This is a genomic window from Paenibacillus sp. LX16 (assembly GCF_036252815.1).
In the GTDB taxonomy this organism is placed as follows: Bacteria; Bacillota; Bacilli; order Paenibacillales; family Paenibacillaceae; genus Paenibacillus; species Paenibacillus polymyxa_B.
Map to the genome: position 1 here is coordinate 1,546,650 of NZ_CP141152.1, position 57,671 is coordinate 1,604,320.

The 57,671-nt window shown below is 44.6% G+C and carries 57 protein-coding genes and 2 pseudogenes (2 of these 59 cut by a window edge); 44 read left to right on the plus strand and 15 right to left on the minus strand.

What is annotated here, in order from left to right; translation table 11 throughout:
* Positions 1-611: the 3' portion of a cobyric acid synthase gene (locus tag T3H97_RS07065; protein ID WP_328802107.1), read on the plus strand. It extends 1,009 nt beyond the left edge of the window; the window shows 611 of its 1,620 coding nt (coding positions 1,010-1,620); the start codon falls outside the window, past its left edge; its stop codon occupies positions 609-611.
* Positions 612-708: 97 nt separating this feature from the next.
* Here T3H97_RS07065 and T3H97_RS07070 read toward each other — a convergent pair whose 3' ends face one another.
* The gene (locus T3H97_RS07070) at positions 709-2,409 is read right to left on the minus strand and encodes a methyl-accepting chemotaxis protein (RefSeq protein ID WP_328802108.1); all 1,701 of its coding nucleotides are present in this window, start codon (positions 2,407-2,409) and stop codon (positions 709-711) included.
* 497 nt (positions 2,410-2,906) lie between these two features.
* On the opposite strand from T3H97_RS07070, the gene T3H97_RS07075 reads away from it, so the two are divergent.
* The 5 genes from T3H97_RS07075 to T3H97_RS07095 all read left to right on the plus strand — a co-directional run bounded on the left by T3H97_RS07075 (position 2,907) and on the right by T3H97_RS07095 (position 9,835).
* Positions 2,907-4,142: a PTS transporter subunit EIIC gene (locus tag T3H97_RS07075; RefSeq protein WP_328802109.1), complete on the plus strand. Its 1,236-nt coding sequence runs from the start codon at positions 2,907-2,909 to the stop codon at positions 4,140-4,142.
* Between the two features lie 208 nt (positions 4,143-4,350).
* Positions 4,351-5,184 (plus strand): BglG family transcription antiterminator LicT, encoded by an 834-nt coding sequence (gene licT / locus T3H97_RS07080; protein WP_023987656.1) that lies wholly within the window; start codon positions 4,351-4,353, stop codon positions 5,182-5,184.
* Between the two features lie 169 nt (positions 5,185-5,353).
* Positions 5,354-7,258: a beta-glucoside-specific PTS transporter subunit IIABC gene (locus T3H97_RS07085; RefSeq protein WP_328802110.1), complete on the plus strand. Its 1,905-nt coding sequence runs from the start codon at positions 5,354-5,356 to the stop codon at positions 7,256-7,258.
* Between the two features lie 243 nt (positions 7,259-7,501).
* Positions 7,502-8,899, plus strand: a complete 1,398-nt coding sequence (locus T3H97_RS07090; protein WP_328802111.1) for an L-cystine transporter — start codon at positions 7,502-7,504, stop codon at positions 8,897-8,899.
* A gap of 237 nt (positions 8,900-9,136) precedes the next feature.
* Positions 9,137-9,835 (plus strand): queuosine precursor transporter, encoded by a 699-nt coding sequence (locus T3H97_RS07095; protein ID WP_328802112.1) that lies wholly within the window; start codon positions 9,137-9,139, stop codon positions 9,833-9,835.
* A gap of 66 nt (positions 9,836-9,901) precedes the next feature.
* Here the strand turns inward: T3H97_RS07095 and T3H97_RS07100 are convergent, their stop codons facing one another.
* A complete protein-coding gene (locus T3H97_RS07100; RefSeq protein ID WP_328802113.1) occupies positions 9,902-10,990 on the minus strand; it encodes a M24 family metallopeptidase in 1,089 nt (362 codons plus the stop codon).
* A 72-nt stretch (positions 10,991-11,062) separates the two neighbouring features.
* Positions 11,063-11,791 (minus strand): MBL fold metallo-hydrolase, encoded by a 729-nt coding sequence (locus tag T3H97_RS07105; RefSeq protein ID WP_328802114.1) that lies wholly within the window; start codon positions 11,789-11,791, stop codon positions 11,063-11,065.
* 203 nt (positions 11,792-11,994) lie between these two features.
* On the opposite strand from T3H97_RS07105, the gene T3H97_RS07110 reads away from it, so the two are divergent.
* On the plus strand, positions 11,995-12,507 hold the full coding sequence (locus tag T3H97_RS07110; protein WP_328802115.1) for a GNAT family N-acetyltransferase: 513 nt from the start codon (positions 11,995-11,997) through the stop codon (positions 12,505-12,507).
* Between the two features lie 121 nt (positions 12,508-12,628).
* Here the strand turns inward: T3H97_RS07110 and T3H97_RS07115 are convergent, their stop codons facing one another.
* From T3H97_RS07115 to T3H97_RS07125, 3 genes are all read right to left on the minus strand, one after another.
* On the minus strand, positions 12,629-13,063 hold the full coding sequence (locus tag T3H97_RS07115) for a threonine/serine exporter family protein (RefSeq protein ID WP_328802116.1): 435 nt from the start codon (positions 13,061-13,063) through the stop codon (positions 12,629-12,631).
* A gap of 20 nt (positions 13,064-13,083) precedes the next feature.
* Positions 13,084-13,839 carry a threonine/serine exporter family protein gene (locus tag T3H97_RS07120; protein ID WP_013309319.1) on the minus strand — a complete coding sequence of 252 codons (756 nt, stop codon included), beginning with the start codon at positions 13,837-13,839 and terminating at the stop codon, positions 13,084-13,086.
* Between the two features lie 113 nt (positions 13,840-13,952).
* Positions 13,953-14,807 (minus strand): hypothetical protein, encoded by an 855-nt coding sequence (locus T3H97_RS07125; protein ID WP_328802117.1) that lies wholly within the window; start codon positions 14,805-14,807, stop codon positions 13,953-13,955.
* 358 nt (positions 14,808-15,165) lie between these two features.
* Between T3H97_RS07125 and T3H97_RS07130 the strand changes: the two genes are divergently transcribed.
* Both T3H97_RS07130 and T3H97_RS07135 read left to right on the plus strand, forming a co-directional pair.
* Positions 15,166-15,897: an HAD family hydrolase gene (locus T3H97_RS07130; RefSeq protein WP_328802118.1), complete on the plus strand. Its 732-nt coding sequence runs from the start codon at positions 15,166-15,168 to the stop codon at positions 15,895-15,897.
* Positions 15,898-16,034: 137 nt separating this feature from the next.
* Positions 16,035-16,715 carry a protein kinase family protein gene (locus T3H97_RS07135; protein ID WP_069291431.1) on the plus strand — a complete coding sequence of 227 codons (681 nt, stop codon included), beginning with the start codon at positions 16,035-16,037 and terminating at the stop codon, positions 16,713-16,715.
* Positions 16,716-16,799: 84 nt separating this feature from the next.
* On the opposite strand, the gene T3H97_RS07140 is transcribed toward T3H97_RS07135, so the two are convergent.
* Both T3H97_RS07140 and speD read right to left on the minus strand, forming a co-directional pair.
* Positions 16,800-18,218 carry an NAD-dependent malic enzyme gene (locus T3H97_RS07140; RefSeq protein ID WP_328802119.1) on the minus strand — a complete coding sequence of 473 codons (1,419 nt, stop codon included), beginning with the start codon at positions 18,216-18,218 and terminating at the stop codon, positions 16,800-16,802.
* Between the two features lie 273 nt (positions 18,219-18,491).
* A complete protein-coding gene (gene speD, locus T3H97_RS07145) occupies positions 18,492-19,298 on the minus strand; it encodes an adenosylmethionine decarboxylase (protein ID WP_013309324.1) in 807 nt (268 codons plus the stop codon).
* A 518-nt stretch (positions 19,299-19,816) separates the two neighbouring features.
* On the opposite strand from speD, the gene T3H97_RS07150 reads away from it, so the two are divergent.
* The gene (locus T3H97_RS07150) at positions 19,817-20,665 is read left to right on the plus strand and encodes a hypothetical protein (RefSeq protein ID WP_328802120.1); all 849 of its coding nucleotides are present in this window, start codon (positions 19,817-19,819) and stop codon (positions 20,663-20,665) included.
* A gap of 85 nt (positions 20,666-20,750) precedes the next feature.
* Here T3H97_RS07150 and T3H97_RS07155 read toward each other — a convergent pair whose 3' ends face one another.
* The gene (locus tag T3H97_RS07155; RefSeq protein WP_328802121.1) at positions 20,751-21,764 is read right to left on the minus strand and encodes an RluA family pseudouridine synthase; all 1,014 of its coding nucleotides are present in this window, start codon (positions 21,762-21,764) and stop codon (positions 20,751-20,753) included.
* A gap of 223 nt (positions 21,765-21,987) precedes the next feature.
* Here T3H97_RS07155 and recQ point away from each other — a divergent pair, with 223 nt between their 5' ends.
* From recQ to T3H97_RS07170, 3 genes are all read left to right on the plus strand, one after another.
* Positions 21,988-23,886 carry a DNA helicase RecQ gene (gene recQ, locus T3H97_RS07160; RefSeq protein ID WP_190298862.1) on the plus strand — a complete coding sequence of 633 codons (1,899 nt, stop codon included), beginning with the start codon at positions 21,988-21,990 and terminating at the stop codon, positions 23,884-23,886.
* Between the two features lie 54 nt (positions 23,887-23,940).
* Positions 23,941-25,809, plus strand: coding sequence for a B12-binding domain-containing radical SAM protein (locus T3H97_RS07165; protein WP_328802122.1), 1,869 nt, complete (start codon positions 23,941-23,943; stop codon positions 25,807-25,809).
* Positions 25,810-25,993: 184 nt separating this feature from the next.
* Positions 25,994-27,307 carry an alkaline phosphatase gene (locus tag T3H97_RS07170; RefSeq protein WP_328802123.1) on the plus strand — a complete coding sequence of 438 codons (1,314 nt, stop codon included), beginning with the start codon at positions 25,994-25,996 and terminating at the stop codon, positions 27,305-27,307.
* 209 nt (positions 27,308-27,516) lie between these two features.
* On the opposite strand, the gene T3H97_RS26390 is transcribed toward T3H97_RS07170, so the two are convergent.
* The 3 genes from T3H97_RS26390 to T3H97_RS07180 all read right to left on the minus strand — a co-directional run bounded on the left by T3H97_RS26390 (position 27,517) and on the right by T3H97_RS07180 (position 29,084).
* Positions 27,517-27,606: a putative holin-like toxin gene (locus T3H97_RS26390; RefSeq protein WP_367988533.1), complete on the minus strand. Its 90-nt coding sequence runs from the start codon at positions 27,604-27,606 to the stop codon at positions 27,517-27,519.
* Between the two features lie 281 nt (positions 27,607-27,887).
* Positions 27,888-28,493 (minus strand): DedA family protein, encoded by a 606-nt coding sequence (locus T3H97_RS07175; RefSeq protein WP_103047625.1) that lies wholly within the window; start codon positions 28,491-28,493, stop codon positions 27,888-27,890.
* Between the two features lie 15 nt (positions 28,494-28,508).
* Positions 28,509-29,084, minus strand: coding sequence for a class I SAM-dependent methyltransferase (locus T3H97_RS07180; protein ID WP_328802124.1), 576 nt, complete (start codon positions 29,082-29,084; stop codon positions 28,509-28,511).
* Positions 29,085-29,370: 286 nt separating this feature from the next.
* Here T3H97_RS07180 and T3H97_RS07185 point away from each other — a divergent pair, with 286 nt between their 5' ends.
* The 17 genes and pseudogenes from T3H97_RS07185 to T3H97_RS07265 all read left to right on the plus strand — a co-directional run bounded on the left by T3H97_RS07185 (position 29,371) and on the right by T3H97_RS07265 (position 43,949).
* On the plus strand, positions 29,371-29,628 hold the full coding sequence (locus T3H97_RS07185) for a hypothetical protein (RefSeq protein WP_328802125.1): 258 nt from the start codon (positions 29,371-29,373) through the stop codon (positions 29,626-29,628).
* 460 nt (positions 29,629-30,088) lie between these two features.
* On the plus strand, positions 30,089-30,925 hold the full coding sequence (gene licT / locus T3H97_RS07190) for a BglG family transcription antiterminator LicT (RefSeq protein ID WP_025724298.1): 837 nt from the start codon (positions 30,089-30,091) through the stop codon (positions 30,923-30,925).
* A gap of 146 nt (positions 30,926-31,071) precedes the next feature.
* Positions 31,072-32,967, plus strand: coding sequence for a beta-glucoside-specific PTS transporter subunit IIABC (locus tag T3H97_RS07195; protein ID WP_328802126.1), 1,896 nt, complete (start codon positions 31,072-31,074; stop codon positions 32,965-32,967).
* Positions 32,968-33,487: 520 nt separating this feature from the next.
* The gene (locus T3H97_RS07200; RefSeq protein ID WP_328802127.1) at positions 33,488-33,916 is read left to right on the plus strand and encodes a GNAT family N-acetyltransferase; all 429 of its coding nucleotides are present in this window, start codon (positions 33,488-33,490) and stop codon (positions 33,914-33,916) included.
* A gap of 11 nt (positions 33,917-33,927) precedes the next feature.
* Positions 33,928-34,389: a hypothetical protein gene (locus T3H97_RS07205; RefSeq protein WP_328802128.1), complete on the plus strand. Its 462-nt coding sequence runs from the start codon at positions 33,928-33,930 to the stop codon at positions 34,387-34,389.
* 36 nt (positions 34,390-34,425) lie between these two features.
* Positions 34,426-35,238, plus strand: coding sequence for a helix-turn-helix transcriptional regulator (locus T3H97_RS07210; RefSeq protein ID WP_328802129.1), 813 nt, complete (start codon positions 34,426-34,428; stop codon positions 35,236-35,238).
* A 105-nt stretch (positions 35,239-35,343) separates the two neighbouring features.
* Positions 35,344-36,298 (plus strand): annotated as a pseudogene (locus T3H97_RS07215) (aldo/keto reductase).
* A 269-nt stretch (positions 36,299-36,567) separates the two neighbouring features.
* Positions 36,568-37,059: an 8-oxo-dGTP diphosphatase gene (locus tag T3H97_RS07220; protein ID WP_028542993.1), complete on the plus strand. Its 492-nt coding sequence runs from the start codon at positions 36,568-36,570 to the stop codon at positions 37,057-37,059.
* A gap of 2 nt (positions 37,060-37,061) precedes the next feature.
* Positions 37,062-38,069 (plus strand): aminoglycoside phosphotransferase family protein, encoded by a 1,008-nt coding sequence (locus tag T3H97_RS07225; protein ID WP_328802130.1) that lies wholly within the window; start codon positions 37,062-37,064, stop codon positions 38,067-38,069.
* Positions 38,070-38,107: 38 nt separating this feature from the next.
* A complete protein-coding gene (locus tag T3H97_RS07230; protein WP_328802131.1) occupies positions 38,108-38,629 on the plus strand; it encodes a GNAT family N-acetyltransferase in 522 nt (173 codons plus the stop codon).
* 28 nt (positions 38,630-38,657) lie between these two features.
* The gene (locus tag T3H97_RS07235) at positions 38,658-39,107 is read left to right on the plus strand and encodes a hypothetical protein (RefSeq protein WP_328802132.1); all 450 of its coding nucleotides are present in this window, start codon (positions 38,658-38,660) and stop codon (positions 39,105-39,107) included.
* Positions 39,108-39,131: 24 nt separating this feature from the next.
* Positions 39,132-39,383 (plus strand): hypothetical protein, encoded by a 252-nt coding sequence (locus T3H97_RS07240; protein WP_328802133.1) that lies wholly within the window; start codon positions 39,132-39,134, stop codon positions 39,381-39,383.
* Positions 39,384-39,508: 125 nt separating this feature from the next.
* Positions 39,509-40,543, plus strand: coding sequence for an NAD(P)/FAD-dependent oxidoreductase (locus T3H97_RS07245; protein WP_103047635.1), 1,035 nt, complete (start codon positions 39,509-39,511; stop codon positions 40,541-40,543).
* 252 nt (positions 40,544-40,795) lie between these two features.
* Positions 40,796-41,461: an HD domain-containing protein gene (locus T3H97_RS07250; RefSeq protein WP_328802134.1), complete on the plus strand. Its 666-nt coding sequence runs from the start codon at positions 40,796-40,798 to the stop codon at positions 41,459-41,461.
* A 171-nt stretch (positions 41,462-41,632) separates the two neighbouring features.
* Positions 41,633-42,694 (plus strand): SPFH domain-containing protein, encoded by a 1,062-nt coding sequence (locus T3H97_RS07255; protein ID WP_250243939.1) that lies wholly within the window; start codon positions 41,633-41,635, stop codon positions 42,692-42,694.
* On the plus strand, positions 42,691-43,692 hold the full coding sequence (locus T3H97_RS07260) for an NAD(+)/NADH kinase (protein ID WP_328802135.1): 1,002 nt from the start codon (positions 42,691-42,693) through the stop codon (positions 43,690-43,692). Before T3H97_RS07255 ends, T3H97_RS07260 begins: the two co-directional genes overlap by 4 nt.
* A gap of 77 nt (positions 43,693-43,769) precedes the next feature.
* Positions 43,770-43,949 carry a hypothetical protein gene (locus tag T3H97_RS07265; RefSeq protein ID WP_061829096.1) on the plus strand — a complete coding sequence of 60 codons (180 nt, stop codon included), beginning with the start codon at positions 43,770-43,772 and terminating at the stop codon, positions 43,947-43,949.
* Between the two features lie 76 nt (positions 43,950-44,025).
* Here the strand turns inward: T3H97_RS07265 and T3H97_RS07270 are convergent, their stop codons facing one another.
* Complete coding sequence (locus T3H97_RS07270) at positions 44,026-45,117, minus strand: LuxR C-terminal-related transcriptional regulator (RefSeq protein ID WP_328802796.1); 1,092 nt, start codon at positions 45,115-45,117, stop codon at positions 44,026-44,028.
* 173 nt (positions 45,118-45,290) lie between these two features.
* Between T3H97_RS07270 and T3H97_RS07275 the strand changes: the two genes are divergently transcribed.
* The 10 genes from T3H97_RS07275 to T3H97_RS07320 all read left to right on the plus strand — a co-directional run bounded on the left by T3H97_RS07275 (position 45,291) and on the right by T3H97_RS07320 (position 54,017).
* Positions 45,291-46,106, plus strand: coding sequence for a class I SAM-dependent methyltransferase (locus T3H97_RS07275; RefSeq protein WP_328802136.1), 816 nt, complete (start codon positions 45,291-45,293; stop codon positions 46,104-46,106).
* Positions 46,093-47,178, plus strand: a complete 1,086-nt coding sequence (locus T3H97_RS07280; protein WP_328802137.1) for a saccharopine dehydrogenase family protein — start codon at positions 46,093-46,095, stop codon at positions 47,176-47,178. Before T3H97_RS07275 ends, T3H97_RS07280 begins: the two co-directional genes overlap by 14 nt.
* Before the next feature lie 242 nt (positions 47,179-47,420).
* Positions 47,421-47,978, plus strand: coding sequence for an SMI1/KNR4 family protein (locus T3H97_RS07285; protein ID WP_328802139.1), 558 nt, complete (start codon positions 47,421-47,423; stop codon positions 47,976-47,978).
* A 250-nt stretch (positions 47,979-48,228) separates the two neighbouring features.
* Complete coding sequence (locus tag T3H97_RS07290; protein ID WP_328802140.1) at positions 48,229-48,942, plus strand: HAD family hydrolase; 714 nt, start codon at positions 48,229-48,231, stop codon at positions 48,940-48,942.
* Positions 48,939-49,526 (plus strand): GNAT family N-acetyltransferase, encoded by a 588-nt coding sequence (locus tag T3H97_RS07295; protein WP_053324941.1) that lies wholly within the window; start codon positions 48,939-48,941, stop codon positions 49,524-49,526. Before T3H97_RS07290 ends, T3H97_RS07295 begins: the two co-directional genes overlap by 4 nt.
* Positions 49,527-49,748: 222 nt before the next feature.
* A complete protein-coding gene (locus tag T3H97_RS07300; RefSeq protein ID WP_104495044.1) occupies positions 49,749-50,231 on the plus strand; it encodes a ribosomal maturation YjgA family protein in 483 nt (160 codons plus the stop codon).
* A gap of 60 nt (positions 50,232-50,291) precedes the next feature.
* A complete protein-coding gene (locus T3H97_RS07305) occupies positions 50,292-51,503 on the plus strand; it encodes a rhamnogalacturonan acetylesterase (protein WP_328802797.1) in 1,212 nt (403 codons plus the stop codon).
* A 115-nt stretch (positions 51,504-51,618) separates the two neighbouring features.
* The gene (locus tag T3H97_RS07310) at positions 51,619-52,563 is read left to right on the plus strand and encodes a class I SAM-dependent methyltransferase (RefSeq protein WP_328802141.1); all 945 of its coding nucleotides are present in this window, start codon (positions 51,619-51,621) and stop codon (positions 52,561-52,563) included.
* Positions 52,564-52,869: 306 nt separating this feature from the next.
* A complete protein-coding gene (locus T3H97_RS07315) occupies positions 52,870-53,427 on the plus strand; it encodes a hypothetical protein (RefSeq protein ID WP_274484548.1) in 558 nt (185 codons plus the stop codon).
* A 29-nt stretch (positions 53,428-53,456) separates the two neighbouring features.
* Positions 53,457-54,017, plus strand: a complete 561-nt coding sequence (locus T3H97_RS07320; protein WP_328802142.1) for a GNAT family N-acetyltransferase — start codon at positions 53,457-53,459, stop codon at positions 54,015-54,017.
* 2 nt (positions 54,018-54,019) lie between these two features.
* Here the strand turns inward: T3H97_RS07320 and T3H97_RS07325 are convergent, their stop codons facing one another.
* Complete coding sequence (locus T3H97_RS07325) at positions 54,020-54,361, minus strand: GIY-YIG nuclease family protein (protein WP_069291460.1); 342 nt, start codon at positions 54,359-54,361, stop codon at positions 54,020-54,022.
* A 33-nt stretch (positions 54,362-54,394) separates the two neighbouring features.
* Entirely contained in the window at positions 54,395-55,153 is a 759-nt protein-coding gene (locus tag T3H97_RS07330) for a DUF2087 domain-containing protein (RefSeq protein ID WP_069291461.1), read from the minus strand.
* A gap of 209 nt (positions 55,154-55,362) precedes the next feature.
* Between T3H97_RS07330 and T3H97_RS07335 the strand changes: the two genes are divergently transcribed.
* The 4 genes and pseudogenes from T3H97_RS07335 to T3H97_RS07350 all read left to right on the plus strand — a co-directional run.
* Positions 55,363-55,851 (plus strand): HEAT repeat domain-containing protein, encoded by a 489-nt coding sequence (locus T3H97_RS07335; protein WP_328802143.1) that lies wholly within the window; start codon positions 55,363-55,365, stop codon positions 55,849-55,851.
* Between the two features lie 27 nt (positions 55,852-55,878).
* Entirely contained in the window at positions 55,879-56,526 is a 648-nt protein-coding gene (locus T3H97_RS07340; RefSeq protein ID WP_328802144.1) for a hypothetical protein, read from the plus strand.
* Between the two features lie 63 nt (positions 56,527-56,589).
* On the plus strand, positions 56,590-57,432 hold the full coding sequence (locus T3H97_RS07345; protein WP_328802145.1) for a barstar family protein: 843 nt from the start codon (positions 56,590-56,592) through the stop codon (positions 57,430-57,432).
* A 216-nt stretch (positions 57,433-57,648) separates the two neighbouring features.
* Positions 57,649-57,671 (plus strand): annotated as a pseudogene (locus tag T3H97_RS07350) (hypothetical protein) (its annotated part continues 262 nt past the right edge of the window); the annotation flags it as partial.

The window sequence follows — 57,671 nt, forward strand, 5'->3', positions numbered from 1 at the left end:
GATGCACACAGCTAGTTGGCATTTGTGGAGGTTATCAGATGCTGGGTACCGCACTATTTGATCCCGAAGCCGTCGAATCTGGGTTGCCGCAGCAGGCAGAAGGGTTAGGTTGGCTGGCTCTATCCACGACCTTTTTAAAGGAAAAGCAAACCGTACGCGTACAGGGAACCCTGTCTAATTATTGCCCGCTTTTGCTTAGCACTGCGCCTGATTCGGGTTCTGCCTCCAAGCCTAGCATTGAAGGCTATGAAATACATATGGGCGTTACGGAGTATGTTACGGAACCATTCGCACCTACAGATAGAACTTTAAACCTAAGCGAAATGAAAAGGATATTCCATATCCGGCGTGGCGAAGGAACAGCTTTTGAGGAAGGCTGGGGTACGACAGATGGTAAAGTATGGGGAACCTATTTACATGGTGTGTTTGATAATGACCGTTTTCGCCGGTGCTGGCTGGATGGATTGCGACAAGCCAAGGGCTTGGCACCTTTAGAAAGCACTTTTACTGTACGTGAAGCCAAGGAACGAGAGTTTGACCGTGTCGCAGAGGTGGTACGGGCTCATTTAGATATGGAGCAAATTTATCGTATTATGGGAATGAATTCATAAACTTCATGGATGATTATTAAAATCGCTTTAAAAAAATAAAGAGGTATCTCTACAGCCATTTTCAAGACTGTGAGATACCTCTTTGTATTATATTGGCTTACGTAATTTTAAATTTTTGGACAGCCTTTTGCAGTTCGGTTGCTTGTTTGCTTAATTGGCGAACAACCTCGCTGTGGCTTTCCATTTCATTCAGTTGCTCATCGGCATTTAAACCGATTTCTTGAATCATATGCTGTGCATTGGCAGCGATGAGAGCTGTCTCTTCCACGGAAGCAGATACTTCCTCCGAGCTGGCGGATACTTGCTCCGTTGCTGCAGATACCGTTTGAATCGTAGCATTGATCTTTTGCATAAGCTCACTTAGCTGGTTAAAGGCTGAGCTCGCTTGTTGAACCATTTCCGTTCCCGAATGAATTTCACGGCTCACCTGGGTCACAGAGTCCACAGATTGTTGCGATACTTCTTGAATGGTAACCAAATAGTCGGAAATTTCTTGTGTGGCTTCTTTAGATTGCTCGGCAAGCTTGCGTACTTCTCCGGCTACTACGGCAAAGCCCCGTCCATGTTCGCCCGCACGGGCAGCTTCAATGGAGGCATTCAGGGACAACATTTGAATTTGTTTCGTAATATCGAAAATAGCCGAAACGATACTGCCAATGGCTTCTGAGCGCTCATTCATACTATGGATGTATCGAAGCGATTCATCGGCAGCATGTCCTACCTGTGACATTTGAGCTACAGCTTTTTGAGCGAGCGTATTACCGTTAACCGTTTCTTTCGTCGCTTCACTGATTTGATCGGATACATCATTGGCAGAGGAGGCGATGTGCTGAACACCTTGAGCGATTTCCTCCATAGCCTGTGCATTTTCAGCAGCAGCTGTAGCTATGCTGGTACTGCCCTTCGCTACTTCCTCTGCGGCAACTGTAGAGTCCTGCACTTTTACACTCATAGCCTCAGTCCGACGAAGCAGCTCGTCCGATCCTTCAACAACCGCACCGGATGTAGAAAGCACATGGCCGATCATTTCTTTCAAGTTATGAGACATGGATTGGAAGCTACGGGCAAGTTGGGCAATTTCATTAACCCCATGAACCTTCGCTTCTTGTGAAAGATCACCTTGAGCAATTTTTTCGCTATGACGAACCAATTCAGCAATGGGTTCTACAACTTTACGTATCACGAGGGTAGAAATAATTCCGCCCAGCAGGAGCGTTGCCACTGTAATACCTATGCAAATCCATAAAATTTGTTGGGATTTTTCCTGTACGAATCCGACATCTTCGTTCACACCCAGAACTAGATTACTACCCGATATAGCAAAGAAGGCAGTTTTGTGTACTCCGTACGAATCACTGTAAATTTCACTGATATTCATCTCGCCTTGTTTTGCTTTTTTAATATCCTCTACAGGAATGAGTGCATTCTTGACCTTGTATACTGATTTTACATTCCGTGCGACGACTTCGGCTTTACCATCCTTCACTACCGCGATATATGCCGATTCTAATTTGAGGGTATCGACCTTGTCCTGAAGATAGGATTCCATCTGTATAGCGGAGCCGGAATCAGAACCGCTTCCTTGCCCAGCCTGAACAGCTAAGGAAATATTGAGATCCTGATATACATTTTTAGCTCCAATTTCTAGCAATTGGTCTACCTGAGGCATGACACTGTTATTAATGATACTCATGGATATTGCATAGAAACTGATGCTAAACAAAAGGGATGCAAAGAGCTGAATCAGCAAAAACATAATTCGTAATTTCGCGCCAATGGAACGATTAAAACTCTTCATGAAAATTCTCCTCTCACATGATGGTAATAAAGTCACGAATTCCCCTGCTTGATGTAGTCCGCTTGTCTAATAAGATGCTAGACACGCCATGATCTACTTGTTTTCCTCTCCTTGCTTGAAGAAAATACTGAAAATGTTCGGATTCTATGTATATTTCAGCTGTATTCAAGGAACAAGAATGTGAAAGGGAAGTAATCCATGATTTACTAAAAAGTAGGTTAGACCTATTTTACATAATTAACAGGCGGTTGAATAGTCATATTTGCCCAAAAACAAACAAAAAATATATAACTATGGTCTTAGGTGTTTAGATGTAAGTTTGATGTAAATAATCGGTGCATAAAAACGAATAGATTACTCCTTCTTTAAAACTATTGTAAAAAAGAAGTAATATAAGTAGCATAAGGAATACCGCTTTTATGACAATATTCTTCTAAGCTTGGTTTGTAAGTTCGAAAGTGGTCTTCAATATACATATAAAAGGGGAAAAGGTTGTTATGAATCGGGATTTACTTTCCAAAGAAGTGATTTCGCAGGTCAGAGGAGAAGATACACAGGAGCTGACTTCCGGCAGTTATAGAGCTGCCACAGGAAGAAATCCGATAAGTCGACTATTAGATTATGTATCAGGCGTATTTACTTCGATCTTGCCGGCAATGATTGGTGCGGGAATGATCAAGGTAATTATATTAGTTTTAATGTCCTTCGGTTTATTGTTGTCTGATCCGCAGGTATATACTATTTTAATGGCTATCAGCGATGGGGTATATTACTTTCTACCTATTTTTGTTGCGGCAAGTGCGGCAAGAAGGCTGCGCAGCAATGTATTTGTTGCGGCAGCCATCGCAGTATCCGTATTCCATCCCCAACTAACAAGTTTATTCCAGTCAAGTGAGGAGGTACGTTTTGCCGGTCTGCCAGTTATAGACCCACAAGCTGCTTCATCTATAGTACTCATACTTGTTGTCGTTTGGATAGCATCGTATGTCGAAAAATGGTTAGACAGGTATATCCCTTATTCACTTAAATTAATAGTTGTCCCGACGTTGACACTGATGATCACTATACCTTTAATGGTGTTCGCTTTCGGGCCACTGTGGAGTTATCTCGGCCAACATGTATCCGATGGACTAGGCTGGTTGTTTGACAATGCAGAAGTGTTTACAGGGTTGTTGCTCGGAGGCACGATGTCTTTGCTTATTATTGCAGGTATGCAATATATAATGCTACCGATTATGCTCAGCTCGCTTACAACATTGGGGTATGATCATGTTTTTCCCGTGGTCATTGCAGCGGCTTTCGCTCAGGCTGGCGCAACATTTGGCGTATGTGTTAAATCCAAAAATCCCAAAGTCAAAACGCTGGCTGCGTCCACAGGTTTGTTAGCCATGCTGGGAATCATTGAACCGGCCATGTATGGTGTCAATGTCCGTTTCAAAAAACCGTTAATAGCAGTTATGATCGGTGGAGCTGTTGGTGGGACATGTATGTGTCTGTTTGAAACGGAGCTTACTAGTATTGGTGTCTCTGCTGGGCTGCTCAGCTTACCTTTATTTTCTGAACCCACGCTTATTTACGGTATTGTGGGTATACTAATTTCGTTTGTTACGGCTGGCGTAATTACGTATTTTATGGGCTTTGTGGATGAAAAAGATGAGCATTCGCAAGTAGTTTCTACTTCTGACATGAATGCTTCTCCGAACTCGGTTGTGGAAAAGAGTTCTAATAGTTAAGATGCAACGCCAACGACCCAAAGCTCCATGAAAGTGTTTACAAAAAAATATTGTCAGCTCAGTGTTTATATGATACTATGGGAGCAGTTATTCAAAACTGCACAATCGTGGATTGTTACTGAGCATATCGGGCAAAACCATAAGCAGGCACTATGTGTCAGTTTTGGTTTTGCTTTTTTTACTACTCCAAGCGGCTTAAGGTGATGGAATGAAGATAGCAAAGGTGCTGAATAATAACGTCGTAACGGTCATTGATGAACAGCAGAAAGAATTAGTCATTATGGGTAGAGGAATTGCTTTTAAAAAAAACACAGGCGATGAGATTGAAGAAGAGAAAATCGAGAAAATTTTCAAACTTGAAAGTACCGAGGTTTCCCGCAAACTCATGACCCTGATGTCTGATATCCCTATTGAGTATGTTGAAATTTCTGATGAAATCATCCAATATGCTAAAACGATACTTGGTGTAGAGTTGCATGACAGCATCTATATTTCGCTGACGGATCATATCCATTTTGCCATAGAGCGCTATCGTTTGGGTATGGATATCAAAAATGCACTTTACTGGGAAATTAAGCGGATGTACCGCAAGGAATTCACGATTGGGACCAAAGCATTGCACATGATTCAGGATAAGCTAGGAGTCACACTTCCGGATGATGAAGGAGCATTTATCGCCTTACATTTGGTGAATGCACAGCTTAACAGTGAAATGCGCGAAACGATAACCCTGACGAACATTGTCAAGGATATCATAAATATTGTAAGTCGCTTTTTTGTAATGGATCTGGATGAAGAGTCGTTAAGCTATTACCGCTTTATTACACATCTCAAATTTTTTGCTCAACGGGTAATGAACGGGACTCCTGTACAAAATACAGATAATTCCCTTCATGATATGGTTAAGGTTCAGTATAAGAATGCTTACGCCTGCGCGGAAAAAATAAGAGATTATACGACTAAAATCTATGGTCGAAGCTTGTCCCAGGATGAGATGTTGTATCTCACCATTCATATCGAGCGTATCATTAAAAATCAATGATTTCATGTAGGATCAGGGATTTAGGATTGCTACTTCTAACCCAGAAGGCAAAACCTGAATGCTGAAAGAAGATTGGCTTTTTATAAGCTGTCTGCTTTCTGTATTCAGGTTTTTTTATTGCCCATTTTCGCATTTTATTTTATACCTTAAAAGAAAAGAGGAACACCTCATGGATCGAAATCAATTATCCAAAGAGATACTTACACTGGTTGGTGGTGAAGAAAACGTAGAGCAGGTCATTCACTGCATGACCCGCTTGCGCTTCAACCTTCATGATGATAAGAAAGCTCGGAAAGAGCAGTTGCAAAAAACGGATGGCGTCATGGGAGTCATGGAGAGTGGCGGCCAGTTTCAGGTTATTATCGGTAATGATGTAGCTAACGTGTACAAATCGTTGGTAAGCAACATGTCCAAGGCTCCGCAAAGTGACTCAGGAGCAAGCACTGCATCTAAGAAAAAACAAAACCCGATCAGCAAACTGTTCGACTTTATTGCAGGTATGTTTACACCGATTTTGCCGGCGATCACCGGTGCAGGTATGATCAAAGGGATCATTGCCCTATTGGTAGCTATGCACTGGATGTCTGACAAGAGTCAAACCTATACGATTTTAGCGGCAATAGGTGACGGTGCGTTCTACTTCCTGCCTATTATTCTAGCTGTCAGTGCGGCTAGAAAACTCGGCAGTAATATGTTTATCGCGGCGGCGGTAGGAGCTTCTATTTTACATCCGGACATTACAGCATTACTGGCATCTAATGTGAAGGTTAGCTTTATTGGCCTTCCGGTGACAGCGGCCACGTATTCGTCGACCGTTATTCCAATCGTTATCGCTATCTGGCTGGCGTCCTATGTTGAAAAATTCATTGATAAGTATACTCATGCATCATTGAAATTGCTTGTTGTCCCAACACTGACTCTATTGATTATTGTACCTTTGACATTGATTGCTGTAGGACCGTTAGGCTCTATTATTGGTAATGGCCTGTCGGGTGGTATCTCTTGGTTGTTTGAAAATACAGGTGCACTTGCAGGCCTACTGCTAGGCGGTACCTTCTCCCTGATCATTATGACAGGTATGCACTACGCGTTGGTTCCTATTATGATTGGTTCTATTGCAACGTTGGGCTTTGACTACATGATTCCGATTATGGGAGCGGCTAACCTGGCACAGGCTGGTGCTGCACTGGGTGTATTCTTAAAATCCAAAAATGCCAAAGTCAAAACAGTGGCTTTCTCGACGAGCTTGACGGCTATTATGGGTGTAACTGAGCCTGCAATGTATGGTGTGAATATGCGGTTTAAAAAACCATTTACTGCTGCGTTGATCGGCGGAGCTGTCGGCGGGGGCTTTATGAGCTTGTTTGGCACAAAAGCGTATGTTATGGGTGGACTTGTTGGTGTGCCTGGACTGGCGATGTTTATTGGACCGACTTTCTTGTACGCAATCCTTGGTCTGATTATTGCATTTGTAGTTGCTACGATTGTTACCTATTTGATCGGCTTTACAGATGAAAAGAACGAAGAAGCACCACAAGCAACAACGGGCGCTACCGGAGACATCTCTACTGATGAAATAGCACAATCTGCTGTATCCTCACTGCCCAAAGGTGAGAAAATCCCGGTATACAGCCCGATTATGGGTGAAGTTAAGCCGCTCAGTGAAGTCAATGACCCTGCATTTTCTCAAGAAATCATGGGTAGAGGCTGGGCTATTGAACCATCCGAAGGCCGGGTTGTTTCCCCAGTTGATGGCACAGTGTTCTCCATTTCCAAAAGTGGGCATGCTGTTGGATTGGTGAGTGATTCAGGACTTGAAATGCTCATTCACGTTGGGATGGATACGGTTAAGCTAAAAGGACTTCATTTTACGCCTCATCTTAAAGCAGGAGATCGTGTTAAGGTAGGAGACCTCGTGCTGGAGTTTGACCTGGTGGAAATCCGCAAGGCTGGTTATGAAACGATAACGCCTGTTATTGTTACGAATGTAGCTCAGTTTAGCGAGTTGGAGTCCGCTGGTAATCAGCATAAAGTGGTTAAGGAACAGGAACTGTTATACACAGTGATCGTCTAACGGCTGAATAAAAATTTACGCCTAAGTTGAATACGTGTCGTTGTGTTCAGGACAAAAAACAGCAAGCCTTCGAAAGATGAAGGCTTGCTGTTTGGCATTTTTAATAAAACCCAAAGTTGAAGCGGCTTAACTATTTTATTGTTATAAAACCTACAAAAATAGTTGGTTTTGTGATATAGTAATCTTCGGATTGAAGGATCACCTTATAAAACATATTAAGTATAAGTTTGGAGGAAATAATACATGGATACCTTCTTTATTATTTTAAATGTAATCGTGCTGCTTTTGCTGCTAGGCGTATTGGTCTGGATGCAGAAAAAGCACATCTCCTTTACAAAAAGAGTATTTGCCGGACTTGGCTTCGGACTGATCTACGGGGCTGTTCTACAATATGCCTATGGGGCAGGCTCAGACGTCATTACAAAATCGGTTGATTGGTTCAACCTCGCAGGTAACGGTTATGTCCGTTTGCTGCAAATGGTCGTTATTCCGCTTATCATGGTGTCGATTATTTCGGCTATTATGAATTTGAAGGGAAGACAGAACCTTGGCAAAATCAGCGTGTCCATTATTGCAGTACTACTGATTACAACGGCAATTGCTGCTTCAGTTAGCATTGTAACTAGCCTGTCGTTTGACCTAAAGGCAATTGAGATTCAAGGTGGGGAAAAGGAACAAGCACAGGGCTTGAAGATGGAAGAGCGCCTTGGAACAATTCAGGACATGACCATTCCACAGCAGGTGCTGGAATTTATTCCTTCAAATCCTTTTGAGGATATGACGGGAGCACGTCGTACGTCGACGCTGGCGGTGGTAATATTCTCGGCCTTTATCGGGGTGGCTGTGCTCGGATTGGATCGTAAAAAACCGGAACAGGCGCAAACCTTCCGTAAAGTGATTGATGCAGTGTACGCTGTAGTGATGCGGATTGTAACGCTGGTGCTGAGATTGACACCTTACGGTATTTTAGCACTGATCACTAAAGTAGTAGCTACGACCAATCCAGATGAAATTTTGAAGCTAATCAAGTTTGTGCTCGCTTCTTATGTGGCTCTGTTGGTCATGTTTATCATTCATCTTATTTTGCTGGCCTTGTTCGGCTACAATCCGGTGACGTATGTGAAAAAGGTATTGCCTACACTGGTTTTTGCTTTTACTTCTCGTTCCAGTGCGGCGACCATTCCGTTAAATGTTGAAACACAAACGAAAAAGCTGGGTGTGTCCGACGGCATCGCGAATCTGTCTGCGACCTTGGGAGCGACTATTGGGCAAAACGGCTGTGCTGGTATTTATCCGGCAATGCTGGCGGTCATGATTGCCCCAACCGTGGGTATTGATCCAACGAGCTGGGATTTTATCCTCACGCTTATTCTGGTCGTTACGGTCAGCTCGTTCGGCGTGGCGGGTGTAGGCGGTGGTGCCACTTTCGCTTCCCTGATTGTGCTTTCCACCATGAATCTTCCAGTGGCATTAGCAGGATTACTCATTTCAGTCGAACCGCTGATTGATATGGGACGCACAGCGTTAAATGTCAATGATTCTATTACCGCAGGCCTCATTTCAGGCAAGGTGCTCAAGGAGAACGATCAAGACGTGTTCAACAATCAAGGTATGGATTTGGATGCAACGGCGCACTCTTAAGTAAATGATAAGATGCAGTCTCATAGCGCATCTGTAGCCTATATAACAGACGTACAGTGTGTACTCAATATAAAGAGCCGACCTTAAGGTCGGCTCTTTATATTAGGCTTATGGCAGTGTAAAATATTGCTGTTCACAAATCCTAATCTATGATACATTAAAATAATGTTTTTCCGGCTTGCTTCGGATGAACCGCGGTTCGCAACCATCCCGCGCTATCAAAACTAGGAGGATTTCATGTTTAATCTGTTATGGGGGGCAGCTTTTGTCCTCGTCAATTTTATGTTCTTTTTGTTATGTTATCGGTTGTTCGGTAAAAAAGGGCTGTACGCCTGGATTGGCGTTGCTACTGTACTAGCCAACATTCAGGTAACCAAAACGATTGATCTGGTGGGCATCACCACGACATTGGGAAATACGATGTATGTTTCTATGTATATGGCCAGCGACTTACTGAATGAAAAATATGGGCCTAAAGAGGCGCGTAAAGCTGTGTGGTTCGGCTTTTTCACTCTGATTATGACGACGATCACGATGCAAATGGTGCTGCAATTCGAGCCTACTGCAACGGATTTTGCCCAGACACCGATGCAACAGCTGTTTGGATTGTTGCCAAGGCTTGCGCTTGCCAGCTTGACAGCCTATGCGGTCAGTCAATTGCTGGACGTGCGTCTGTACGCCTGGATTCGCAAGTTCTTCCCGGAACGTCATCAGCTCTGGATTCGCGGCAATGGCAGCACGATGATCAGCTCGTTTATAGATACGCTCATTTTCTGTACTATTGCTTTTTACGGTTATGCGTGGGGAATATGGCTTGAGATATTATTCACCACCTACATCTTAAAATTTGTACTGACCGCGGCGGGTACACCCATTTTGTACATCGCACGCAATTTCCGCTTTATAGAAGAGGAGGGGCAAACCCTCAAGCCATGATGGCTTGGGGTTGCCCCTCCTCTTTTCATACTTTTTTACATACCAATATAATGAATAGCGTTGGGGTTATCCCAGCACTGTCAGTTCTTTTGGAAAAGAGGTAAGCACTTCAACACCATCAGAGGTGACCAAAACGTCATCTTCAATCCGTACACCGCCGAGGCCTGGCACATAGATGCCGGGTTCGATTGTGAACACGAAGCCTTCATGAAGTAGATCGCTATTGCCTCCGTGTACAGATGGATATTCGTGAACACTCATGCCAAGGCCGTGTCCAACTCGATGGTTAAAGGCAGGGCCGTATCCGGCGGCTTCAACAACAGCTCGTGCTGCCTGATCTACGGATGCGCAGGAAACTCCCGGGCGAATGGCGGCAATTCCCGCTTCGTTCGAGCGAAGAACCGTATTATAAATCGTTTCCAGCTCAGTCGATAACTTTCCAAAAGCAAAAGTACGTGTAATATCCGAAGCATATCCATCGGAATATACGCCCATATCAAACATGAGCAGATCGCCATGCTGTAGCTTGCGGGTGCCTGGAATACCATGAGGCAAGGCTGTTTTGGGTCCAGACAGCACTGTTGTGTCAAAGGATGGGCCATCTGCGCCGATTTTTTTCATCTGATATTCGATTTCGGCCACTAGCTCGACTTCCGTCACTCCTTCGCGCACATGGGTGAGGCCGTGGCGAAGAGCATCTTCCACCAAACGAGCTGCATGTTTCAGACGTTGTACTTCCTCAGGAGTTTTTCTCACACGCATTTCTTGAAGCACAGGACCCAGATCCACATATTGAGCGGCGCCAATAGCAGTATGTAGCTGTTCATAACGGAGGACGGAGACGTGCTCCTTTTCCAGCGCGAATGTTTTCACTCCGGTGCCTGTACGTTGACGCAACAGATCATATGGATTGTCCGTATCGGTGTGGGTGGATATACGAGTCACAGAAGAAGCAGCTTGGGCGGCTTCTGCATCTAGGGCGGGTACGATCAGTTCTGGTTCTTGGTCACGAAGCAGCACGAGACCAAGAAAACGCTCATGCGGATCACTGGCAAAGCCCGTCAGGTAGTAAATATGTTTGGGATCGGTCACAAGCAGGCCATCCCAAGATTGTGATTTCAGTTCATCATATAATCTTGTAATTTTATCATTCATAGAGTCTCATTCCTTTCTGTCCATGTATTCATTATAGCTCTTATTACATCTTAATTTATAGCTTTGAATGGCTTATTCTCTTGCCTGACTTAATGTTTGCAGACGTGCTTGTACGTTCTGATCATAGTAGCCGCCATGGTAGCAGATTACCTTTTCAATATCCAATACCGTCAGCTTTTCGAGGCTCTTCAGAGCCAATGGCATATCCGGCGTAGCCGACTCAGCGGGACCGACCAGTTCACCTTCGACTACCAGCAGTTCATCTGCTGCCAACAGCAGCTTTTGTGCGGGCACATACAAGCTGATATGCCCGGGCGTGTGGCCGGGTGTATGAATAATCTGTATTCCTCCACCATAGGGTAGATACTCACCGTCATCAAGAATATGGGCAAAGCGCAAATCTGGCAGACGGCGAATCATATCCTCTGCCTGCTGCTTGAGCACAGTATCCATCTGTTTAATCCGTTCCGACGTCAGCTTCACAAACGGTCGCTCTCCTGTCATGTAAGGAACGTCATCCTTATGGGCTAACAGGGCAGTATTCGGCAGCAGGTCCAGCAGTGCATGAACATTTCCGATATGGTCAATATCCTGATGTGTTAAAATAATTCTTTTCAGGCGGCTGATATCCTCACCCACATCTGAAATAGCCTTGCGTAATGGCTCCAATTGGCCGAGCATTCCCGTATCAATCAGTGTAAGTCCATCTTCGTCCTTGAGCAGTACAGGATAAATGGTCGTTTTTCCAAAAAAAGATTCCATAGGTACTTTCAAAATCAAGAGTTGAGTTCCAATATTCATATTAAGCTGCTTCAGAATCCTTGACTCCGAAACATACCTCCCGTCTCATGGTGTTAAATCGCCTATCCCGTTTTTATTTCTCTTTGTCTTCAAGCTCTATTATAAAACCCTTTGGGACTAATCCGCAAAACAACTCGATATGGCTGATCGGGCACTTGTCTTGTACAATAAATAAATCACACAATAGGAGGCGGATACGAATAATGAATAAGGACCAATCTTTTTCCATTGAATTTGCGTGCAGAGAGGATCTTTCCGATATTGTGGATATTTATAATTCTACGATTGCAGGACGAATGGTCACGGCAGATTTGGAACCAGTGACAGTGGAGAGCCGCATTCCATGGTTTGAGGCTCATCAGGAAAACCACCGGCCTTTATGGGTATTAAAACAAAAGGGAACAATTGCCGGTTGGGCCAGCCTTCAGTCCTTTTATGGGCGTCCAGCTTATAACGGTACAGCAGAAATTAGCATTTACGTCCATGAGGATTCTCGTGGAACCGGGACAGGAAGTCGTCTGGTACAGCACTTGCTAAATGAATGTCCGAGACTGGGGATTACCACGTTGTTGGGATTTGTTTTTGGTCATAATGAGCCAAGTATTGGGCTGCTGCGGAAGTTTGGTTTTGAGCAATGGGGATACTATCCACGTGTAGCTGTGCTGGACGGCATAGAGCGAGATTTAGCGATATTGGGTAAGCGAGTGGATGAATAATAGCTTATGGCATATAAATATTCTTTGTAATGTGTACAGAAAAAGGCTGTTTCCAAAATCGTCTCATACACTGCAGATGATTTTGGGAGCAGCCTCTTTTACTTTGCTATTTTCATCACTTTTAGCGCTGTGGTTTAAAACGTATACTGTGGAAAATTTGATTAAGGACCTCAGACAGCACCAAACCGACAGCAATAGCTCCTGAGATCATCAGCGTGCTCATGGCCAGCTCCAGAGCCTGAGGATAATGTTGTTGTACGAACTGGCGCATGGCATTATAGGCCATTCCCCCTGGAACGAGCGGAATCATGCCTGCCACACTGAAAATAATCACAGGCATTTTGTACAGCCGCGCAAAGCCTTGACTGACGATGCCGATGAGGATCGTTGCCAAAAGGCTGGCGCTCACAGGTCCCATGCTGTCCGTGGTTGAATAATAAACAAGCCAGCCCAACATCCCGACAAAACCGCATTGTAGCAGGGAGCGTCGGGGAGCGTGGAAGAGTATGCCAAAACCAGCGGTGGCAATAAAGCTTGTGAATAATTGTGCAAGCATAGACTTGAATCTCCTCCGAATCACATATAAGAAATGATAACTGCAACGCCAGCTCCAATGCCGAAAGACGTCAGGCAAGCATCGGCTCCCTTGGAAAGACCCGAAACAAGGTGCCCGGACATTAAATCACGAATGGCATTTGTAATTAACAAGCCTGGAACCAGTGGCATGACGGAGCCAATAATAATTTTATCCATCATCTGTCCCCAGCCTACTATCGTTAATAGAGCCGCCAGCAAGCCGATTAGAAAAGATGCAGAAAACTCTGAGAAAAACTTAACCTTAACGAGCCTGTGAAAATACTGTACAGCTGCAAATCCGATACCTCCGCATAACACAGCTGCGGGGAAATCCCGCCAAACTCCACCAAACATGATCATAAAGCAACCACTGGCCAACGCAGCAGCCATCAGCTGTACACGGTTGGAATAGCGAAGGGGGCCGCGTTCAATCTCCGAAAGCTCCTTGACGGCAGCGCGAGGAGACAAATCACCTGTGCTGATTTTACGTGAAATGGAATTGACCTCTGTCACCTTGTGCAAATCAGTGGTCCGCTCTACGATGCGGATGAGCTTGGCAGGCTCCGAGTCATTAATGGCAAAAAAAATCCCAGTTGGTGTTACATAGCTATGGGACTGGGATATGCCATAGGCCGAAGCAATTCGGGACATCGTGTCTTCAACACGATAGGTTTCGGCTCCATTTTGCATCATCAGTTTGCCCGCCAACAGACAAACCTCAATGATTTCAGGAGTAGGATAGGAATGATTATTCATACTCGCTCTCTTTCATTCGTACCGGGCCGTTCGACCCTATTATTTTCATTTATTGTAGCACAAAAAGCCGCCTTTTCAGAGGCGGTTATGTTAGGGGGAACCGAAGGATTTCGTCAAGATTCTATCATATCGGGAATAACGGTATAGTAAGACTCTTCCAGATATGTTGCGGCCTCAGATAGACCCATCAGCTTAAGCTGTCCAGCTACAAAAGCACGAAGGGCAGAATGGGTGAACAGATGCCGTGTCTGGGCATCCCGAATAAAGGCCAGTCTGGCTTCACGCGAACCGTTATAGAACAATTCACGCACAGCTTCGCCTTGTTGTTCCCAAAGGAAAGGCTCCGTTACGGTCAAGAGGGTACTTTCCATAGAAGAGCTATGCTTCGCGGAAGAAGATACCTGAATGCCCAAGCCGTTCAGCGTAGGAGCTGCTTCATTGTGCTTCCGTTCTGCTCGCAAGCTGTCGATATAGGCAGCCATATTCTGAATCGGTTCGATACCAAATCGTTCCCGAAAGCATTCGCGTACAAACGCGGTGCGTTCATCTACAAGCTGAGGCAGTCGCTGACCTGCATGTCCAGAATAGTCGTCTCCGCTGGCGTAGTATCGTTTTAATGAACTGTTCTCTGTATAAACAACGCTTAAAAAATCCTGCAAATGACGGGCAACCACCCATACACCCGTCCAATCGACGGGAGATACGCATACGATAGGGGCCTGTGAAAGGTCCTTTTCAAGACCAAAATCCGTTAAAAAGCCATAATGTATTCCGTCCACTCCTGCGTGGGCAAAAGGAATAACATCTGGTGGTGTAGCCATATATCGTGGCGCGCGGCCCTGCTCCATAATCAATCCCAAATCAAAACTCAGAGAATGCCGGTTCGCTTCGAGCTCCTTTTCAAATTCTATAAGTGCCTCAATCAAAGGTGTAGCTGATCCATAGGTTAGGTTAGAACCGGAATCCATCGTGTATGCCTCCCTTATCCAATACATCCATAAAGCGTTCATCCCTAAAAGGTACGTGATTTTACACGAAATGTAAACCTGTATGACGAATCTTTTCAAAAATGTGACCTTTTACCCGTGTGTTGTCAAATAAAACGCTTTCGGGCAAAGCAGGACAAGATACCTATGTTAGCTCGGTAGAGAAGTAAAGTGGGTTTGCGAAAATGCGGTCTTTTCAGTGTATGCTAGCAACCGTGAAGTGTGATTGCAGGATGCGCGGTGTGAAGGACAGGGTGCAACGTAACAGGCCAACGGGTATAATATCAGGACAAGGTGAAAAGGAGCGTCATCCGAAGATTTAACAGAAAGAAGTGGGCATATGAACTTGCAAAAGAAGGCTATTTTTTTTGATGTAGATGATACGATGTACGATCATTTGCACCCTACACGCGATGCATTGCGTACAGTATTAGGATTGAGTGAGCGTTTTCCTTATGAGAAAGCCTACCATCGTATTCGCTATTACAGCGATGTACTGTCGGCTAAAGGAGGACTATTGGAGGGGAAGGCAGGGCCAGATGAACTGGATGAGATGAGGGAAGGCCGTTTCATTCTGGCTTTACAAGAATTCGGGATAGAAGTTACCCGTGAGCAGGCAGTACATGTTCAACAAGAATACTTGGATCGTCAGTACCGAATTGAGCCTTTTGAGGGGGCTACCTCGTTAATAAATGATTTGAGCTCGGCTGGCTTTTTAGTTGGATTAATTACAAACGGTCTTGAAGAACACCAGATGAGCAAGATCAAGGCCATGGCACTAGAAAATCATGTTGCAGCAGAGCATATCTTTGTATCTGGGACCGTTGGCTATGCCAAGCCTGATCCGCGCATTTTTGAAGTAGTGAACGAACGGACAGGAACGTTAGCAGAGCACTGCTGCTATATTGGGGATTCCTGGCGTAATGACGTGACAGGAGCTATAGCTGCGAATTGGCAGGTGATCTGGTTCAATCACAGGAACGCTCCCCCGGAGACTGACGTGCTGGGGATCTATAAAACAGCAGCAAGCTATGCAGAGTTAAGAAGGTTGCTGCTGCCGGACGCTCGTTAGACACGGGACATACCGTATTTTTTAAAAGAATCAACCTATTTTGAAGCCATTCCAAAAGATAACCCGTAATACTATTTATCTGTTATAGAACTAACTTCATTGGTAATGGTTTAGAACAGAGAAGGAGGGGATCGCGCATGGTAGAACAATGGAGGCAGGCAGAAGACATCATAAGTCAAGTGACCGTATACAGTACGGAGGATAATGATCCGGTTACCATTAAAACAGCCACTCAAGACGTCCGCTGTATTGGCATCGGGACAGATGCGGCCGTATTTACGCTCGATACGTTGCCAGGCTACGCGTTCAAGGTGTACTCAGACATGGCGATCGAGAAAAAAGATGCGGAGGCCGACGTATATGAGCGTTTGCGAGGGTCTGACTTTTTCCCTCATTATTACGGAAAAGGCGACAAGTATATTGTCATAAGTTATGAATCCGGTATTACGCTGCTGGATTGTCTGCTGCAAGGAATTCCTGTGCCAGAGCAGGTCATTCTGGATGTGGAAAAGGCGAGGGAATTTGTCCGGTCCAAGGGGCTGAATCCCCGTGATATTCACCTTAAGAATGTACTTATGCAAGACGGGCGTGCCAAGGTATTGGACGTATCTGAATACGTGAAGGAAGGCGATGACAAGCGCTGGGAGCATTTGGTGTGGGCGTATCATACGTTTTATTCCGGTATCTCGGAGGTTAAGGTTCCCTCATGGATTTTGGATACGATTAAAAAATGGTACTACAAGCTGGATAACTCCAACTTTAATCTGGAGGAGTTTGCTCAGCGTGCCAGTCAATTGTTCTCTAAATGGAGGTCATAACCGCTGTAAAGATAACGGATATGAAGCTTGATCTTTCGATAGCAAAAAGGATTGCACCCGCATTAGGGGAGCAATCCTTTTCTTTTATCTGAAATCCCGAGGCACTCTTCTGGCTGTACCGCTCGCAATCGCGGCTTGAATTACCTTTTCACGTACCCGTTGAACCGCACTCTCGTTAAATACACCTGGGATAATATACAACTTGTTTAGTTCTTCAGGACGGATCGTGCCTGCGATGGCCTCTGCGGCCGCCAGCTTCATCTCTTCGTTGATTTCACGGGCACGGCAGTCGAGCGCCGCTCGAAAGATGCCAGGGAAACAAAGCACATTGTTAATTTGGTTAGGATAATCCGAACGTCCGGTGGCGATGACACCTGAAATGTCCTCGACGTCCTCTGGCGCAATTTCAGGAACCGGGTTAGCCATAGTGAACAGCACCGGGGCTGCTTTCATACGTTTCACGTCTTCTCGTTGCAGTATTCCACCTGCCGACAGACCGATAAACACGTCAGCGTCCTTCAGAACCTCTGACAGCGTGCCCGACAGCCGTTCAGGGTTGGTATGCTGCGCATACCAGTTCCACATCGGATGCTCGTATGTTTCATCAGCCGTAAGAGCTCCATGGCGGTCTACGCCAATGATGTTGACAGCTCCTGCAGATAGCAAAATTTTGGTACAAGCCACACCTGCAGCCCCAATACCACAGACGACAATTTTGACGTCAGACAGGGCTTTGCCGACAACCTTGAGCGCATTGATCAGCCCTGCGTATAAAACGACAGCTGTACCGTGCTGATCGTCATGAAAAACAGGTATGTCCAGCTCTTTACGTAACCGCTGTTCAATCTCAAAGCATCGTGGCGATGAAATATCCTCCAGGTTAATACCGCCAAAAGCTGGGGCCATTTGCTTAATGGCCTTAATGATCTCTTCGGTGTCCTGCGTATCCAGACAGATTGGAAAGGCATCGACGGAGCCGAGCTGCTTGAACAGCATGGCTTTGCCTTCCATAACCGGCATGGCTGCATAGGGACCGATGTTACCTAGCCCGAGGACAGCGCTTCCGTCAGAGACGACAGCGACCGTGTTGCGCTTGATCGTCAAACGGAAAGCTTTGTCGGGTTCCTCGTGAATCGCCATGCATACGCGTGCCACATCGGGGGTATATACCCGGGATAAATCATCGCGGTTTTGAATTGGGACTTTGGGCTGCATTTCAATTTTGCCCCCGAGGTGTAATAGGAAGGTGCGATCAGAGATGGATAATACCTTAACACCTTGTGCTTTTTTAATTCGGGCAATCATACGGTCGATTTCTGCTGGATCGGCAATGGTCACCGTAATATCCCTCACAGTGACCTTCTCAGAGGTGCTAATGACGTCAATGGCAATCACATCTCCGCCATGTTCGTTTACCAGCGTAATCAATTGACCAAATTGGATGTGCCCGGTGGAAATTTCCAATCGTAAAATGATGTTTTTACCGCCAATACCGCCTTGCATACAAATTCCTCCTTTGTCTTCCATAACAAAATCATACGTAGGATCAATTGATTGCGCTTACAATGGGAAGCAGGTGTAAAATCTATGCTGTTATTTTAAATTAGTGGTTTCTTCCCCTATCATAGTGAACAATCTCTCGCTTGTACAGATCAAGTTGAATAATATCTATTATTTTGTATTTAAAAAAGGACGAAAGCCCGGCTATATTCCAGTCCAAGCGATCATCCTATTTTTCAATGAAATGATCTATTTTATTTTTACGCATTCGATCTGTTACGTCATATTTTTACCGTAGTAAATTTCGTCCATTTCAATTTTGAGACGTGTTGATATATTTTGTTGCTCTTTTTCACTCAGGCTTTCCTTGGTGTAGCCGAACAGGTAATTGTCCAGATCGAATTGTTTTAGCTTACATTTGGTATGGAAAATATTTTCCTGATACACATTCACGTCGATCATGTCATACTGACTGCGCACTTCGTCCGGAATATAGTTTTGAATGGAGGCGATATCATGGTCGATGAAAAGCTTATGTCCATTCGTATCACGTGTGAAGCCGCGCACCCGATAATCAATCGTCATAATGTCGGTGTCGAAAGAATGAGTCAAATAGTGGAGTGCCTTGAGCGGGGAGATTTCCCCACAGGTAGAGACATCAATATCTGCTCGAAACGTACTGATCCCCTCGTCTGGATGATATTCCGGGTAGGTGTGAACCGTAATGTGGCTTTTATCCAGCTGTATCACGACAGATTCAGGTAGGGGGCCTGGTGACTCGGCATAAGATTCAGTCGGTACCTCCACAATGGGTCCTTCTGATATAAGTACTGTCACGCTGGCTCCTTGAGGAACATAATCCTGCTGGGCTACGTTGAGCACGTGGGCGCCGATAATGTCAGATACATTTTTTAAAATAGCTGTTAGTCGATCTGAGTTGTATTGTTCATCAATATATTCAATATACGCCTCGCGTTCTTCTTTGGTTTTGGTGTAACAAATATCGTACATATTGAAGCTCAATGATTTGGTTAGGTTGTTAAATCCGTGTAGGGTAATCCGCTGTTCCGGTGTTATGGTCATAGGCTATTTCCCCTTATAGTCGCAGTATTCATACATAATATTCCCAACACACCTTTTCATATACCGATTCATAAAATCAGTTCTGTAACTGTTAGATTAAAGGCTTGAACAAGTATGTCTTACCCGTTTAGCATAATTAAAAACAGGTAGGGGAGTGGCTTTGTTTTTACATGTATGGAAATTTTAATGTATATATACTTTATTTCTTACTCAGCAATTTTTAAGTAACAGGACTTATAATATGAACTATGTATACGAAGAAGGAACTGGATTGACTGAGGACTCGTAGTAAGACATAAGAACCGAGTTAGTAATTCATTAATTTAATGTGTTTCACCTTCACAATGCCGAAAGCTTAACCGAATATGATTATAGACCCGAAAAAATAGTGATTTTGTATATTGCGAAAATCGAGAAAAACAACTTCAGCTAATAATATGCGTATAATAAAATAAACGTAACAAGCTGAGAATTATGAAGTTAAAATGAATTTTAAAAACGGTGGAAGGAGTATCAAGATGCTGGCTTTGTCCGATCCGGCCTGGGCTCTGCTCCAAGGCCCTTACGGTTCCTCTCAATACGTCCCAGAAATGTTGAAACAGCTCCAAGCCGGATATGACGGCGAAATGGCTGACACCTTGTATTGGGAGGAACTGTATCACCAAAATACATTGTATACTTGTACATTTGCGGCTGTTCCTTACCTTGTAGACATTGCGTTAAAAAGTTCCGATATAGGGATTCGTGCAGATATATATAACATTTGCGGAATATTCGAAGCGAAGAATAACAATCCCTTACATACCAAAGTTCCATTGGAATTTACAAGGGATCAGGTGAAAGTGGATTCTAGTGTGGCTGAATATATTTATGCGCAATATCGGTGTGCCATTGTCCGACTTGCAGAATTGACTGAAGAAATGATGCTCTATGCGAGAGAACACGAAGGAGATGTCGGTAAACGCTATGTTCTGGCTGCGGGTGCCGCTTTTCAGGGTTATCGCAGCATAGCTTATATGCTACAAAGCTTCGATACAGGTGACGAATATACGCTGGATTGTCCGCATTGCGGTACCCCGCTCTATATTTGGCCTGATGAACAGAATGACACCCTGGTTGTCTATGATAAGGATCCAGTAAATTCAGATAATCTGGTTCCCTATCTGATCCGCCCCCGTTCATTGGACCATAAAGGTGCTAATATACAGTGGTTACACGAATATGCCCAAAAAATTGAAGAGAACAAGCTTCTTGCTCAATTACCCTATTTAATCGGTTGGCTAGATTGTCCAGTGTGTAATACGCCCATATATATATGGGATGAGTTGATGAAAATGGCTGATGGTGTTCGGAGGTATACCGCTTAATCAATCAAAAAAGGGTGCTGTTTTCTACAGCCCCCTCATTTCCTCTTATATTTTTCCATCTAATCTCCGTATGCTTTGCTCAATTCTACTCCCGAAACGGATTCAAAAAGGTTTTAGGAATGTCGGATTCAAAACGCAGCAATACTCCGGTGACGGGATGAACAAATGACAATACCCTCGCATGTAGGCCAAGGCGCCCAATCGACTTGGATTTGGAACCGTATTTTTTATCTCCAACAATTGGATGACCGATATCCTCCATATGTACGCGGATTTGATTTTTGCGTCCGGTTTCCAAACGTACTTCCAGCAAAGAAAAATGCCGATTGGCTTGGAGCAGCTTGTAGTGAGTGACTGCGTGCTGTCCGTCATTCGGATAAGGACTGGAATACATTTTTAGCGTCTTGCTTTCTTTCAGCCATGAGGTGATTGTACCCTCAGCTTTTTTAACCTGTCCTTCTACAAGAGCAATGTATGTTCGTTCATACACAACTTCCTTCCACGCTTTTTGCATTTCCTGCTGTATGGCTTCGCTTTTTGCAAACATCATCACTCCTGATGTATCACGATCCAAACGATGCAGTACAAAAATACGATTGTACGGATGTTCGCGTCTCACATGGGCCGTAAGCTGGCGATAGGCTGTTACTTCCTGCTCCTGCGCTGAAGCCACGGACAGCAACCCGGCATCCTTATGGATAACGATAATGGCTTCATCCTCATGCAAAATACGTAGCCCAGTCAGTGGTACGACGGGAGTTACTTTTTCCTTGGAAAGAGCGACAGTCTGACCTTGCTCCAGTGGAAAATTATGCACGGTACGCGGAATGCCGTTGACGGACACCTGCCCACGAGCCAGTGCTGATTTAATGGAGTTACGACCCATGCCAGTCACATGCTCTACTAAAAAGCTTAACAGCTCGGCAGGCTCCTGGACGATGTATGTTTTGGCAGGGGCTTTATCAAAAGCATTCGTTCTCCGTTGAGCTTCCGGTCTATGGGAGCCAGATCTTCCGGCAGGTTTATGACTGCGTTTGGAATGGCTTGCGTTTGACGTAGATTTTGTATGATTTTTCTGTTGGGGTTTCCGAGTGTTCATGGGTTCTTTCTCCTTCTTGGAACCGTGTCTCTTCATAATTATGGACAAATTTGCGGCACCGTGTTCACTATATCATGAGAAAACAGCGAACGCCATAAGGCACTAAGCCAGATTGGCAGTCTTCTAGCGGTTGAACATTACTCTGAACCCCGGTAAACTAAAGGTAACGAAAGAAAAGCCGATATGCGTCAAGGACGCTAGAAATATGAGGAGTTTTGAAACTATGAGTGTACAAGCACCAACATTGGAAAGGGCGCAGGACTTGCTGCAAAAATTTTATGGCTATCCCGATTTCCGGGAGGGACAAAAGAAAATTGTGGCCAGTATGCTGGAGGGCAACGATACGTTGGGCATCATGCCGACAGGGGGCGGAAAATCGATATGCTACCAGATCCCTGCGTTGTTGCATGAGGGGCTGACCATTGTCGTGTCACCGCTCATCTCGCTGATGAAGGACCAGGTGGATGCGCTGACCACAATGGGGATTGCTGCTGCCTACATCAATAGTACGTTGAGTGGTCGAGAAGTGAATGATCGCATACGAGCCGCACGGAATGGTGACTTGAAGTTACTATATGTCGCACCAGAACGACTGGAACTGGACTGGTTTCGCGATGAAATGGCTCAGTTGCCGATTTCCTGCGTTGCGGTAGATGAGGCTCACTGCGTATCCCAGTGGGGCCATGATTTCCGTACCAGCTACTTGGCTGTGGCTCCATTCGTGGACGGGCTGTATGAACGCCCAATCGTGGCTGCGTTTACGGCAACGGCGACACCGCAGGTCATGGATGACATCGTGCGCCTGCTTCGTCTGCGCTCACCGGAAACGTTTGTTACAGGCCTCGGACGGCCCAATTTGGCGTTCAGTGTGCTGCGCGGGGAAGACAAACGCAGCTTTTTACTGAATTATACCCGTGAGCATGAGGGTGAATCGGGCATTATTTATGCGGCGACACGTAAGGACGTGGACGATTTGTACCAACGGCTACGTGACGCAGGCATGGCGGCTGGACGCTATCATGCCGGGATGACAGATCAGGAACGTGCAGATAGCCAGGAAGGGTTTCTGTACGATGATATCCGTGTCATTGTAGCAACCAATGCCTTCGGCATGGGGATAGATAAATCGAACGTACGCTATGTCATTCACTACAACATGCCTAAAAATATGGAGGCTTACGTACAAGAGGCGGGACGCGCAGGACGTGATGGCGACCCAAGTCAATGTATTTTGCTGTTCGGACCGCAAGATATTGTGACGCAGAAGTTCCTGATTGAGCAAAATCCACAGGATGAAGACCGCAAGCGCAACGACTACCGCAAGCTCCAGCAAATGGTTGATTATTGCTACACGACTCGTTGCCTACGTACGGCACAGCTTGAGTATTTCGGAGAAGCGGAGGAGCATGAAGCTTGCGGCATATGCAGTTCATGTACAGATGAGCGGGAATTGGTTGATATGACCATAGATGCGCAAAAGATTTTTTCGTGCATTCATCGCATGCGGGAACGTTATGGGGTCTCGATGGTCGCCTCGGTGTTGAAAGGCTCGCGTAACAAAAAAGTGCTGCAGTATGGTTTTGACAGCCTGCCAACCTATGGCGTGATGGGTAACCGGACGGAAAAAGAAATTGCCGAAATTATCAATGTTCTTGTTTCGGAAGGCTATCTGATGTTGTCCGAGGGGCAATATCCGGTCGTACGCTTGCAGCAGCTTGCGGCTGAAGTGCTGAAAGGCCAGCGAGAAGTCATGCAGCGGGTGGTGCGACATGCCACGGCTTTTGCAGGTGGAGCAGGTTCACGCGGACGACAGGGGCGCGATGCATACCCGGCTGCAGTCAACGAAACCGTGTTCGAGCAATTGCGCCTGATCCGCCGCGATCTGGCCGCTCAGGAGCATGTACCGTCTTATATCATTTTCAATGATGCGACACTGCGTGAGATGAGCGTAGCGAGCCCGCAATCCGAGGCAGACATGCTGCGGATCAAGGGTGTCGGCGAAGTGAAGTTCCGCAAGTACGGCAAGCCGTTTCTTGATTTTTTTCAAAATCAAGGGAATATCGGAGGAACGATAAGCGAGGACGAGATTTATACAGACGATGTGTACGAGGATTTTGAATAGCCATACTAAGATAAGGATATAAAAGTTCATGCAAACTATAGAAGGTTGTGACCTATGAAAGTCATTTTATCAACGTTAAATGCAAAATATATTCATACCTCGCTGGCCATTCGATGCCTCAAAGCCTACAGTGAAAAGGACTTTGATATCGAGCTGGCGGAGTACACGATTAAGGACCCGGTGATGAACATCGTATCCGACTTGTTTCAACGCGGGGCAGATGTTATCGGCTTTTCCTGTTATATTTGGAACATTGAAGAGACGATTAAAGTCATTGATGTGTTGAAAAAGATTATGCCCGAGGTCAAAATTGTTCTGGGTGGCCCGGAGGTATCCTACGATACGGATCACTGGATGAAGCGTTTGGCGAATGTGGATTTTATCGTGGTTGGTGAAGGAGAGGAAACATTCCATCAACTGCTGCAGGAGCTGGAAGGGGATCGCAAGTTCCATTTTGTGTATGGACTGGCTTACCGTAAGGGAGAAGAGGTCATTCAGATGCCCGGTCGCCCGAAAGCGGACTTGAACGAGCTGCCGTCGCCCTATCGTTTTGCAGAAGATATACCGGAACTTGGGAAACGGGTTGTTTATTTTGAAACGAGCCGAGGCTGTCCGTTCAGTTGCCAGTTTTGTCTGTCGAGCATCGAAGTTGGGGTGCGCTATTACGATATCGAGCGTACAAAGTCGGATATTCTGTATCTGATCGACAATGGAGCCAACCTAATCAAGTTCGTGGATCGGACGTTTAACATTAAACGCGATTATGCGCTGGAAATGTTTAAATTTTTGATTGAAAATCACCGTGGTTGCGTCTTCCAGTTTGAGATTACGGCAGATATTATGCGTCCCGAGGTGTTGGATTACTTGGCGGAAAACGCGCCGCCGGGCGTATTTCGTTTTGAAATCGGCGTCCAATCAACGAATGATCCTACCAATGAGTTGGTTAAGCGTCGCCAGAACTTTACCAAACTTTCCCGTACTGTTACAAAGGTCAAACAAAGCGGTAAAATCGACCAGCATTTGGATTTGATCGCTGGATTGCCCTTGGAGGACTACAACACATTCCGTAAAACGTTTAATGACGTTTTTGCGCTCGGCCCGGAAGAGCTTCAACTTGGCTTCCTCAAAATGCTGCGTGGCACCGGACTGCGTATCGACGCAGACAAGTATAACTATACGTATATGGATGTTGCGCCGTATGAAATGCTGAGCAATGACGTCCTTTCCTTTGCCGATATCGTCCGGCTCAAGCGCTTGGAAGATGTATTGGAAAAGTACTGGAATTCTCATCGTATGGATCATACAGTCAACTATCTGATTGAGCGTGAATTCTCGTCCGCCTTTGATTTCTTTCAGGAATTCGGAGACTACTGGGAAGGACAGGGCTGGCAAAAAATCGGGCATCAGCTCGAAGACTTGTTCACGCGTCTCCAGTCCTTTCTAGAATCGCGTGGAACAAAGCGAATGGATATGGTGCTTGGACTGATGAAGCTTGATTATTTCCTTAACCATAAATATAAGCCGCGTAAAATTTGGTGGGAGCATGCCTTGGAGAAGAATGATTGGTCCAGCTATATGAAAATGGTTCTCCAGCATCCGGATGCGCTGTTGTCACCTGTGGTTGCAGATTTTGTGGCAGATGCGAGCAAGGAGAGTACAGGTGGGACGGATGTAGGCAGTCAACAGCCGCAGCCATACCGCGAGATTATTCCAGCCTTTGCTTCCTTGAAGCTGAGTGAGAAAGAACTGCAAAAGCACGCTGTGCTGGATGTACTGCCGTTCAGTCTGGATCATATCCTGAGTGGGGGGAGCCCATTGACTGCCGAAGGCCGCACGCTTCTGCTTGTAGTCTATCAGCAAAATGGACAGCAAAAGCCGCTCTACTACACCATGCCGATCGGCAAAAATATCGCCGCCATTTAAATATAAACGCCAGAGGGCATCGACCTTGATATACCAAGAGTCGGTGTCTTCTTTTGTCTATAAATAAATAGGCGCTCATTCCAAATTTTACATTCGCATAATCTATTGCTTTACGATGCTTTACAAAGCAGATATATGATTACTTTATCATATATGAATATCAAATTTATTGGAGTGTGACCTTGTGAAAAAGCGTTCGATGAAAAAGAGTATCCTTGCTTTAGGTGCCATTACCGTTTTGAGTGCGCCATTGTTATCAGCTAATATCCCTAACGCTTTTGCAGCCTCATCTAATACCAAGTCTACAACCGCACAGGTATCCAAAGGACTGAAAACTTCGTCAGCGAAAGTCGATGCTCCTAAAAATGTCATTCTTTTTATCGGCGATGGTATGGGAGAAGCAAGTCGCAATGCGATTCGCTTGGCGACGGTAGGGAAATCAGGATTACTTGAAATGGACAACATGCCTGTAACTGGCCTGGTTAGCACAAGTTCAGGGGATAACCTGGTTACGGATTCTGCCGCCGCTGCGACTGCCATTGCAACAGGTGTGAAAACGTATAACGGCGCGATCGGAATGGATTTGAATAAAAAACCAGTGACAACGATTATGGAGCTGGCCAAAAAAGCAGGCATGTCTACAGGTGTGGTGACGACAAGCCAAGTGACAGACGCAACGGGGGCCGCCTTTGGTGCGCATGTTGAAAAACGATCCGCTCAAAGCGAGATTGCCAAGCAGTATCTGGAGAAAAGCAAGCTGGATGTTATTCTGGGCGGTGGTGAGGATTTCTGGTATCCTGCCGGAACAGTAGGCAAACATCTAGATGCTCCGGCAGAAGATCCTGAGGAAGCTAGTAAGGGAACTCAAGGAAATTTGGTAGAACAAGCGAAGAAGCTGGGTTATAGCTATGTGACGGATCAGGCAGGAATGAAAGCAGCCAAAGGTTCTAAGTTGCTAGGGCTGTTCGCCAATGAAGAGATGTTTCAAGCTCACAACAAGCTGGGTAACTCTTACAACCCAACGGTTTCTCTACCGGATATGACGGCTAAAGCGATTGATGTTCTTTCCAAAAACCAAAAAGGTTTTTTCCTGATGGTAGAGGAAGAAGGAACGGATGAGATGGCGCATGACAATGAAGGGGAGTTAACGATTAAGGCTGGGCAACAGCTCGATAAAGCCGTTAAAGTAGCTAAAGAGTATGCCAAAGCGCATCCAGATACATTAGTGTTGGTGACGGCAGATCATGAAACGGGTGGTTTGGCGATTGAAGGCGAAGATGCGGAGGATGAATCCGGTGAAGGCATTTCTAAAGAGGATGGTCCTTTTACTGTAAAAGGCTCCGATGAGAAGTTTTATATCGACTGGACCACGGGAGGACATACATCTGTTGATGTGGCGTTAACCGCAATGGGCCCCGGCTCTTCTCAGTTTAGCGGGAATTATCCGAATACTGCTATTCATGACAAGTTAGTAAAGTTGCTTCAATTAAAGAAGTAACGTGGTGTGAAAGGAAAGCTGCCCCTTAATAAGATTTGCCATATTGGCAATATGGTTTTTCCTGTGATAAACTAAAGCTAATAAGTATATACTGAAAAAGAGTAAGGATGCTGCCAACATCCTCACTCTTTTACAACAGCCGCTTATAAGGGCGGTGGCTGTAGGGTTGGATTAGTAAAATAGACCGCTAACCTTTTCCAGAGGGCGGTCTATTTCTTTTTGTTGAAGGAAAGAATCAAGATCACCAACGTTGCAAATTGAATCATCAACATTAATGTATCTTTAACCTCCACAGGCATCACCTCCTTTGCAGGAGATTAGCCGACCGCCCATCTAAGCCATTCTGTTGTTAGTTTATAGTATATCATATGGATAGTATTGCTAAAAAGGACAAACCTGAACTAAAAAGTTACCTGTCGTGCCACTGCGCAGTCGGAAGCATCACCTCCCCGGATTTCTACTGTTGAAGACTTTATTTCAGATATCCGGGGGCAGTGGCGATGGGAAGCACTATCCGTCTACGTATGTTCATAATATAAGCAAATTTAAAAGTTATCTTAGTGCCACTCGTGTTCTACCTTTACTCTTCCGTCGTTTTCTTTCCCCATACAAATTTCATTATAAAAAATATAATTGTCAGCATGATGAGAAGCAATGCCATCTGCAAGCCATAACGATGGATTAGTTCTCCTACTGCTTGTACATGATCGCCAAAGATACGTCCGAGCAGAAAGAAGATCAGCGTCCAGATCAAACCCGTTGAATAAGAGAAGAGGGCATAGCGCTTGAAACTCATTTTATTGATTCCGACAATATAAGGGATAATGTGACGAACGATCGGCAGCAAATAACTGATGCAAATAGTGAAGTTTCCATACTTATGTATCAATTTTTCCGAAAACGTAATGTACTTGTCCATTTTTTTCTTCCGGCGCAAACGTTCTAGAATCGGTGTACCCACGGTTCTCCCCAATACATAACCTAAGGACAAGCCTGATATAACCCCAAGATATACAATTAAAAAAGCGGGTAACGGGTGAAGTATGCCCATGCCTGTTACAGCCCCGCCAGTCATCACAATGACTTCGTCTGGGATAGGCAGACCCACAATCCCAAGCCATAGAGAAAAGAATAATGCTGCATAGCCGTATTGTTCGATGATGGAAATTAAATATTCCACGTCCATACCTATACTCCTTTCTTATGCTTTCTTTCGGCATACATACACGAATGCGGGTGGAACATTCATAGGCACAAACTTAATTTCTTCAATATCAAACCATTCACCTAACTGTTGTTTCATCTGTTTAGAGTATTGAAAGGCCACAAACATTCCTCCATCCCTGAGCGATAGATGAATTTGTTCTAAAATTTGATTCCGCATCGCTTGTGGAAAATTGAAAAATGGCAGCCCGCTGATTATGCAGTCAAGCTGTTCTATTTGGGCATTTTTCATAGCAAGCTGAAGCTCACGTGAGTCGGAATAGCACAGATAATTCGGGAATCTCCTTTTTAAACTCTGCTGCATGGTCTGATCCTTTTCAAAGAGTAAAACCTTGGGTTGAAATTCAGCAGCAGACGGGATGTATTGGGTAATTGCCCCCGTGCCAGCACCAAGCTCGGCAACAGCATGAACTTCACTCCATGGAATGGATTCTATCATATTTTTAGCTAAAAATCTGGAACTTGGTGTTACACTACCCACGTATGCAGGCGAGTACAAAAATTTGACTAGGAACATAAGTCTCTCGTGAACCAAATGGCTAATACGGATCATACATCATTTCCCTACTTTCAATTTTTAAAATACGTTCATTTATTCTTTGCTAAGAGTAACAAATTATCCCTTTACTTACTCCTGTCTCAAGTAGGGTTGATCCCCCCGTCCTGCGGAGGGGATTTTCCTTGACTATGGTCTAGGAAATAAAAAAGGATTACGGTATTAGTGAGTCTGTATTTATTCAGTTATCATTCAGCATACCCTCAGGTTACATTCAGATTTGCTACCGATGAAAGGTAGGTGGGCAGCTAAAAACATTATGTACACTGAGAGGGGATCTACTTTGTCACTATCCATTAACAGGCGTCTCATCGCGACTCCCTATGATCAATCGAATACGGTGAAGTCAAATGAGAATGGACTAAATACCACGGGGCATACCACACACAAGAAATCTAACGATTCACTCGAATTGAGTAAGGAATTCATGGAATACACGGGAGGAATGCAGGCTCCGCTTCCTACGAATGCCACAGATGAAGAAATATCGGCCTTATTCGATAAAATCGCTAAGATTTTTGAACAATCTGTATCATCGTAGTCATAGTCATTAAAGTGCAACACCATAGCTTAGAACCGGTTAGCCCACACGTGTAAAACTCATACTTTTATAAAGGGGAAATCTCATATGAACATTTCATCCACATCCAGCAGTTCAATATCTATTGCAAGCACTTCATCTTCATCCTGTACCAACGATACAGTTAGTCTGGAAAAGCAAAAAGAGGCGACTGTGTCTATTCATACTTTACAGCTAAACCTCGCTCAAGTGATAATTTAGCTATGCAATTACTAATTTAAGCGACAGGTGTTGAAATCCAGATTTGAGATTATTTTTTTGTTGAAAACGCTATCTCCATCCTATATAATAACTACATAATTAATATTAGGGTTGTTACTGCAATGCAGGCAAAGCCTAAACCAATCCGTACTAAATTATGTTTAGTTTTGGATTAGTTTAGGTTTTTTTTGTTAGTAAAAAATACAAAGTGGGCGAACTCATGAGGATTAAAAAAGTATTCAACAATAATGTTGCATTGGTTGAAGGACCAAATCGATCCGAGATAATTGTTATTGGAAAGGGACTAGCCTATCAGAAAAATCCAGGTGAAAATATAGATCCATCCAGAATTGAGAAGACTTTCGTGATGGAGACTAAAGAATTATCTGAGCGGCTATCTACATTACTGAGTGAAATTCCTACAAAGCATCTAGAATTGACAGATCAAATTATCCGTTATGCAGTAAAGGATCTCAACACTTCCTTTAGCAATAATATCTACCTGGCTCTTACAGATCACATTAGTTATGCAATTACGCGTGCTGCACAGGGATTGAGTCTCAAGAATGCGCTGCTCTGGGAGATACAGAAGTTTTATCCGAAAGAATATCACACGGCAATGCACGCATTACACTTAATTGAAAAGGAAACAGGAATTAGATTACCTGTAGATGAAGCTGGCTTTATTGCAATGCATTTTGTGAATGGCCAGCAGGATGGTCAGGAAATGGAACAGACTTTAATGGTAACCCAGATGGTTCAAGAAATTCTTAATATAGTAACACTTCATTATGGGATTGAGCTAGATGAGAATTCGTTAAATTATAGCCGCTTTGTGACTCACTTAAAATATTTTTCTTATCGCACCATGCGTCATGAATCGATTCCTTTTGAGGATGATGAGCTCTACGAACAAGTCATTGTTAAGTATCCTGAAGCTTTTGCCTGCAGTGAGAAGGTAAGAGCATATTTACGGGAAGAGTATCAAGTTGAGACAACCGAAGGTGAAATGGTTTATTTCATGCTCCATATTAGGCGTGTGACCAGCAGAGATTAGCCTATTACAATAATAGCAGGGTTGTTACCATTAGTTGGGCAAAGCCTGGATAAGTGATGAGTGTACTGGTTTTCAGTGTGCTTTATCACCTGTTCAGGTTTTTTTGTTTCATATTAAAAGAATGAGGTCTAAAGGAGCGAGAATAAATGAAGTACGAAAGATTAGCCAAAGATATCGTGCAGAACATTGGGGGAGAGGAGAATGTTACGAATCTTGTCCATTGTGCAACCCGGTTGAGATTTAATTTAAAAGACAATCATGTACCCGACAAAGAGAAGCTAAAAAGCTTAGAAGGAGTGCTAACGGTCGTAGAAAGTGGTGGTCAATTCCAAGTGGTTATCGGAAATGACGTTGCACACGTGTATCAAGAGATTATGAAAACCAGCAAACTAGGGGCGGGCAATACTGCATCCGAGGATGGAGATAAACCTAAGGAGAAGATCATGTCCAGAATTTTTGCGGTGATTTCTGGAAGTTTATCTCCCCTGTTGCCTGCTATGGCGGGGGCGGGGATACTTAAAGCTTTCTTAACCTTATTCACAACTTTTGAATGGATCTCTGCGGAAAGTGGAACTTACCTAATCCTGGCTGCAGCAGCAAATGCCGTTTTCTATTTCCTGCCTATATTCCTGGGCGTCTCTGCAGCGATCAAATTTGGCGCCAATCCTTATGTAGGTGGAGTTATCGGTGCAGCATTATTGGAGCCGAATTTTACGGGGTTATTGGCCAATGGAGATACTTCTTCATTTCTAGGCATTCCTGTAGTCCTAATGGATTATTCGTCAACCGTCTTTCCGGTGTTCGTAGCTATTTGGATATTCTCTTACGTGGAGAAATATCTAAAGAAAATCATCTATAAAGAGCTGCAGACGTTTTTGGTTCCGTTATTGTCCTTAGTCATCATTGTACCGCTCACTGTTATGATCTTTGGTCCATTTGGAGTATATATCGGAAACGCGATAGCAGATGCCATTAATTATCTCATGGGAGTAAGCGGGCTGTTGACAGGAGCTGTCATTGGCGGGTTAATCTTTTTCCTTGTTGTTTTTGGCCTTCATTGGGGTATTATTCCGATCGTTCTGGCAAATCTTACGAATGGAACCGATCCAATCCTTGCGATGTGGGCAGCCTCTAACTTCGCGATGGCCGGGGTGGCACTGGCTGTTTTCATTAAATCCAAAGAAAAGTCTTTGAAATCAATTGCTGGTTCCTCTACATTAAGTCTGTTGTTAGCAGGTGTCTCTGAGCCGACTGTCTACGGGATATTGCTACGTTACAAGCGCACGATTCCCTATGTTATTATTGCTGGAGCTATCGGAGGGGCAATTAATGGCGGTTTCCATACGTATGCTACAGCATTTGTCTTCCAAAATATTTTTTCGATCGGTGCATTTGAACCTATTGGGCATTATTTAATAGGAATTGCAGCTGCCATGGGTATTGGTTTGATTCTGACGATTCTTTTCGGATACATGGATAAAAAAGCTGTAACAGTAACTGAACCAATTGATGTAGCTCCTACTGTAGAAACAAAGGCTATTCAGCCAGAAGCAAGTGTCAATGTTATTGCTGGTTCGCCGAGCTTAAAGAAAGAGGTACTGATCAGCCCATTAACAGGTGATGTGAAATCCTTGATTGAAGTTCCCGATCCTACCTTTGCAGAAGGTGCTATGGGGAAAGGTATTGCAATAATCCCGAGTGTTGGACAAGCTTTCTCGCCAGTGAACGGTACGATTAGTACTGTACTTAAGTCAGGTCATGCTGTAATTATACTGTCCGAGAATGGCGCAGAAATATTGATTCACATTGGAATCAATACCGTTCAATTAAAAGGGCAATACTTCACGCCTCGAGTGAAGGCAGGAGATCAGATCCGCAAAGGAGATCTATTAATTGATTTTGATCTTGAGAAGATTAAGGAGGCCGGATACAATCCGATCACACCTATTATAATCTCGAATACCAGCGATTATTTGGATGTTATTGAAACAACAAACTCATCGGTTTTGGCACAAGATAAGTTGCTGACGCTTGTTGTCTAAGCAAATCTGTTTTCATCGGAATGGGGCCGGCAGATTGATCCGCTTGGTCTAAGGATTACTCTAAACCTACTCTCACAGACAGTGATGCTGAACTCTCGAACATCGTTGATAATGGACACACTATTTATTATGACGCGGTGAGAGTGCAAATAACTGGTTGAACGGGGGACAATTACTTTCTCTGGCGGCGGCAAGCTCCTCCAGCCAGTGCTTCATAGGCAGCAAGACGATAAAATCATTTCAATTAAATCCATAGGAATAAAAAACAGTTGCTGGTCTATTAAACCAGCAACTGTTTTTACGTTTACATTCAGTATTTTGCATGAATCCAGGGAGCGACTTTAATCAGCGATATATAGATTAGAATAATTCTGTCCATCTAAATTGAATCATGTGACTAAACATAGAAAAATATATACAATATATAACAGTAGAAAGATAAAAGCATTCTAATCATAGTGTTTTATATATTTGAATTAGGAAGGTGTTATTATTCATTTCAAATTGGAGGATTTATGCCATGACGCTGGAACCTCAGATGAGTCGAAGTAGTAGGGATGAAGCGCGTTTAGTCAGAAACAGGTTGATTGAGTTTAATGCGAAACACGTTCCAGCAGATATTCGAACCCGATACGAAGAGATTAATCTTACGCTCAAAGATGAAGACGGTCAGGTTATGGGCGGTCTCCTAAGTGTACTATGTTGGAACTGGGTGGAGGTTGATATTTTGTGGGTAGATCAGAGCTACAGAGGAAAGGGCTACGGTTCACAACTGCTTGGTGAAATCGAACAAATTGCTAAAGAAAAAGGGTGTAATTTTATACAACTTAATACCTTTACTTTTCAAGCGCCCGAATTCTATGAAAAGCAGGGGTATGAAGTCGTTGGTGTCATTGACGATGCTCCGAGAGGCTTTAAACACTATTATTATAAGAAAAGTATCTACTGAGGATTCTATATATGCGCGTACAGATCAAGGAAATAAATAAAGATCAGCATATCATCATTCGTAGTATTGGCGAGGAAAAAGTATGCGGCTACTGGACATATTTTTGGCATGAACTGACTTCTGGATATGCGTATGTTGTCCCGTATGAACAAAGCTTGAATAAGATGATTCCCGGTTGTGTAATTTCGGTCGAGACTTCTCAATCCAGTATAGAGGGGTTCAGGAGGCTGAAGCCTACTGAAGAGACAGGGATTTTTCGACCTCAACCAAAGCTAGGCGACTATTGGATTCAAGGAACGATACATCAAGTGATGCAAGGCGAAGCAGACGAGATAGAATGTCTGGAGATTGTAGTAGGAGACACTACGTTTATTTTGGATTCTGAAGAAATGAATGGTGATGTCAACGTTAAAGCGGGTGAAGGTGTCGCCTTTGAAATCATAGGCCTACAGTTGTTTGACGAGGGACTGTGATCGTTCTATGGCGATTGATTGGAAAAGAGGTGACACATGTCTAATGATTATAGTAAATCGAAAACGTTGGGTGCTTTTCTGAAATCACGTAGAAATCGACTTCAACCAGAGCAGGCAGGTCTTAGACTTTCACAGGGTCAGCGAAGAACACCGGGGCTTCGCCGAGAAGAAGTTGCTATGCTGGCAGGTGTCAGTGCGACGTATTACACATGGCTGGAACAAGGTAGAGAAGTAACAGCATCTAAGGAGATTATCGAAAGTATAGGAGAAGCTCTACAATTAACTCATGATGAGAGAGCACATCTAATTCAATTGTGGAATCCCAATGAGGCGGTTGCTATTTCGCCCATCCATACAAGGCTGAATCCACAGTGGCAACATATTATTGATCAGTTGTCCTATCCTTCCTTCATCAGCAATGAGAAAGCGGAAGTGCTTGCTTGGAATAGCACAGCGAATGAGGTCATTACCGATTTTTCTTCCCTGTCCGTTTCTGAACGTGTCATGATTCGTTTATTGTTCGTGGATTCCGAATTACGTCGTCGAATAGTTAACTGGGAAGAATTTGCGTCCTATTCGGTAGCTGTTTTTAGAACCTATTATGACAAGTATTTAGGAGATCCTTGGTTTGAGGAGACGGTAGAACGACTGCGTGTGGAAAGTATGGAGTTTGACACCATGTGGAAGCAGCATCATATCCAGCTCAAAAAAGTGAATCGGGTTTCCCTTCAAATCCCTGGCGCTGTGGAAGCAGTTTCCTATGATATTAATTCTTTAGCAAGTATTACGGACCAACCGGGTCTGCACTTTTGTATCTACACGCCAGTAAGCCAATCCTCTGCCTGGTAATCTTGTTACTAGTATAAACGTACTGTGGTTGCCTCCATATAGGTCCATTAGAATGAGTACATGTTCATTCCATCCATTTACCCAAAGAAAAGAGGCAACCATGATATGCTGAAAAGGAAATTGGGACATGAAGGGCTGGAGGTATCAGCTCTGGGCCTTGGCACGATGATGATGCCGAACAACGAGGAGTCGGTGCGTACACTTCAGGGAGCGCTGGCCCTTGGTGTAACAAGTTTGATACAGCAGATCTTTATGGTGAGGAATACGCACAGCAGAAGTTCGGCGGCAATGAGAAGCTGGTTGGACGTGCGCTCAAGGGTCGTCGGGAGGAGGCAGTGATTGCCACTAAATTCGGGATCACGCACACTCAGGGACCCAAGAGAGATCCGGCATATATTAAAAAATCCGTGGATGCCAGTCTATTTCATCTGGGAATCGATTATATCGACCTGTATTATCAGCATCGAGTCGATCCCAATACTCCGATTGAAGAGACTGTCGGAACGATGGCCGATTTGGTTAAGGAAGGGAAAATCCGCTATATCGGCTTGTCGGAAGCGTCGGCTGAACAGATCCGCCGCGCGCATGCGGTGCATCCAATTACCGCGGTAGAAACCGAATATTCCTTGTGGAGCAGAGAAGTGGAAGATGAAGTTCTTCCACTTCTGAACGAATTGGGAATCGGCTTCGTACCCTACAGTCCACTGGGTCGAGGTTTCCTCACGGGACAGATCAAGAAATTTGACGATCTGCCAGAGGATGATTACCGCCGTCATTTCCCACGCTTTCAAGGCGAGAATTTCAACAAAAATCTAGAAGTTGTCCTCCTGATCGAAAACTGGCTGCCCAAAAAGGCTGTACTTCTGCTCAGTTGGGGCTGGCATGGCTGCTGGCGCAAGGCGACTATATCGTTCCGATTCCGGGAACGAAGAGACTGGAAAGAGTGCGTGAAAATCTTGGTGCTCTACAGGTCTCCTTGTCGGAAGCAGAGCTTCAAGAGAGCGAGCGTATTTCGCCCAAAGGTTTCGCGGCAGGTTCTCGTTATCCAGGGCGTGCCTAGAAAACTGAGTATTGGCATGATGATTAAGTTTAGGATAAGACCGTTCCTTTCTGGAGTCGCTTGGTAGTACCAACGGCTCTGCAGAAAGGCGGTCTTTTTTTTGCTAATTTTGACCGACTTAGGCATGAGTTTTCTAATCTAGTCTATGGTTAGAGTTATTGCGCTCTACAAAATAACACGTTAAAGTATGGTGAATACCATATTTAACCACAATATGTCGGTGAGAAAGTTAAAAGCTAGATCATAGTGAATCGTGAATAAAGAAAGGTATGATCGGATTGACAACAGAAGTGACACACAAAATATATACCATGTGTATGATTCAAGACGGAAGCAAGGTATTGCTTATGAATAGACCCAATCGAAAGGGGTTTCCGGGTTATATTGCTCCAGGAGGAAAAGTAGAGTTTCCAGAGAGCATTGTGAATGGGGCCATTCGTGAAGTAAAGGAAGAAACAGGCTTAACCGTTACGGAAATTGTATTTAAAGGAATCGACGAATATTGTGACCCAAGTCAAGGGCTGAGATATATGGTCTTTAACTATTTGGCTACAGCCACTGAAGGTGAACTATTAAAAAATCCCCCTGAGGGAGAATTGCTGTGGGTGGATATGAAGGAGGCGTTAAATCTGCCGATGCAGGATTGGTTTAAGCGGAGATTTCCATTGTTTTTCGAGCCGGGAACGTTTGAGGTTAGTTTCGTTTGGCTGGCAGATACGGATGAAACCCTGGAAGCAACGATTAAGAGCTATGGTGTGTAGAGATGACGACGACCATTTATTTTTCGTCTAATCGGCTAGGCGAGGTAACAAATGACCAAATGCAAAGGATGCTGAATCGTTTTGATTTGGGACGTTTGCTGTCTTACGAAAAAACGGCAGAAGGTGTCCTAGGGCAAACCCTCTATGTTTCCTCAACGGCTGGGCAGTTTGTGCTGAAGGGGAACCCGCTTTTTCCAGGGCAATGGATAGAAGAAAAGTTTATGGTGGAGCAAATACAGACACGGACTCCAATTCCCGTGCCAACACCGTATCTTGTGGATCATACGGAGGACATTTTTGGCTGGAGCTATGCAGTTATGCCCCGTCTATACGGTCAGCATATACATACACCTGAGTTGCAAGCAAAGCTGACCTCGCTGGATAAACAGCAAATGGCTGAAATGCTTGCTAATGTTCTGTTGGAGCTTCATAGCTGGAAGGTTAAGAACAGTGGAGAGCTGGATACAACAACTCTAGCCATTCGTCCTTTTGAATTTTCTTATCGAGTATGGTTGTATGGGCGAATTCGATATTGGCTAGAGGATGCCAAAAAATACTCGAACATTTCTGTACAGGATATGGAATGGGTAGAGGAAATATTGGAAGGCTCCCTTCAAGCCTTCGATCAGCTGGAAGCTGCCACTTTTGTGATGGGGGATTTTAAACCGCAAAATTTTCTTATGCAGAATGGGGATAAGGGCTGGAAAGTCAGTGGTCTTTTTGATTTTACGACAGCCTATTTTGGGGATGGGGTTGCAGATCTTCCGAAAATAACCACCATGTATCTGGAGAACGGCGAAGAAGAGTTGGCAAAAGGGTTTCTTACTGCTTACTCACAAGGGATGGAAGCCAAAGAAGGATTTACTGAGCGTTTCCGGGTGCATATGCTGCATCAGCAGATTCTAAACTGGGGATGTGCCAAAGCGATGAAGCAAGTCACTTGGGATGATAAGCTATCTTTTGCAGATTGGGCGCAAAAATTCATGGATATTGAGGTACATAAGCAATAGCAGACAAATTGAGCACTTAAAGAGGAGGCCGTGAGTGGATGCAGACCGTCAGATTGGTAAAACCGGATCAGGACTGGAAGGAAGCTTATCTTTCATTTTATGAGGAATGGAAAAAGAGTCAGGAGCAAATGGTACCTTGGGTGATCTCTATAGAGCCGTACGATTTTGAAGGTATGCTGACGGTTTTAAGTAATCAGGAAAATGGAATGAACCTGTCTGAAGGCTGGGTCAAAAGCTCAACATACTGGCTTGTGAATGCGAATGAGCAGGTTGTGGGAGCAGTGAATATCAGGCATGACCTTAACGAACACCTAATGAATGCCGGAGGTCATATCGGTTACGGTATCCGTCCTTCTGCACGAGGGAACAGGTACGCTGTTACAATGCTGGCCTTGGCGTTAGAAAAAGCAAAAGAACTGGGGATTTCCCGAGCTCTGATCGTATGCGACTCCGATAATATTGCCTCCAAAAAAACAATCATACAAAACGGCGGAACGCCGGACAAGGATTACATAGAGGAAGACGGAAACCGTGTAAACCGGTTTTGGATCGAACTGTGAGTGAGAAAGAGGGGAATGCGAGAAGCTCATGAAATTATGGCCTGAATATGCACAAAACATCATTGTTGGTGTTATTTTTGAAGGGAAATGGAATTGGTATGTGACGGAAAGAGAGTATTGGTTTTTGAATACCGAGATGGAGGAACGGTTTGGTATCCCTATTTTGGATGAAACCACAGCGGGAGCATTTTTGGATCGCATCTGTGAATATAAGGTGGCTACAGGGGAACTAAATTCAATGCTCCAGTTGCTGGGTGAGGCTATTCAGCATCAGGATGAAGTGTTGGAGTTCTTTCCTGCTCTGTATGTTAACTTTGACGAGAAAGTTCTCTATTCGCTATTTCCTGAGCCAGCTTCGTTTGAACACTATGTCCCAGCGGGGTGGAAAGGGGAATATCAAAACTTTTTGAACGAGGTACCTTCACCTGAACAGTATTGGATGATCGATGGAAGTGATTTTTTTGAAACATTCACTTGATAGGACGAAGGAGGAAATGATTATATGGATGCTTCCATGCATGAGTTTAAAATCATATCCAAGCACAGAATGTACGATCAATATTTAGTAAAGTTGCGGGCATGCATTGTGCTTTTGGATGAACAGGTGCTATGGCGCGTGGGTGAGGCGGAAACGAACAGTATTGGTGGGATCATCACCCATATCATGGTACATGTGCGCAGAAACGCAGCCAAGCTCATGGATCCGACGATTACATACAAGCAAGGAATGGAGGATAGCTTTATAAACCTATAAAATATAGTTCTAAGGTCACAAAAATCTCTCTAATGGCCATGTTTTTATTTCTTAATTGATATTGATAATTATTATCACTTATAATAGGAGCAGACATATTACGTTATGATAGGGAGAGTTGCAGAGTGACAGTGTCCTTGGAATTATATGATGTAACGATCATCGGCGGTGGTCCTGCCGGTATGTATACCGCATTTTACAGTGGAATGAGAGATATGAAAACCAAGCTGATCGAAGCCAAGCATGAGCTGGGCGGACGGATGCGTATATATCCGGAGAAGATGATTTGGGATGTCGGGGGGGTTACCCCGGTTTTATGTGAAAAGCTGATTGATCAGCTGGAGCAGCAGGCGCGGACGTTCGAGCCTACCATTGTGCTGGGACAGCAGATCACTGGTTTGGATCGGCAAGAGGATGGCACGTTCCTGCTAACTTCTGCCACAGGGGAACAGCATTGGACACGCACGATCGTTCTGGCAGTAGGCTATGGTATTCTCAAAATGGCTAAGCTGGAGATTGAGGGGGCGGACCGCTATGAGGTTACGAACCTGCATTATACTGTACAAGAGCTAGAGCCATTTCGGGGCAAGCACGTCCTGATTTCCGGTGGGGGCGACTCAGCAGTGGATTGGGCGAATGAGCTGGAGTCTATTGCGGCGAGTGTGACCGTCGTACATCGTCGGGATCACTTTGGCGGACATGAGAAAAATGTAGCGCGTATGAAATCATCTTCGGTCCGTGTTCTCACACCATACGCGGTGAGCCAGCTACATAGCAACAATGGAGAGACGATTGAACAGGTGACGATCAGTCATGTAGATACGGACGAAATACAGGTGTTGAATGTCGATGCAGTCATCGTAAATCATGGACTAAAATCCGATTTCGGTCCGCTTCGGGATTGGGGGCTGGATATGGGTGAGTGGCATGCCCGAGTGAGCGAAAAGCTGGAAACGAATCTGCCGGGGATTTTCGCGGCAGGCGATTTTGTCGAGTACGGAAGTAAGCTGTATCTGATTGCCGGTGCGTTCACAGATGCCGCCCTTGCGCTGAACAGCGCGAAGCTGTATATTGATCCGGCAGCTGACAAAGCGGCATATGTTTCTTCTCATAACAGCCGCTTTAAGGAGAAGAACCGCGAGCTTGGTGTCGTGGAGTAGAGTAAGATACGGAATTAAGTTATATAGGATTAGAGATAGGGTAGGGGAAATGTAAAAGAACTTCCGCGACTACGATTGATGTGGTTTTGGAGGTTCTTTTTTTGTCAGGTTACTGACTTCTCGTTCTAAAGGTTGGATAGCATACACCCTATAGAATAAAATGAAGAATGATTCGTAGTAAGCAAATGGACAAGCATTAAAAAATTAAACGAACCTACCATAGAAAGTATGGACGGGATTGAAAGGTGACATATGAAGAGACGAACGGAGCAACAGGAAGCGATTTTGGCAGATATTATCCAAAAGGCGGAGCCCTTTGTACAGCAGCAGTTGGAGCATGATCATAGTGGTCACGATTGGTGGCATATAGACCGGGTGAGAAAGCTGTCCCTTAAAATTGCTGCCAAAGAGGGCGCAGATTCGTTTATTTGTGAACTGGCAGCACTACTGCATGATGTAGCGGATGAAAAATTAAATGATTCCAAACAAGCCGGGCTGGATAAAGTAGAGCAGTGGCTGCTTCTGCATGTAAATGATCTGGATATAATCGCGCACGTAATGACTATTATAGCTACGATGTCCTACAATGGGGGACAAAACCCGCCTATGGAGACGCTGGAAGGTCAAGTGGTGCAGGATGCGGATCGGTTGGATGCTCTTGGAGCGATTGGGATTGCAAGAACCTTTATGTATGCGGGCTCAAAAGGCAGTATGATGCATCACCCGGATAAAGACTTTTCGCAGCATGAATATCGTGCTGCAGGTAAAAGCGCCATATACCATTTTTACGAAAAGCTGCTAAAACTCAAAGATCTTATGAATACCGCTTATGCTCAAGAGCTGGCGGAGGTCCGTCATCAATGGATGGAGATGTACTTGGAGCAATTTTATAGAGAATGGAATGTGGATGATAAATAGGGTGATTTAATAAGGCTGTTTTCTCTAACCGAGCGTATCGGAGGGGGAAGCGGCCTTTATTTTTTTATAAATGTCATATTGATATTATCGAAAAAGTGTGTTATTTTATTGTTAATAATAAATTGATAATAACAAAATAATATAAACTATAAAGAAAGCGAGGAAGCGGCTATGTTTGGATTTAATTTTGTTAAATTTCAGCCCAGTGAATATGTGATGAAGGTGAAAAACGGGAAGGTGGTTCGGGAGGGTGTTGGATTATCTTTTTATTACTATGCCCCGACCACCTCGGTTGTTGTCGTGCCTGTCTCTTCCATTGATGTACCGTTCATGTTTGAGGATATGACGAATGATTTTCAGGCAGTGACGGTGCAGGGGCAACTGACTTATCGAATTGTGGATTATCGGAGAACGACGCAGATTTTAAACTATACGTATGACTTGAAGGAACGACGCTATATTTCGGATGATCCGGGCAAACTGGCCCAACGGGTGATTAACATCGCCAAGGTGCTTACCAAAAAGTATTTGGAGCGTGTCCCGCTCAAAGAAGCTGTTCAGTCCAGTGAACGTCTGGCCCAAAACATGACGAAGGATATTGCTCAGCATACGGAAATGGAAAAGCTCGGCATTGAGGTTATGGGGCTGTCGATTTTGGCGATTCTACCCAATAAGGAGACGATGAGAGCGCTGGAGGCTCAAGCGAGGGAAGAGATTCTTCGCAACGCGGATCACGCGTTGTATGAGCGTCGTAATGCATCTATTGAGCAAGAGCGGCGTGTGAAGGAAAACGAGCTGAACACCGAGATTGCAGTGGAGACGAAAAAGAAACAAATCCGCGAAACTCAACTCGATGCCGAGCGTTCTGTGAAGCAAAAGCAAAGCGAGATGAAAGAGGAGCAGCTACGATTTGACACGGCCTTGGAGGAGAAAAAGCGCGAGCTGATTGAGCTGACCGTAACGAATAAAAAGGCAGAAGCCGATGCCAAGGCCTACGAGCTGACAGCAGTCATGAAATCGTTGCAGGATGTTGAGCCGAACGTACTTCAAGCTATGGCCAACATGGATATGAGTCCGGATAAGCTAATTGCGATAGCATTCCAGGAGCTTGCAGAAAATGCAGGGAAAATCGGTCAGCTGAATATTACGCCGGATCTGCTGCAAGGTCTCATGTCAGATACAGGAGCAAGCGGATCAGCAGGATCGAGAGGGTCTGGAGGAAGAACACGATGAGCAGCCGAATGACAGAGCAGAAGATCATTTTGGTGAAACGTAAAACGCGACTGGAAGAACTGATTGTCCGATACAATACGGTGCAGCAGGCTCGCTTTTTTATGGAACGGCTGGGTGCGGATTTCAGTGATTATGTGCTGGAGGATGAAAATTACCGCAGGGCGGTGGCAACGGCAACGTCGGAGTTAACGGCCTTGGGTCGAGTTCAGATTGTGGAGCGGGAGCATGTGCCGAACTTTATTTTTGGTGAGCAGGATACAGTGGTGGTGCTGGGTCAGGATGGACTGGTAGCCAACACGTTAAAATATTTGACCGAGCAACCGCTTATCGGTGTGAATCCAGATCCATTGCGCTGGGACGGGGTATTGCTGCCGTTTACTGTATCCGACCTGCGCTGGGTGGTGCCGGATGTGTTCGTGCACAGACGGCCAATTAAGGAAGTTACGCTGGCTAAGGCCCAATTAAATGATGGCCAATCCTTGTATGCTGTAAATGATTTGTTCATTGGGCGCAAAACTCATGTTTCCGCGAGATATGAGCTAAGACTGGAGGATCAGGTAGAGCAACAATCCTCCAGCGGCATTATCGTTTCAACCGGATTGGGAGCGACAGGCTGGCTGACCAGCGTGCTGGCTGGAGCGGCCGGAATTGTCGGCAGTGCTACACGGCATCCAATCTCGCTGACTCCAGGCCAGCTGATGCCAGGTGCAGCCTTCACTCAGGAAGGGGCAGCAGACGGAACGAGTCATGATCATCGTGCAACCTGGAGTTCGCCATCGCTTTATTTTACGGTGAGAGAACCCTTCCCCAGTCGAACGACTGCTGCGGATCTCGTGTTTGGTCAGGTAGCAGCCGAAAAACCGTTACGGATTGCATCGCAGATGCCGGAAAATGGAGTTATTTTCAGCGATGGAGTGGAAAGCGACTTTCTGGAGTTTAATGCTGGCATTGAGGCGACCATTGAACCCGCGGAGAAAAAAGGGCATCTGGTCGTGTAGAGGTTTGTACAGGACGGCAATGGGTAATTATGAGTAAGGTACAACCATCAGATGAAATTAAAAAAGGAGGAATCAACATGAGCGACCACACTCAAGACGAAGCGAAAATCCGCAACAAGAAGGACGAGGACGGAGATTCCTTGATGGAGAAAACGAAGCTGGAAAATGGCGTGGATATCGAGCCTGAGGCTGATGAATGGATTGCGAAGCCCTCACCAGTGTCATACGATGATACGAAATCCTCTTCGAAGAAATAAGGCTCTTGCATCCAAATAGAGCAGTGATGCAAAGACAGATGACCCCTAATCGGGTCATCTGTCTTCTTTACATAGGTTAATTGAATCTAGAATATACCTTCCATACTAGCTCACGGCGGCTGCTTACATCTGTTTTCAAGAAAATCGCTTTCAGATGATCCTGCACCGTGTAGGCAGTAATATGAAGTGCGCTGGCCAGCTCCTTGGTCGAAAAGCCCTGAACAATGAGTTGGACAATTTGTCTCTCTCGTTCGGACCATGAGTACACCTCGGCCATAAGCGGTAGCATGTCAGTTGCTTTAGCAGCCTCAAACCATACGGCTAGCTGCTTCTGGCCTGTATGCTTCTGGCCGCCTTGCAGAAGGGTGGCTCTGATGGTTACCCATGGGGTTCCTGCGTCTGCGGAAGGGATACATAGTCGAGCTGGTGCAGTGGTAGTGGATAGCGCTCGCAAGCATACCGCCCGGACAGGAGCCGGAAGGCTGTCTTCATAGATTCCCTCCTGCTGCCGAAGCAGCTGTAGCCACTGCTCTGCTACTGTATTGGACGAGATCGGTTCTAGCTTATCGGAAAGCATGAGAATCCCTGGCTCAAGTTCATTTTCCGTGATCATGGCAGGGGCTGGAGATAAACCGACACTGGCCTGACGCAGATGGTAGGCTATGGACGGAGCTAATGCTTCAAGCAGTTGTTGCTCTTCCTCGCTGAATACAGGCTTTCCATGATGACGGAACAACGTAAGAAATCCCCAACAGCTCCCTTTGTACATAAACGGAACGCGTAGCTCATCCCCGAATCCGGCGGGTTGCAAAACATCTCTATATCGTGTGCTCCGATCCGGTTGGCCTTGTGTAGACCCATGTAGCGTCGCTACAGACTGTCCTTCTCGCACCAACTGATCATATTTCATCATATCGTCGTGCAGATATTCGTATTCCAGCAGTTTGTTATGAATGTCCTCCACACCCGACTCTGTAAATGCCCCCGTGGAAAGCAGCGTACGCGGATCTACTGAGGTGCAGCACGCCGCATCGAAAGCAATCTGAGTACGCAAGCGGTCGATTAGGGTGTGCTTGTACGTTAGGGATGAAGGTGCTTTTTTCCCCAGATCAATGATTTGCTGTCGGGCGTCCTTAAGCTGTGCAAATTGCGTGTAGTGTGCGTTCATCATTTACTCCTATCGTGAAAGCTGGAGATTCTCAAGCGCGCTTATTTAAATCCCACATTTATGGGATGGTGGATATTCGTATTGTCTTTATAATTGAGAATGATTCTTAATTAAATCAACAATAAACGAATGGCCTGAGAAGATCAAGGCTAAATGTTTGGAGGAAAGCACATATGAGACATACCCCTATTGGAAATACGGACTCAAACCAACCGATGAGCTGGAATCATCCGAATGTGCATAAGTACGCGGATACGATTGCTTTAAAAATACCTGGATATGCTCATTTGTATGAGATGACAGACTGTTTGATAACCGCACAGCTTGAGGCACAAGCTCATACTAGAAATATAGATCCTAATGTGCTAATTGTCGGTGCTGGAGGCGGTCAGGAATTGATAACGCTCGGAGGGCGCCATGAAGCATGGTCCTTTACGGCAGTTGATCCCTCTGAGCACATGCTGGATTTGGCACGTAAGCGTGTGACACATGCGGGCATCAGTTCAAAAATATCGTTTGTTGCAGGTACGTTGGAAGAGTTGTCTGGAGAACAGCCTGAAGAACAGCACGAAAAGCACGGCGAAGAGTCATGCAGAGAACCGATCTATGACGCTGCTACCTGCCTGCTGGTGCTTCATTTTCTTCAGAGCTTGGAAAGTAAACAGGCATTGCTACGCCAGATATCCGCTCGACTCAAGCCGGGTGCGCCTCTTTGTCTAGCTTCTATTAATGGGAATCCGCAGGAGCCTTCTTTTTCCCTCCAAATGCAGGCGTGGAAAGGTCATATGCTGAGTCAGGGCATTTCACTGGAGGATTGGGAACGATTCGCTGCTTCCATCGGTCGTGAGTCAAACCCGGTGTCCAATGCGGCAATACAGGAACTGTTGATAGATGCAGGCTTTACCCACATCACCCGGTATTATGGTGCTTTTTTAGTAAATGCATGGTTTGCGGTTAAAGAGGGAGAGACGACTTATGACAAAGGATAACATCATCATCATTGGCGGGTATGGCCATGTTGGAAAAATTATATGCACGGAATTAAGTGAGATGTTTCCCGGCAAGGTATTTGCCGCAGGTCGTAGCCTGGAGCGGGCCACTGAATTTAGCCAACAATCGAATGGTAAGATACGGCCCTTGCAGCTTAATATTCATGAGCCGGTGGACCCGTCGATATTAGAGCAAGCCAAATTGGTAATCATGTGTCTGGATCAGGACAATACGGCCTTGGTACGTGCTTGTCTTCAACATGGGGTGCATTACATGGATATTACCGCGAATGCGGACTTTTTGAGTCAGGTGGAGCAGTGTCATCAAGAGGCCCGAGCTTATCAGACCACAGCCCTGTTAAGTGTAGGATTAGCTCCGGGACTGACCAATTTGTTAGCACTGCAAGCGACACAGCTCATGGATCAGACAGATGAGTTGAACATATCTTTGATGCTAGGCTTGGGAGATGAACATGGTCAGGCTGCCATTGAGTGGACAGTAGATCAGATTCATGCCGATTTGGAGGTTATAGAACAGGGACGCCCTGTGACTCGAAAAAGCTTTACCGACGGCATAGTGGCAGACTTTGGTGCAGGAGTGGGGCGTCATCGGGCGTATCGATTTCCTTTTTCGGATCAGCAGACACTTCCTCGTACGCTCAAAGTTCCTACCGTTAGCACACGCCTTTGCTTTGATTCGCGCTTGACCACCCGGCTTCTGGCAGGTCTTCGGACGATAGGAGTATCAGGTTTACTCCGACAGCAAACCGTGCGTGATGCAGTGGTTCGCAGCTTTGGCAAGGTACATCTAGGAGGGAATGCTGTAGCGGTCAAGGTAGATGCTCGAGGAACTCTCAATGGCAAGGAGACGAAGGTCGAATGCCGGCTAAGGGGGCACCATCAGTCTGATTTAACCGCTAAAGCGGCCGTCTTTGCAGCGCTCGCCCTGTACCGTTCAGAACTTCCATATGGTGTATTTCACATGGAGCAGGTTTTTTCGTGGAATCGCATGCAGGCTTGGTTGGGGCAGCAAGTAGCCGTAGATATTCAGGTGAACGGACAGCAAGTATAGAAGTCATACATTCTAATAAAGGACTCTCATATAATCCAAGCTTATTCAGCAATGTATTGCGGATAAGTCTTGGATTTCTTTTCCTATTGAATTACACTAGAAAGAAGTACATATTTTTGGAAAAGACCTAAGGGGATATTTTATGGAAGGCCCGCGCCGTGTTGGTGAAGTTGAAGTTACAAGCCTGGTAGGCCTCTTGACCAATCCGGTCAACTAGCTAGCTGCTGAGGAGTCGATAAGAGATGGATATCGCTTATATCATAGATTTATTACGTAAACACGATGTGACCTTAGCTCCAGGATTATCCATGCAAGAGGTTACCGACGTCGAAGGCAGGTATGATATTCACTTCCCGCCCGATTTGAGGGAGCTTCTGATGAGTGTTCTTCCCATCGGTAAAGGCTTTATCCCTTGGAGAGATACGTCACCACAGCGGATGGGTGTAATTCGGCAAAGGTTGAATTGGCCGCTGGAAGGTATGATTTTTGATGTAGAGCAGCATATATTCTGGCCTCCCGAATGGGGCGAAAAACCGACAGATTCGGCGGAAGCCGTTGATATATGTAAACGTGAGTTTTTACGTGTGCCCAAGCTAATCCCGATCAACGGACATCGATATATCTCAGAGCATCCATCTGAAGAAGGAAATCCGGTATTTTCCGTATATCAAACGGATATTATCGTGTATGGGGAATGTTTGCAGGAGTATTTCAAACTGGAATTTGGGGAGAAGCCTTATGAACAAATTGATTTTAATGCCGTAAAAAAGGTGCGTTTTTGGAGCAACTTGTGTGAGTGAGTGTCCGGAAGATGAATAAGTCGAAACGAAGGAAGGGGAGCATGATGTGAAGGTGGAGCAGGATTTGGAAGAAATCAAAGAAAGGTTGACCCAGATCGAGACCAAACTGGAACAAAAGTCGACCTCCAAGAGAATCTTGAAGTACATGATCATCATTTTCTTGTCTATTTTTTTTCTTTTATTTCTAATAGGAATTATTCAATTTGTTTCAACCTAATCGGTGCAAGAGGATGAAGGAAGGGAGCTATTTATGTCCATAGAAGCGATTATTTTTGATCTGGATAATACTCTTATTCATCGTAAACAGGCGTTTGCGGCATATACAGAGCGCTTTATAGAACGATTTATTGTGGCAGAAGAACCTGCGATCCGCGCGGCTGTCGTTGAACAGATACGTTTGGCGGATCAGGACGGATATCGGGATAAGAGGGAACTGTACACCGAGCTACATGCAGACTTGGAACTGAAAAATCCTGATACGTCAGTACAAGAGATGCTGGGCTTTTGGTATGGTGAATTTCATAAGTTTACGGTGTTGATGGACGGGGCCAAGGAAGTGCTGTCCGAACTGCGGTCGCGTGGCTTGAAGCTTGGTATTATTACCAACGGCTCACTCCGTACGCAGCAAGCGAAAATCGACCGAGTTATGCTGAGGGATTATGTGGATTCTATTATCGTATCGGGCGGCGTCAACATCCAGAAGCCTAATCCTCGAATTTTCGAGTTGGCTCTGAATGAGCTGGACATTGTCGATCCCGGCCATGCCTGCTATGTAGGCGATCACCCGACAAATGATATTCGTGGTGCACAAAGTGCAGGATTGCATACCATCTGGCTGGAAGGCTTTCTGACGTGGCAGGAAACGGGCATTGTACCAGACTATCAGATTGGGAGTTTGCGTGAAATCACAGGTTGGCTGGATCGTCGCAGTTATTCAACGAATAAGGAGGAGGGTGCATCATGAGTATGGAGCAGCAACCGAATCCCATTCTCTTATCGTTCCCTGACCAATTCCAGACGGAACGATTGACCATACGCGCTCCGCAGTGGGGGGATGGGGCAGCAGTCAACGAGGCGATGCGAGAGAGTGCGAATGAACTGCGGCCTTGGCTTCCGTTTGCAAGAAATCTTCCTACGGCAGAGGAATCTGAAATCCGTTCGCGCCAAGCCAGACTTAAATTTCTGGATCGGTCTGATATGATGTTGTATATATTTGATACGGTTTCGGGAGAATTTGTAGCCAGCAGCGGTCTGCATCGTATTGATTGGGATGCACGAAGATTTGAAATTGGGTATTGGCTCAGAACATCATGGACCGGAAAAGGCATTATCACAGAGGCCGTGCACGGTATTACGGATTTTGCCATACAGCATTTGCATGCCAATCGGGTGGAGATTCGTTGTGATTCCAGAAACACGCGCAGTGCCAAGGTAGCGGAACGTGCAGGTTTTACACTGGAGGGGATTTTAAGAAACGTCGAGTATGATGAAGAGGGAAGCATGGTACACCAAATGGTTTTTGCCAAGGTGCGTGGTATTGAATTTTAGCATCCTCACACGAACAGTTTGGAAGTTGCTATACGTTTGTACGATATTACGGAGGCTTATTATGATTAATTATATTATGAAAAATACAGACAAGCTGGTGTGCATACAATATGACATCAGCAAAAGGCTCAGCAATCTTGCAAGCGCTATCCAAGGGAGGATGCTTTACGAATTTCCAGCAGCTTGGCGGAGATGTCCCAGCATTAGGACAGGTGATGTAGCATGAGGAGCGTTCGTAAGAGCGTCATCAGGAAGGCCAATCGGGAAATAAAGGCGGAATTCCGCTGGAAGGCTCGCGCTGCGTACCTAATTGCTGTGCTGGTCACGATTTTGTTGGGTTTGGGAAGCCGGGTTTACTCCTCCCGTTTGCCTGAATTCGTTGCTGATCACTTTGGGGATGCCTTGTGGGCGTGCATGATTTATTTTGGGCTGAGAATGTTGTGGGTGAATCGTCAATTGTCTGTAGCCCTGTGGGGCAGCTTACTGTTTTGCTTCGCCATTGAGTTCAGCCAGATGTACCAGGCTCCCTGGATTAACCATATTCGGGCAACGACGCTGGGCGGCTTGGTGCTTGGGAAAGGGTTCCTGACCGCGGATCTGATCAGGTACACAGTTGGCATTGTGGTATCCTGGGCGCTGGACCAAGGCTGTCAAAAGCTGGCGGGGATCAATACACGTATAGACAATGACAAACCACTCAAATAACCTGAAAAGCGAGGGTTGTGCTTGAAACAAAAGGGAAAGCGTCACAGGTTGTTCGGTAAGATGATTGGATTATGCGCAGGGTTCAGCTTGTTGTTTGCAACCATACTTATCCCAGGGCAGGCACTGGCCGAAAGACAGCTTGCGGCGCCTCTTCGATTTGACTTTGGCCCTGGGAACGTAGCTGACGGCTACACCCAAGTCACTGCCAAGGATGTTTACACGCCTGAGCGAGGCTATGGATTTACCGATCTTTCCAAAGTGAATGAAGAGGATCGTGGTGGAAGTGATGCTATACGCTCAGATTTTGTTCGTGTTCAAGGATCATCATTTGTTGTCAATTTACCACCTGCGGATTACACGCTTTCCCTGATTGCCGGAGATACTGCCGGAAACACAGACATTACGGTTAAAGCCGAGTCCATCGTCAAGGTAGAACCTACTGCCAAAACAGCAGGACAATTTGTCGAGGCTGGATTTGAACTTGCACTCATCGATGGTCAGCTCGAATTGTATTTCTCAGGTAATGAAGCGAAGATTAACGCTTTGGTTATTACTCCAAAGGATGCTCGAACGGCTGGAGAACACCCTTCGGTATACCTTGCGGGAGATTCTACGGTTCAAACCTATAAATCCGCGATGAAGCCTCAGGCGGGCTGGGGGCAAAAGATTGCTCCGTTCTTCACAGATGAGCCTATTTTTGTGAACCGTTCTATTGGTGGACGAAGCACGAAAACCTTTCTGGTACAAGGGCGGTTAGATGATATTTTACGCAATATCCGTCCAGGAGATTATCTGCTCATACAGTTTGGGCATAATGATGCCGCGATCAACAACCAAGAGCGTTATGTTTCACCCGCGGATTACAAAGTTTACTTAAAAACCTACATCCAAGGAGCCATCCAACGCGGTGCAACACCTGTGCTAATTACTCCTGTTGGCCGCCGGGATTATGATGCGGCAAGTGCCTCGTTTCGGATTAGTTTCCCGGAATATGTGCAGGCCATGAAGGAAACAGCATCGGAGACAGATGTTGCGCTGGTCGATCTTAGCCGCTTGAGTGTAGCGTACTATGATACACTTGGTCTGGAAGGAACACTCCCGTTATTTTTACACTTGGAGCCAGGGGTCTATCCTGCATTTCCTGATGGAGTGAAGGATGATACACATTTTCAGGAATACGGTGCGGAGCAAATAGCTCGGCTGGTAGCTCAGGGAATACGTGAACTGAATATTTCTTTATCCTCTTATGTACAGGCGGAAGATTTGCAATAAAACATTATTTCCATAGTCATGGTATACTTAGAAAATAAGCTGGCCCTACCCAAAGATAGCATTGTTTAGGCTTGGGTAGGGCTTTAATGTTCTGGATCTTAAGGAGGAAGCGAGAATGACAGTCGCTCAACTTCATAATCTTATTAACGGTCAACTCCTGTACAATCAGCATCGGAGTTTATTTTATATGCGCGAGGGTTCTGTTCTGTTAGGACCCTCAACAGAAATGACGTACTGGCTGACGCAGAGAAGCTCGGAACTGATCCGCATGCTTCAAAGCTTGAAGCGCCAGCATACGTATAACGCTTTTGTGACGGATGTAGCAGCTAAAATACTGTCCCAGTTTGTAAATACCAATCAGTATCTACATTTTCACACAGATCATGCGAGGGAGCTTACGGAGCTGTATGATCGACTCTTCACCCGGATTGAAAAACTGTTCCAGAAGAAATTTATAGATAGAGCAACCCTGGACTTGCTGCTTCAGCAGCATTATGGGCATTTGAGAGATTTTTTAACTCGTACCAACGGACGTGAAATGTTTGCTAAGTATGCAGAGTGTGAGTATACCTTTTGGATACCTTGTGAGGAATATACGCCGGAGTTGCAAGCCAATCTACTAGGATTGGACATTGCTCGTTTGCAAGAGCCTGTTCTAGATGTTGGTTGCGGAACTGAGGCACGGTTGGTTACTTATTTACGTGCCTGTGGAATTGAGGCTTACGGAACAGATCGGTTGGCTGAAACAGAAGGTTGTGTCAATCGAGGAGATTGGTTAGAGACCACCTTTGGAGAAAGTGCATGGGGGACGATCATTTCACATATGGCATTCTCCAATCATTTTATACATCATCATCTGAAGGCAGATGGTAATATTCATGAGTACGCTCGCAAATATATGGAATTGCTTAGAGCCATTCGGCCAGGAGGGAGTTTTATTTACAGTCCGTGCCTTCCGTTTATGGAAGAGCTTTTGGATGCCCGAATGGGTTATCAAGTAGAGTATATCCAGTCATCTGAAGGTTACAGGGCCACGAAAATAACGCGTATACATTTATAAGCGCGAGTAGTAGTCCATTCATTTGTCAGATTCATTCTTGGAATGGTAGTATAAGGATAGATATTACTCTATTTGGGATTCTGTTAATGATAAAGATTCTCATGACGCTAATTTGACACCATTGGAGAATCATTAGCAGCATGGCTGCACTGAATAATAATGATTAGCTTACGGATAGCGGAATTTTCAGGAAAGATTAAATCATATTTTCCTAAAAGCCGATATATGGGAATGAGGCGAGAACATACTGTTATTATACCCGCCCGAAAATGGAAGTATATAATTTGGGTTAGGAGAGTAGAAGAAGTGTCAGATCTGTATACGAAAAAAGAAGTAGAAGATTATGTAACGAACGTGGTTTTCGAACGACCTTTAGGTGTAAGCATTTCAGCCATTTTATTGATCTTTAATGGAGCACTTCTGTTGGTGACCCAGCTATTGACGCTTAATGCATTAAATGAGGCTTCTACGTTAGTAGGCATTTGTAGGGGCATGTTTCAAGGATTTATCGCGTTACTCGGTTTGGCAGGGGCGACTGCCGGTGTCGGTATGTTATTTGGTAAGAAGTGGGCTTGGTGGCTGGCAGTATTTTATTTTACATATGAGACCATGCGTTATACGTGTGCAATTCTGTTTATTCCAGATGTCCCTCCAACGTTGGGCGGTGTACAGCTAAACCCTGCTCTATACTACGTAAAATATGGTATGCGTATTATTTGGAATTTGTTGTTTACATTGTTCATGTGTCGTAGTAAAGTGACAGGTTTTTTTCAAACAAGTGAAATCAACAAGTGGAGAGCATGTATTGTGTTATTCTTCATAAATGGAGTGATGGTTGGGATTGGCTGGTGGCTGATAAGATAGGTTCTTCGATGTGAAGGAGGAGATGGATAATGTCAATGGAAACGTTTCCGATTTTAGAAACTGATAGGCTTCGTTTAAGACAGCTTACAGTAGGGGATGCGGAGGATGTGTTCGGCTATTTCTCCAAGGATGAGGTCACACAATATTATGACTTGGAAAGCTTTACAGAGGTAGAGCAAGCCGAAAAATTTATTCGTTCGATGCTAACCAGATATGAGAAGCAAGAGGGCTTTCGTTGGGGGATTACGTTAAAAGAAGCTCCTGAGCGGATCGTGGGGACAATTGGATTCCATAACTGGCACAAGGAGCACTCCCGTATTGAAATTGGGTATGAGCTGGCACCGGAATATTGGCGGCAAGGTCTGATGACAGAAGCAATGAGGGTGGTCGTGAATTATGGCTTTCGTTTGCCGCAGGTTCACCGTATAGAAGCCTTCATTGATCCAGATAACGAAGGCTCCAGACGGCTACTGCTCAAAAGTGGCTTTACTAAAGAAGGTCACCTGAGAGACTATTTTTATGAAAAAGGTCAGTTTGTCGACGCTGTTATTTTTGGCTACCTTCGGAAGGAGTTTTCCGTGGATCGGTAAGTTTACAAATATCCCTTGTCTCCGTATGGCTGGAGTCGATCAAGCCAGGTCTGCTCCAGCTTTGTCAGTGCATCTTTGACATCAAAGAACGCTGAATCCTTTTTCTTCAAAACGTCCAGCACTTCAAATTCAAACGAATCTTCGCCATACTCATTCCATTCCTGTTGCAGTTGTTTATTCTTAAATCCACCCATGTTCAGCTCAAAACGCCGTCCATTCAGCGACTTTAAATTCGGCGTGGAAGAGACGAAAATTTTCCCATTACGTGTATTGCGAATGCAATAGATTCCTGCCTCTGTCTTCATCTCCATGTACTGCTGCACCAATTCTTTTCTTCGATTCATTGTCGAATCCTCCTATTGTATAAACGTTGAGATTCAAGATTCCTTCAACCAATATTCACTGCCATCCGGCTTACGATCCAATAGATTGTATTCAATCATATATCTTCGCACCGTGACATAATCGTCATATACTTCCTGTAAAATCGCATTGATATCTTTCTCATGATATATTTGTCCCTTTACAAAACGGCCCGCAATTTCACGCAGCACAATCAGCTTGTGCTTTTCTTGCATTTTAAAGGTCTTTAGGCGTCCGTCTGTCCCATTCGGAAAATACTTCGTGAGTACCTTTTGCCGCTCGTTTTCCGTAATGTTGTAGCGTTCGTCCACCATCCGTGCTTGTACTGGTACTTCTACAATGGCAGGAGCGTGCCGATCTTTCTCCTTTAACAGCTCCATTAATGTGAGAAAAACCTTGGCCTGTCGTTCTTTTTCTTTGAGACCAAAGCGATGATTGCGTATGGTGGATGCGCTACCGATTCCGGTTTCCTTTTGAATATCCGCATCGCCCATGCCTTGATAAAATAACTGAAGCAACCGATTCTGATGATCCGTCAGTCCGGTTAACTTTTTGTCCAGGCCGATCAAATAGTCAAACACCGATCCGTACGTCCGCTCAATATGAAGTCGCATGTACCTCTCCGCGTCATAAAATACCCCTTGATCCTGATATATGATGCCTTGCTCAAATCGCTGTCCGTCCAGCAGGCAAATTACCTGCTCTTCTTGGCGAATATATCCTCGCTTCAGTTCTTCGATTCCAGCATTCCAGAACAGTTCGGAATGATCCATTTTAGCAAACACCTCAATTAAATGATGATTATTTTATAGACAATATAACATTTTGTTTATTTTAAATCAATGAGTGGATATCTCTTTAGGGTTTCGACAATGTTCGCTATATACAAAAGAGACATCAGATTGTTATCATATGTAAATTATTGAATTACATTTAAGACTGGATAGTTTCTATATATTGTAATAAAGTGGGTTGGTAAACTATGAACAAAATACGATTAGAAGAAGTCATAGAAAGTGGAGATTTAAAGGAAGCGGTAAAGATTATAGAGGAGATAGGTGAAAAGCTGGATCATACATTCACTCCAATATTATTGAGATATTTAGCAACAACGGATAGTGTATTGCTAAGAAATGTAATCGCCATTACGTTAGCTGATCTAGGAGACAGTGAAGCGGTGTTGCTTCTTATCGACTTGTTAAGAGATCCAAAGACCAAGGGGAATAGAGGAACACTGTTATATGCTTTAGAATTTTTTCATGTATCAACTCATGTTGTGATGTTGGTAGATTTACTGGATGATACCTTTGAAGCAAGTAGACATTCTTATCAATTGATAAGTAACGTGCAAGATAAAATCTCTGAGGCTCAAAAGGACATATGTAGACAAATGATAAGAAGAAAGCTGACCGATCATAAAAACAAACATAAGCGTGACTTTTTGCTGGAATCTTTAGAGCTTTTTACATGATTCTTTTATTAGAGAGGTTTGGTTGGAGTGGTAAAAAAAGCTGTTTTATTCGTGATCATCATTGTCATTGCATATATAGTTGTATCCATTACAACAGGAAGTCCAATTGAAAGAGTCCAATTTCGGAGCAACGTTACTGACTACCTACATAAAACATACACTATGAACTGGAAAATTGACTCAGTAGATTATGACCTTAAGAATGATAAATTTATAGCTAATGTGATCTCTGGCGCAGGGATTTCTTTTTTGGTGGATGAAGACTATTATGGGCAAATGATGGATAACTACGCCTCTTCTGTGTGGAGGGATGAGCTAAAAAAAGCTGTAACACAAAAAACAAAGGAAGTTACAGGTTCAGATGCCGAAGTCATCGTAAATGTTAATCTTATTAGAGAGTATGGTATAACATACCATGATAAGGTCCCAAGCTATTCTATGGTTAGTCAGAAACTCTCCTCAGAAGCTTCGATTTATATTAAGGGTAACTTCTCAACCATTCATTATCTGCAAGAGATGTTGGAAATAAAGCAGTGGATTGTTGAAAAGAAGTATGATGCTTCGTTAACATTTAAGTCCGAGAAGGAGAAAATTTATTTTGCAATACCTGCAGAAGATCTAAAAAAAATAAAAAGTGTAGATGACTTTAAACCTTATTGGCTTCAAATTAATTGATTATTGCTCTATTCCGAAATGCTAAATGCTACATTCCTTAAAATTATTGTGAGGAGATATGATATGAAATATAGATTTGCTTTCATTGACGATGAAAGTGGGCTCACAGTTGGCTATTGTAGAGATGTGGTTGGTTTAACGGGTGATATCATTGTCGAAACATATGAAAAGGTCATTTTTGAGCAATTTGTATTTAACGAAGAATTCATAGAAAATATAACAAAGACAAAACAATCTGTATACAACTTGTACATTGCTATTTTAAATGATGAAGAAACAGTGATTGGAAGCTATCATTATCATCTACCTGAATCCTACATAATCCATAAACTAAACCACAATAAAGGAAACTTCAATCTGGAGTTAACAGGTATACTTGAAACGAAGCCCTCCCCTGTGGAATTAAGATTATGGGAGTTTTTAAAGGGCGCTCAGTCGCTTGAAAATAATATATGGCAAGACTTTTCTAAAGAAGAACGGTCCGGCTGGCTAAACGTGACTAGAATACATTCTGCATCTAATCATTTTGTCAGACTGGATAAACGAGGAGAAGTCTACACCTTAGACGGCGAATACATATCTGATTTTACAACATTTTTTATAGCACTTGGTGAAGCGATTAATGGACCCGGAGGGTACTATGGATTTAGCTTGGACAGTATATCGGACTGTCTCTGTGGAGGTTTTGGAACAGTAGGACCGTTCACGATCCATTGGAAAAACGCACATTATTTCTTGGAAAGATTCGAGGAAGAATGGGATCAAGAAGAGAGATGTTATGGATTTTCACCACAGCAATATTTTATGGATCTTTTAACGATCTTAGTATCAGGTGGTGTTACCGTGAATTTTTTTTCGAATAAGATAGCAAAGCAAGAAGGGGATTTTGAAATGGATATAAATTAATGCAACCACCTTTTTGCATATAGATATTTGGGAAGGTATCTAGGGAATGTACAGATTCAAAGTAAAAGTGCTTTGGAGTTAGAAAAGGATCATTCAGAAACCCAAGTCGTATGTTAGCGTCACTGGTTTGACTAAGGAAATAGAAAGGGATTACGGTGTCAAATCTAATTGAGCGGGAAGATCGGTAAAAAAGTATTTTAAATATTATACAAAGAACAGAATGGCATACTGTGTTTGCG

What these genes read in the sequence shown, in the direction of transcription:
- T3H97_RS07310 (WP_328802141.1), top strand. Translation starts at nt 51,619, where the DNA reads ATGACAGTCGCTCAACTTCATAATCTTATTAACGGTCAACTCCTGTAC.
- T3H97_RS07260 (WP_328802135.1), top strand. Translation starts at nt 42,691, where the DNA reads ATGAGCAGCCGAATGACAGAGCAGAAGATCATTTTGGTGAAACGTAAA.
- T3H97_RS07195 (WP_328802126.1), top strand. Translation starts at nt 31,072, where the DNA reads ATGAAGTACGAAAGATTAGCCAAAGATATCGTGCAGAACATTGGGGGA.
- T3H97_RS26390 (WP_367988533.1), bottom strand. Translation starts at nt 27,606, where the DNA reads ATGCCTGTGGAGGTTAAAGATACATTAATGTTGATGATTCAATTTGCA.
- T3H97_RS07100 (WP_328802113.1), bottom strand. Translation starts at nt 10,990, where the DNA reads ATGAATGATAAAATTACAAGATTATATGATGAACTGAAATCACAATCT.
- T3H97_RS07105 (WP_328802114.1), bottom strand. Translation starts at nt 11,791, where the DNA reads ATGAATATTGGAACTCAACTCTTGATTTTGAAAGTACCTATGGAATCT.
- T3H97_RS07240 (WP_328802133.1), top strand. Translation starts at nt 39,132, where the DNA reads ATGGATGCTTCCATGCATGAGTTTAAAATCATATCCAAGCACAGAATG.
- T3H97_RS07075 (WP_328802109.1), top strand. Translation starts at nt 2,907, where the DNA reads ATGAATCGGGATTTACTTTCCAAAGAAGTGATTTCGCAGGTCAGAGGA.
- T3H97_RS07290 (WP_328802140.1), top strand. Translation starts at nt 48,229, where the DNA reads ATGTCCATAGAAGCGATTATTTTTGATCTGGATAATACTCTTATTCAT.
- T3H97_RS07165 (WP_328802122.1), top strand. Translation starts at nt 23,941, where the DNA reads ATGAAAGTCATTTTATCAACGTTAAATGCAAAATATATTCATACCTCG.
- licT (WP_023987656.1), top strand. Translation starts at nt 4,351, where the DNA reads ATGAAGATAGCAAAGGTGCTGAATAATAACGTCGTAACGGTCATTGAT.
- T3H97_RS07175 (WP_103047625.1), bottom strand. Translation starts at nt 28,493, where the DNA reads ATGGACGTGGAATATTTAATTTCCATCATCGAACAATACGGCTATGCA.
- T3H97_RS07225 (WP_328802130.1), top strand. Translation starts at nt 37,062, where the DNA reads ATGACGACGACCATTTATTTTTCGTCTAATCGGCTAGGCGAGGTAACA.
- T3H97_RS07205 (WP_328802128.1), top strand. Translation starts at nt 33,928, where the DNA reads ATGCGCGTACAGATCAAGGAAATAAATAAAGATCAGCATATCATCATT.
- T3H97_RS07270 (WP_328802796.1), bottom strand. Translation starts at nt 45,117, where the DNA reads ATGAACGCACACTACACGCAATTTGCACAGCTTAAGGACGCCCGACAG.
- T3H97_RS07265 (WP_061829096.1), top strand. Translation starts at nt 43,770, where the DNA reads ATGAGCGACCACACTCAAGACGAAGCGAAAATCCGCAACAAGAAGGAC.
- T3H97_RS07125 (WP_328802117.1), bottom strand. Translation starts at nt 14,807, where the DNA reads ATGGATTCCGGTTCTAACCTAACCTATGGATCAGCTACACCTTTGATT.
- T3H97_RS07295 (WP_053324941.1), top strand. Translation starts at nt 48,939, where the DNA reads ATGAGTATGGAGCAGCAACCGAATCCCATTCTCTTATCGTTCCCTGAC.
- T3H97_RS07210 (WP_328802129.1), top strand. Translation starts at nt 34,426, where the DNA reads ATGTCTAATGATTATAGTAAATCGAAAACGTTGGGTGCTTTTCTGAAA.
- T3H97_RS07325 (WP_069291460.1), bottom strand. Translation starts at nt 54,361, where the DNA reads ATGAATCGAAGAAAAGAATTGGTGCAGCAGTACATGGAGATGAAGACA.
- T3H97_RS07095 (WP_328802112.1), top strand. Translation starts at nt 9,137, where the DNA reads ATGTTTAATCTGTTATGGGGGGCAGCTTTTGTCCTCGTCAATTTTATG.
- T3H97_RS07155 (WP_328802121.1), bottom strand. Translation starts at nt 21,764, where the DNA reads ATGAACACTCGGAAACCCCAACAGAAAAATCATACAAAATCTACGTCA.
- T3H97_RS07300 (WP_104495044.1), top strand. Translation starts at nt 49,749, where the DNA reads ATGAGGAGCGTTCGTAAGAGCGTCATCAGGAAGGCCAATCGGGAAATA.
- T3H97_RS07070 (WP_328802108.1), bottom strand. Translation starts at nt 2,409, where the DNA reads ATGAAGAGTTTTAATCGTTCCATTGGCGCGAAATTACGAATTATGTTT.
- T3H97_RS07090 (WP_328802111.1), top strand. Translation starts at nt 7,502, where the DNA reads ATGGATACCTTCTTTATTATTTTAAATGTAATCGTGCTGCTTTTGCTG.
- T3H97_RS07235 (WP_328802132.1), top strand. Translation starts at nt 38,658, where the DNA reads ATGAAATTATGGCCTGAATATGCACAAAACATCATTGTTGGTGTTATT.
- T3H97_RS07285 (WP_328802139.1), top strand. Translation starts at nt 47,421, where the DNA reads ATGGATATCGCTTATATCATAGATTTATTACGTAAACACGATGTGACC.
- T3H97_RS07230 (WP_328802131.1), top strand. Translation starts at nt 38,108, where the DNA reads ATGCAGACCGTCAGATTGGTAAAACCGGATCAGGACTGGAAGGAAGCT.
- T3H97_RS07085 (WP_328802110.1), top strand. Translation starts at nt 5,354, where the DNA reads ATGGATCGAAATCAATTATCCAAAGAGATACTTACACTGGTTGGTGGT.
- T3H97_RS07255 (WP_250243939.1), top strand. Translation starts at nt 41,633, where the DNA reads ATGTTTGGATTTAATTTTGTTAAATTTCAGCCCAGTGAATATGTGATG.
- T3H97_RS07275 (WP_328802136.1), top strand. Translation starts at nt 45,291, where the DNA reads ATGAGACATACCCCTATTGGAAATACGGACTCAAACCAACCGATGAGC.
- T3H97_RS07150 (WP_328802120.1), top strand. Translation starts at nt 19,817, where the DNA reads ATGCTGGCTTTGTCCGATCCGGCCTGGGCTCTGCTCCAAGGCCCTTAC.
- T3H97_RS07335 (WP_328802143.1), top strand. Translation starts at nt 55,363, where the DNA reads ATGAACAAAATACGATTAGAAGAAGTCATAGAAAGTGGAGATTTAAAG.
- recQ (WP_190298862.1), top strand. Translation starts at nt 21,988, where the DNA reads ATGAGTGTACAAGCACCAACATTGGAAAGGGCGCAGGACTTGCTGCAA.
- T3H97_RS07180 (WP_328802124.1), bottom strand. Translation starts at nt 29,084, where the DNA reads ATGATCCGTATTAGCCATTTGGTTCACGAGAGACTTATGTTCCTAGTC.
- T3H97_RS07250 (WP_328802134.1), top strand. Translation starts at nt 40,796, where the DNA reads ATGAAGAGACGAACGGAGCAACAGGAAGCGATTTTGGCAGATATTATC.
- T3H97_RS07305 (WP_328802797.1), top strand. Translation starts at nt 50,292, where the DNA reads ATGATTGGATTATGCGCAGGGTTCAGCTTGTTGTTTGCAACCATACTT.
- T3H97_RS07135 (WP_069291431.1), top strand. Translation starts at nt 16,035, where the DNA reads ATGGTAGAACAATGGAGGCAGGCAGAAGACATCATAAGTCAAGTGACC.
- T3H97_RS07200 (WP_328802127.1), top strand. Translation starts at nt 33,488, where the DNA reads ATGACGCTGGAACCTCAGATGAGTCGAAGTAGTAGGGATGAAGCGCGT.
- T3H97_RS07110 (WP_328802115.1), top strand. Translation starts at nt 11,995, where the DNA reads ATGAATAAGGACCAATCTTTTTCCATTGAATTTGCGTGCAGAGAGGAT.
- T3H97_RS07115 (WP_328802116.1), bottom strand. Translation starts at nt 13,063, where the DNA reads ATGCTTGCACAATTATTCACAAGCTTTATTGCCACCGCTGGTTTTGGC.
- T3H97_RS07220 (WP_028542993.1), top strand. Translation starts at nt 36,568, where the DNA reads ATGATCGGATTGACAACAGAAGTGACACACAAAATATATACCATGTGT.
- T3H97_RS07330 (WP_069291461.1), bottom strand. Translation starts at nt 55,153, where the DNA reads ATGGATCATTCCGAACTGTTCTGGAATGCTGGAATCGAAGAACTGAAG.
- T3H97_RS07130 (WP_328802118.1), top strand. Translation starts at nt 15,166, where the DNA reads ATGAACTTGCAAAAGAAGGCTATTTTTTTTGATGTAGATGATACGATG.
- licT (WP_025724298.1), top strand. Translation starts at nt 30,089, where the DNA reads ATGAGGATTAAAAAAGTATTCAACAATAATGTTGCATTGGTTGAAGGA.
- T3H97_RS07320 (WP_328802142.1), top strand. Translation starts at nt 53,457, where the DNA reads ATGTCAATGGAAACGTTTCCGATTTTAGAAACTGATAGGCTTCGTTTA.
- T3H97_RS07345 (WP_328802145.1), top strand. Translation starts at nt 56,590, where the DNA reads ATGAAATATAGATTTGCTTTCATTGACGATGAAAGTGGGCTCACAGTT.
- T3H97_RS07280 (WP_328802137.1), top strand. Translation starts at nt 46,093, where the DNA reads ATGACAAAGGATAACATCATCATCATTGGCGGGTATGGCCATGTTGGA.
- T3H97_RS07140 (WP_328802119.1), bottom strand. Translation starts at nt 18,218, where the DNA reads ATGCAAGGCGGTATTGGCGGTAAAAACATCATTTTACGATTGGAAATT.
- T3H97_RS07120 (WP_013309319.1), bottom strand. Translation starts at nt 13,839, where the DNA reads ATGAATAATCATTCCTATCCTACTCCTGAAATCATTGAGGTTTGTCTG.
- speD (WP_013309324.1), bottom strand. Translation starts at nt 19,298, where the DNA reads ATGACCATAACACCGGAACAGCGGATTACCCTACACGGATTTAACAAC.